Annotated in this window: 53 protein-coding genes and 1 pseudogene (2 of these 54 only partly in view); 26 read left to right on the plus strand and 28 right to left on the minus strand. The window is 62.2% G+C overall.

All coding sequences use genetic code 11. The features are described from left to right. Both VUN82_06220 and VUN82_06225 read right to left on the minus strand, forming a co-directional pair. A protein-coding gene (locus tag VUN82_06220; protein XAS73436.1) for a hypothetical protein crosses the window boundary here: on the minus strand, positions 1–583 show its 5' portion. 1,337 nt of this gene lie to the left of the window's left edge; the window shows 583 of its 1,920 coding nt (coding positions 1–583); it begins with the start codon at positions 581–583; the stop codon falls past the left edge of the window. A 62-nt stretch (positions 584–645) separates the two neighbouring features. Then, positions 646–1,446 (minus strand): hypothetical protein, encoded by an 801-nt coding sequence (locus tag VUN82_06225; GenBank protein XAS73437.1) that lies wholly within the window; start codon positions 1,444–1,446, stop codon positions 646–648. A 516-nt stretch (positions 1,447–1,962) separates the two neighbouring features. Between VUN82_06225 and VUN82_06230 the strand changes: the two are divergent. After that, positions 1,963–2,166, plus strand: a pseudogene (locus tag VUN82_06230) (transposase). A gap of 142 nt (positions 2,167–2,308) precedes the next feature. Here VUN82_06230 and VUN82_06235 read toward each other — a convergent pair. The 3 genes from VUN82_06235 to VUN82_06245 form a co-directional block, all read right to left on the minus strand. After that, complete coding sequence (locus VUN82_06235) at positions 2,309–2,548, minus strand: hypothetical protein (protein ID XAS74625.1); 240 nt, start codon at positions 2,546–2,548, stop codon at positions 2,309–2,311. Next, positions 2,541–4,025, minus strand: coding sequence for an SPFH domain-containing protein (locus VUN82_06240; GenBank protein XAS73438.1), 1,485 nt, complete (start codon positions 4,023–4,025; stop codon positions 2,541–2,543). Before VUN82_06240 ends, VUN82_06235 begins: the two co-directional genes overlap by 8 nt. A 312-nt stretch (positions 4,026–4,337) precedes the next feature. Further along, positions 4,338–4,811, minus strand: a complete 474-nt coding sequence (locus VUN82_06245; GenBank protein ID XAS73439.1) for a DUF4383 domain-containing protein — start codon at positions 4,809–4,811, stop codon at positions 4,338–4,340. A gap of 130 nt (positions 4,812–4,941) precedes the next feature. Here VUN82_06245 and VUN82_06250 point away from each other — a divergent pair, with 130 nt between their 5' ends. Beyond that, a complete protein-coding gene (locus tag VUN82_06250; protein XAS73440.1) occupies positions 4,942–6,273 on the plus strand; it encodes a DUF6350 family protein in 1,332 nt (443 codons plus the stop codon). A 10-nt stretch (positions 6,274–6,283) separates the two neighbouring features. Here the strand turns inward: VUN82_06250 and VUN82_06255 are convergent, their stop codons facing one another. Next, positions 6,284–6,733 (minus strand): hypothetical protein, encoded by a 450-nt coding sequence (locus tag VUN82_06255; protein ID XAS73441.1) that lies wholly within the window; start codon positions 6,731–6,733, stop codon positions 6,284–6,286. Positions 6,734–6,744: 11 nt separating this feature from the next. Here VUN82_06255 and purN point away from each other — a divergent pair, with 11 nt between their 5' ends. Beyond that, positions 6,745–7,329, plus strand: coding sequence for a phosphoribosylglycinamide formyltransferase (gene purN / locus VUN82_06260; GenBank protein XAS73442.1), 585 nt, complete (start codon positions 6,745–6,747; stop codon positions 7,327–7,329). A gap of 70 nt (positions 7,330–7,399) precedes the next feature. On the opposite strand, the gene VUN82_06265 is transcribed toward purN, so the two are convergent. Genes VUN82_06265 through VUN82_06275 form a run of 3 tightly spaced genes read right to left on the minus strand, consistent with a single transcriptional unit; the run spans position 7,400 to position 10,685 of the window. Further along, the gene (locus VUN82_06265; protein XAS73443.1) at positions 7,400–8,752 is read right to left on the minus strand and encodes an MFS transporter; all 1,353 of its coding nucleotides are present in this window, start codon (positions 8,750–8,752) and stop codon (positions 7,400–7,402) included. A 51-nt stretch (positions 8,753–8,803) separates the two neighbouring features. Further along, entirely contained in the window at positions 8,804–9,763 is a 960-nt protein-coding gene (murQ, locus tag VUN82_06270; protein ID XAS73444.1) for an N-acetylmuramic acid 6-phosphate etherase, read from the minus strand. Beyond that, positions 9,738–10,685, minus strand: a complete 948-nt coding sequence (locus VUN82_06275; protein ID XAS73445.1) for a BadF/BadG/BcrA/BcrD ATPase family protein — start codon at positions 10,683–10,685, stop codon at positions 9,738–9,740. Before VUN82_06275 ends, murQ begins: the two co-directional genes overlap by 26 nt. 131 nt (positions 10,686–10,816) lie before the next feature. Between VUN82_06275 and purH the strand changes: the two genes are divergently transcribed. Further along, positions 10,817–12,487: a bifunctional phosphoribosylaminoimidazolecarboxamide formyltransferase/IMP cyclohydrolase gene (gene purH / locus VUN82_06280; protein XAS73446.1), complete on the plus strand. Its 1,671-nt coding sequence runs from the start codon at positions 10,817–10,819 to the stop codon at positions 12,485–12,487. A 160-nt stretch (positions 12,488–12,647) separates the two neighbouring features. Here the strand turns inward: purH and VUN82_06285 are convergent, their stop codons facing one another. The 3 genes from VUN82_06285 to VUN82_06295 form a co-directional block, all read right to left on the minus strand. Next, positions 12,648–13,649 carry a hypothetical protein gene (locus VUN82_06285; GenBank protein XAS73447.1) on the minus strand — a complete coding sequence of 334 codons (1,002 nt, stop codon included), beginning with the start codon at positions 13,647–13,649 and terminating at the stop codon, positions 12,648–12,650. A 237-nt stretch (positions 13,650–13,886) separates the two neighbouring features. Then, positions 13,887–15,071: a hypothetical protein gene (locus tag VUN82_06290; protein XAS73448.1), complete on the minus strand. Its 1,185-nt coding sequence runs from the start codon at positions 15,069–15,071 to the stop codon at positions 13,887–13,889. A gap of 109 nt (positions 15,072–15,180) precedes the next feature. Continuing rightward, positions 15,181–15,771: a cysteine hydrolase family protein gene (locus VUN82_06295; protein XAS73449.1), complete on the minus strand. Its 591-nt coding sequence runs from the start codon at positions 15,769–15,771 to the stop codon at positions 15,181–15,183. A gap of 130 nt (positions 15,772–15,901) precedes the next feature. On the opposite strand from VUN82_06295, the gene VUN82_06300 reads away from it, so the two are divergent. Together VUN82_06300 and VUN82_06305 are read left to right on the plus strand one after the other, a co-directional pair. Beyond that, positions 15,902–16,879, plus strand: a complete 978-nt coding sequence (locus tag VUN82_06300) for a DJ-1/PfpI family protein (GenBank protein ID XAS73450.1) — start codon at positions 15,902–15,904, stop codon at positions 16,877–16,879. Between the two features lie 179 nt (positions 16,880–17,058). Beyond that, a complete protein-coding gene (locus VUN82_06305) occupies positions 17,059–19,278 on the plus strand; it encodes an NADP-dependent isocitrate dehydrogenase (protein ID XAS73451.1) in 2,220 nt (739 codons plus the stop codon). A 70-nt stretch (positions 19,279–19,348) separates the two neighbouring features. On the opposite strand, the gene VUN82_06310 is transcribed toward VUN82_06305, so the two are convergent. Then, the gene (locus tag VUN82_06310) at positions 19,349–20,488 is read right to left on the minus strand and encodes an FAD-dependent oxidoreductase (GenBank protein ID XAS73452.1); all 1,140 of its coding nucleotides are present in this window, start codon (positions 20,486–20,488) and stop codon (positions 19,349–19,351) included. A gap of 54 nt (positions 20,489–20,542) precedes the next feature. Here VUN82_06310 and VUN82_06315 point away from each other — a divergent pair, with 54 nt between their 5' ends. Further along, positions 20,543–20,983 carry a DoxX family protein gene (locus VUN82_06315; protein ID XAS73453.1) on the plus strand — a complete coding sequence of 147 codons (441 nt, stop codon included), beginning with the start codon at positions 20,543–20,545 and terminating at the stop codon, positions 20,981–20,983. A gap of 30 nt (positions 20,984–21,013) precedes the next feature. Here the strand turns inward: VUN82_06315 and VUN82_06320 are convergent, their stop codons facing one another. Together VUN82_06320 and VUN82_06325 are read right to left on the minus strand one after the other, a co-directional pair. Then, the gene (locus VUN82_06320) at positions 21,014–22,084 is read right to left on the minus strand and encodes a Gfo/Idh/MocA family oxidoreductase (GenBank protein ID XAS73454.1); all 1,071 of its coding nucleotides are present in this window, start codon (positions 22,082–22,084) and stop codon (positions 21,014–21,016) included. A 28-nt stretch (positions 22,085–22,112) separates the two neighbouring features. After that, positions 22,113–23,042, minus strand: coding sequence for a hypothetical protein (locus VUN82_06325; GenBank protein XAS73455.1), 930 nt, complete (start codon positions 23,040–23,042; stop codon positions 22,113–22,115). Positions 23,043–23,226: 184 nt separating this feature from the next. Between VUN82_06325 and VUN82_06330 the strand changes: the two genes are divergently transcribed. From VUN82_06330 to VUN82_06340, 3 genes are read left to right on the plus strand one after another with little or no spacing between them, the layout of a single operon-like run. After that, on the plus strand, positions 23,227–24,324 hold the full coding sequence (locus tag VUN82_06330) for an efflux RND transporter periplasmic adaptor subunit (GenBank protein ID XAS73456.1): 1,098 nt from the start codon (positions 23,227–23,229) through the stop codon (positions 24,322–24,324). 5 nt (positions 24,325–24,329) lie between these two features. Then, positions 24,330–25,076, plus strand: a complete 747-nt coding sequence (locus VUN82_06335) for an ABC transporter ATP-binding protein (protein XAS73457.1) — start codon at positions 24,330–24,332, stop codon at positions 25,074–25,076. After that, positions 25,073–26,254 carry an FtsX-like permease family protein gene (locus VUN82_06340; GenBank protein ID XAS73458.1) on the plus strand — a complete coding sequence of 394 codons (1,182 nt, stop codon included), beginning with the start codon at positions 25,073–25,075 and terminating at the stop codon, positions 26,252–26,254. The genes VUN82_06335 and VUN82_06340 overlap by 4 nt, the downstream gene beginning before the upstream one ends. On the opposite strand, the gene VUN82_06345 is transcribed toward VUN82_06340, so the two are convergent. The 7 genes from VUN82_06345 to VUN82_06375 form a co-directional block, all read right to left on the minus strand. Then, the gene (locus tag VUN82_06345; protein ID XAS73459.1) at positions 26,232–26,924 is read right to left on the minus strand and encodes an ABC transporter ATP-binding protein; all 693 of its coding nucleotides are present in this window, start codon (positions 26,922–26,924) and stop codon (positions 26,232–26,234) included. The two genes, VUN82_06340 and VUN82_06345, sit on opposite strands and share 23 nt — an antisense overlap. 2 nt (positions 26,925–26,926) lie before the next feature. Beyond that, on the minus strand, positions 26,927–28,351 hold the full coding sequence (locus VUN82_06350; GenBank protein ID XAS73460.1) for an FtsX-like permease family protein: 1,425 nt from the start codon (positions 28,349–28,351) through the stop codon (positions 26,927–26,929). 200 nt (positions 28,352–28,551) lie between these two features. After that, complete coding sequence (locus VUN82_06355) at positions 28,552–29,961, minus strand: MFS transporter (GenBank protein XAS73461.1); 1,410 nt, start codon at positions 29,959–29,961, stop codon at positions 28,552–28,554. Positions 29,962–30,355: 394 nt separating this feature from the next. Beyond that, entirely contained in the window at positions 30,356–31,453 is a 1,098-nt protein-coding gene (locus VUN82_06360; GenBank protein XAS74626.1) for a sugar-binding protein, read from the minus strand. 52 nt (positions 31,454–31,505) lie between these two features. Beyond that, a complete protein-coding gene (gene mmsB / locus VUN82_06365; protein ID XAS73462.1) occupies positions 31,506–32,774 on the minus strand; it encodes a multiple monosaccharide ABC transporter permease in 1,269 nt (422 codons plus the stop codon). A gap of 45 nt (positions 32,775–32,819) precedes the next feature. Continuing rightward, on the minus strand, positions 32,820–34,379 hold the full coding sequence (mmsA, locus tag VUN82_06370) for a multiple monosaccharide ABC transporter ATP-binding protein (protein ID XAS73463.1): 1,560 nt from the start codon (positions 34,377–34,379) through the stop codon (positions 32,820–32,822). A 129-nt stretch (positions 34,380–34,508) separates the two neighbouring features. Then, on the minus strand, positions 34,509–35,699 hold the full coding sequence (locus tag VUN82_06375) for an ROK family transcriptional regulator (GenBank protein XAS73464.1): 1,191 nt from the start codon (positions 35,697–35,699) through the stop codon (positions 34,509–34,511). Between the two features lie 252 nt (positions 35,700–35,951). Here VUN82_06375 and VUN82_06380 point away from each other — a divergent pair, with 252 nt between their 5' ends. Beyond that, positions 35,952–36,758, plus strand: coding sequence for a carbon-nitrogen hydrolase family protein (locus VUN82_06380; GenBank protein ID XAS73465.1), 807 nt, complete (start codon positions 35,952–35,954; stop codon positions 36,756–36,758). Here the strand turns inward: VUN82_06380 and VUN82_06385 are convergent. Next, positions 36,755–38,374 carry a PucR family transcriptional regulator gene (locus tag VUN82_06385; GenBank protein ID XAS73466.1) on the minus strand — a complete coding sequence of 540 codons (1,620 nt, stop codon included), beginning with the start codon at positions 38,372–38,374 and terminating at the stop codon, positions 36,755–36,757. The genes VUN82_06380 and VUN82_06385 overlap by 4 nt on opposite strands. After that, positions 38,364–39,611, minus strand: coding sequence for an alanine racemase (gene alr / locus VUN82_06390; protein ID XAS73467.1), 1,248 nt, complete (start codon positions 39,609–39,611; stop codon positions 38,364–38,366). Before alr ends, VUN82_06385 begins: the two co-directional genes overlap by 11 nt. A gap of 140 nt (positions 39,612–39,751) precedes the next feature. Here alr and VUN82_06395 point away from each other — a divergent pair, with 140 nt between their 5' ends. Both VUN82_06395 and VUN82_06400 read left to right on the plus strand, forming a co-directional pair. After that, entirely contained in the window at positions 39,752–41,233 is a 1,482-nt protein-coding gene (locus tag VUN82_06395) for an amino acid permease (GenBank protein XAS74627.1), read from the plus strand. Continuing rightward, positions 41,233–42,939, plus strand: coding sequence for an FAD-dependent oxidoreductase (locus tag VUN82_06400; GenBank protein XAS73468.1), 1,707 nt, complete (start codon positions 41,233–41,235; stop codon positions 42,937–42,939). Before VUN82_06395 ends, VUN82_06400 begins: the two co-directional genes overlap by 1 nt. A gap of 136 nt (positions 42,940–43,075) precedes the next feature. Here the strand turns inward: VUN82_06400 and VUN82_06405 are convergent, their stop codons facing one another. From VUN82_06405 to purU, 3 genes are read right to left on the minus strand one after another with little or no spacing between them, the layout of a single operon-like run. Further along, positions 43,076–43,597 carry a gamma carbonic anhydrase family protein gene (locus tag VUN82_06405; protein XAS73469.1) on the minus strand — a complete coding sequence of 174 codons (522 nt, stop codon included), beginning with the start codon at positions 43,595–43,597 and terminating at the stop codon, positions 43,076–43,078. Positions 43,598–43,606: 9 nt separating this feature from the next. After that, positions 43,607–44,272: a class I SAM-dependent methyltransferase gene (locus VUN82_06410; GenBank protein XAS73470.1), complete on the minus strand. Its 666-nt coding sequence runs from the start codon at positions 44,270–44,272 to the stop codon at positions 43,607–43,609. 21 nt (positions 44,273–44,293) lie between these two features. Continuing rightward, entirely contained in the window at positions 44,294–45,145 is an 852-nt protein-coding gene (gene purU, locus VUN82_06415) for a formyltetrahydrofolate deformylase (protein XAS73471.1), read from the minus strand. A 236-nt stretch (positions 45,146–45,381) separates the two neighbouring features. Between purU and glyA the strand changes: the two genes are divergently transcribed. The 13 genes from glyA to VUN82_06480 all read left to right on the plus strand — a co-directional run bounded on the left by glyA (position 45,382) and on the right by VUN82_06480 (position 57,305). Beyond that, a complete protein-coding gene (glyA, locus tag VUN82_06420; protein XAS73472.1) occupies positions 45,382–46,677 on the plus strand; it encodes a serine hydroxymethyltransferase in 1,296 nt (431 codons plus the stop codon). Positions 46,678–46,797: 120 nt separating this feature from the next. Continuing rightward, the gene (locus tag VUN82_06425) at positions 46,798–47,691 is read left to right on the plus strand and encodes a bifunctional methylenetetrahydrofolate dehydrogenase/methenyltetrahydrofolate cyclohydrolase (GenBank protein ID XAS73473.1); all 894 of its coding nucleotides are present in this window, start codon (positions 46,798–46,800) and stop codon (positions 47,689–47,691) included. 326 nt (positions 47,692–48,017) lie between these two features. Next, complete coding sequence (locus VUN82_06430) at positions 48,018–49,094, plus strand: histidine kinase (GenBank protein ID XAS73474.1); 1,077 nt, start codon at positions 48,018–48,020, stop codon at positions 49,092–49,094. Next, entirely contained in the window at positions 49,091–49,756 is a 666-nt protein-coding gene (locus VUN82_06435) for a response regulator transcription factor (protein XAS73475.1), read from the plus strand. The genes VUN82_06430 and VUN82_06435 overlap by 4 nt, the downstream gene beginning before the upstream one ends. Before the next feature lie 150 nt (positions 49,757–49,906). Then, positions 49,907–50,227, plus strand: a complete 321-nt coding sequence (locus VUN82_06440) for an SHOCT domain-containing protein (protein XAS73476.1) — start codon at positions 49,907–49,909, stop codon at positions 50,225–50,227. Positions 50,228–50,376: 149 nt separating this feature from the next. Continuing rightward, positions 50,377–51,306, plus strand: coding sequence for an ABC transporter ATP-binding protein (locus VUN82_06445; protein XAS74628.1), 930 nt, complete (start codon positions 50,377–50,379; stop codon positions 51,304–51,306). A 4-nt stretch (positions 51,307–51,310) separates the two neighbouring features. Next, positions 51,311–52,162 (plus strand): ABC transporter permease, encoded by an 852-nt coding sequence (locus VUN82_06450; GenBank protein XAS73477.1) that lies wholly within the window; start codon positions 51,311–51,313, stop codon positions 52,160–52,162. Further along, complete coding sequence (locus tag VUN82_06455) at positions 52,159–52,992, plus strand: ABC transporter permease (protein XAS73478.1); 834 nt, start codon at positions 52,159–52,161, stop codon at positions 52,990–52,992. The genes VUN82_06450 and VUN82_06455 overlap by 4 nt, the downstream gene beginning before the upstream one ends. Positions 52,993–53,054: 62 nt before the next feature. Continuing rightward, on the plus strand, positions 53,055–53,621 hold the full coding sequence (locus tag VUN82_06460; protein ID XAS73479.1) for a hypothetical protein: 567 nt from the start codon (positions 53,055–53,057) through the stop codon (positions 53,619–53,621). A 10-nt stretch (positions 53,622–53,631) separates the two neighbouring features. Beyond that, a complete protein-coding gene (locus VUN82_06465) occupies positions 53,632–54,465 on the plus strand; it encodes an exodeoxyribonuclease III (GenBank protein ID XAS73480.1) in 834 nt (277 codons plus the stop codon). A gap of 21 nt (positions 54,466–54,486) precedes the next feature. Next, complete coding sequence (gene trpS, locus VUN82_06470; GenBank protein XAS73481.1) at positions 54,487–55,611, plus strand: tryptophan--tRNA ligase; 1,125 nt, start codon at positions 54,487–54,489, stop codon at positions 55,609–55,611. Positions 55,612–55,615: 4 nt separating this feature from the next. Continuing rightward, positions 55,616–56,293 carry a 2'-5' RNA ligase family protein gene (locus tag VUN82_06475; protein XAS73482.1) on the plus strand — a complete coding sequence of 226 codons (678 nt, stop codon included), beginning with the start codon at positions 55,616–55,618 and terminating at the stop codon, positions 56,291–56,293. After that, complete coding sequence (locus tag VUN82_06480; protein XAS73483.1) at positions 56,220–57,305, plus strand: YihY/virulence factor BrkB family protein; 1,086 nt, start codon at positions 56,220–56,222, stop codon at positions 57,303–57,305. The genes VUN82_06475 and VUN82_06480 overlap by 74 nt, the downstream gene beginning before the upstream one ends. A 101-nt stretch (positions 57,306–57,406) precedes the next feature. Here VUN82_06480 and VUN82_06485 read toward each other — a convergent pair whose 3' ends face one another. Continuing rightward, positions 57,407–57,671, minus strand: partial view of a hypothetical protein gene (locus VUN82_06485; protein ID XAS73484.1) — the final stretch only. It continues 1,958 nt past the right edge of the window; only the last 265 of its 2,223 coding nucleotides appear in the window; its start codon lies beyond the right edge, outside the window; the stop codon is at positions 57,407–57,409.

The raw sequence follows: 57,671 nt of genomic DNA on the forward strand, positions 1-57,671 counted from the left end.
TGGCTATTCCCACCTGATCAAATCCGTTGTCGACAACATCTGTTGCGGTGATCGCCTGAGAGGACTTATAGACCTTGCCCTTGTAGTGGACTTCGGACTCGCCGACTTCGAGAACGTTCGTCTTGTTCTCGTTCTTAACTACACCATCGGCCACGAGCCCGTCCGCCATCCAACCAAGCAAATCTACGGAACTGAAGTTCTCTTTGACGTTCAAACCCTGAACAAGACCGGATTCGTTGACGGAAAGGTCGATTTGCGGCTTGATGGTGCTGGCACTTGCTTTGAGCAGTGCCGAGACCTTGCTCGCGTACTCCTCAGCCGAACCAAAGGACAACTGGAACACGAGCTGAACCTTGCCGCCAGTTTCCTTGAGGCCTTGATAACTCAGCGACTCTGGAACGTTTTTCCGGATCGATGCCTCTACAGCGGCTGTTCCGCCGTTTAGATATTTTCCAGAATCCGCAGCGTCGATGGTGGCAGTCATGGTCCTGTTGCCCTTGGGGCCGCCATCCAGCGTGAGCAGAGTCGTGACTTTGGCCCCGCACGAGCTCAACGCCAGGGCAAGGACAACCAGGAAGGCCATGAACATCCCTGCTCGTCGCGCCCTACGGTTCGACCGCGTAACTATCTTCTCTTGCATCGTCGTCATGAGCCCAAAAGGCTCTCGGCAAAAATGGCGAACAAGGTGGCATAGACCACCGCGACCAGGACAAGCCACAGGGCGCTAAACAGAACGTGAGGCACTAGTACCGACTTCTCGAACGTAGTGACACGGTTGACACCAACGTAGATGAGTAATTCCGCGGCGAAATTCAGCAGGGCGAGCAACGCTGCGGCAACTACCGTCACGACAGAGCCGAAGACTGCTCCGGGAACAAACATCAGCACAAAGGCTGCCACGTACACGGCGAGGTGGCCCGAGTAGGCAACAGCAAGTATGTTCGCGCCGACCGAATAAGATTGAGGGCGACGGCGGACAGCGAAGAGCCATTTCAGAGTTGCCGCGCGGAGAATGAAGGCTGCTCCGGCGAAGAGCATTCCGACAAGGACGATTCCTATCCACTGCCCAGGGCTCAACGAAACATACGAAGAACGATGAGCCCCGAATGTGGAGAACAATCCAGCTACTGCGGTGTTCGCAGCTGACACGGTGCGGGTCACGGCAGTTGCCGCTGACAGCCCGAAGACCAACGCTGCCATGAGGAACGATACGAGCCAGAAACGCGGGATCCGTCCCGACAATTGGAATGCCTCCAGCGGATAACCCCGCAATATCATCCTGAATGCGGCCCACTGCCCCAAAATGGCCGTGAGGACTCCATCCTTAGGCGCTCCACTCACTGAGACGTTGACTGCGACGGTTTCATCCGTTCCCTTGGTTGCACCTTCCCCAATCGGATCGTCGGTGTTTGTTGTAGCGGGTTCATCTGCACGAATGTCGTTCATATCTCTCCCCAATGGGTTGTCGTTTTGGCGGCCGCTTCAAGCGCATCACCGCGGTTGGTGGCCTCCGAGGAGGTGCCGGGATGGGAGCAAATGGCAGCGGGGCCCGCAAGAACATCCTCTGACCAGCCGCCAAAGCATGACGACAGCCGCAGGCCCTTCCCCGTAACCGGTGAATAAGAAGCGCGTCGGGCGTTCCTAATCGGCCCGTGAGCGAGTCGGTTAAGTATTCGAAAAAGTGTCGACCACACCCAAGGTGCACCTTAGAAACCGTTAGATTTTCGAGGCAGTGGAAGTCGACGCCTCAATCTACGGGGACTCCGAAGGAAAGGCACTCCACAAGAGCAGTGTCCCGGGAATCGGAATCGTGTTGCGGTTTTCAGAAAATTTCTGCACATCGGATGAGGTGTGGCACCGGCCGGTTTTTGGACAGGTACTTCGCCGACTGGCCTGCCCAAGGCCCGAAAAGTAGGCCCCTCCTGCCGCCTGGGACGTCCATGTCTACGCCCTTTTTGTGACCGGTGCGGGATCGCATGGCGGGATGTGCCGGCCGAGTTTGGTCCGTGGCAGACGATTTGGAAGCGTCACCGCCGCTACAGCGGCGACGGAACGTGGGACAGGATCCTGGCCGGGCTGCTGAAGGTGGCGGATGCCCCCAGTGAAGTGGACTGGTCGATTTCGGTGGACTCAACGGTGAACCGCGCCCACCAGCATGGCACCAATCTTCCCCGCACCACAGGGGGACCCGTCGAATTACATGAATCTGTTTGCTGCGGGCGGGGACGCGCCGATGTTCACCCACCTCCTTCGACAAAGAGGACTACAAAGCTCGGAACGTCGTCGAACGGAACTTCAACGTCCACGGTCAGAATTCCCGCAGCACATCCGGGAGTTCGTCCACGTAGACGGTCTGCGGCGGCTCGAAGTAGATCACCAGCACCTTTTCGCCCACAGGGAAGACACTCGTCTTGTCGAACGGGTAGGCAAAAAACGCGCTGGTACCGCCATGGAAGGGGAGCATGACTTCGCCGATTGTGCCCGGGGCGATGGTCCCGGTCACCCTTCCGATCTTTCCGGTGAGGCTCCGATTGACCTCTCTATGCATCTGACGCCGCATCTGACGCCTTCGCCGGCGGAGACTTCACAGCAGTGGGCCGGGTTGGCTGTGCAGGCGGTCGGCCAGCTCCATTCCCCTTCAATGCGGAAGCCAGGGAGGGCAGAAAGCTGCCAACCTGGGACAGGATCCCACCCACCATGCCGTTCAATCCGTCGCCGCCATTGAGGACTGTCAGCTGGCCGATCCGTGAGAAAGGCTCTGCCGCGGCCGAAACGATGGCGGGCATGTTCTCGGCGATCTGCTGGTTGATGACGGCTTCCTGGTTTGTCTCCAACGCTTCACCACGGGCCTTGATACCTTCGGCCTCAGCCAACGCCTTGGCCTTCACTGCAGATGCTGCCGCATTACCGCGGGCAGTCGTTGCAGCTGCCTCGGCCTCACCTGTCACACGCGTTGCGCCGGCCATTGCCGCCGCAGCTCCCGCATTGGCTTGGGCCTCAAGTTCAACGCGCCGGGCGTTTGCCTGAGCGTCGAGTTCGATCCGCTTCGCGAGGGCCTCGGCGGCACTGATATCAGCAGCCTTCTTCGCTTCGGCTTCGGTCCTCTGGGCATACGCCTTGGCGTCGGCAGGCTTGCGGATGGTGGTCTGAAGTTTTTGCTCTTCGCGGTCGGCCTCGAGCTTGGCTACCTCGGTCTCCTGGACCACCACTTGCTGCCGGGCTGTGGCGTCGGCGAGTGGTCCGGCCTGGGCAGCGTTGGCGCGGGCCTGCTCAGCATTCGCCTGCGCTGCAGATTGTTTGATGGCGGACAGGCTTTGGGCATCAGCAATCAGTGCTGCAGCTTCCGCTTCCTTCTCAGCCGCTTCACGGTTGCGGGTTGCCTCGGCGATGCGGGCCTCCATCTTGACCTGGGCAATGTGCGGTTTGGCGAGGTTCTGGATGTAGCCCGTCGGGTCCTGCAGGTCCTTGATCTGCAGGGAATCCACTACGAGACCAAGCTTCTCCATCTCCACGCCACTCGCACTACGGACGAGTGACGCGAGCTTGTCGCGCTCGCGGATGATCTCTTCAACAGTCATGCTGCCGATGATGGAGCGGAGGTGGCCTTCAAACACGTTGTAGACCTGGCTCTCCATCTTCGGCTGCTGCCCCAGGAACCTCCGGGCAGCGTTCGCGATGAATGGGGGAGCGTCGCCAATCTTGTAGATCACCACGCCGTCCACAATCACCTGGATGCCCTGCGACGTCACACACGAAACCTTGAGTTCTGTTTCATTCAGCGTCAGTGCAAGGGTTCGGACAGTCTGCAGCCCGGGAACTACTAGAGCGCCCTTGCCCGTGACGATCTTGAAATCCATGCCGTCGGTATTCTCGAGCGTGCCGCGGGTCAGCCCCGAGATGATCAGGGCCTCGTTCGGTTCCGCCACTTTCCACATCGCCTTGGTTGCCAACCAAACGAAGCCGATGACAACGATCACGCCAAGAATGCCGGCGATCAAGGGGAAAAATGCCGAGAGGTCGTCCATTGACCTTGTCCCTTCAGACGATGTGAACCGGCTTCATCCGTTGACCCCCATAGGCCATGTGCCTGTTCGTGTACACAGTCTCGTTGGGCCGCAGCAGGTAAGTCCAGCACATTTGTGCGTCATTTGTGCGACGACGCCGAGCCAAGCCGCGGGAGCCGTCCCACCCAACCCAGCGACCCGCCGTCGAGCATTAACAAAAGAAGGCTGGTGCAACCTTTGGAGAGAATCCGTAGGTGGCTGCACCAGCTGCTAGTACGACTTTCTGTTATTAGTTGTGACACCTGTTCATTGGCCGCTCCTAGTTCCCGGCTTCTATTGTTTCCGGGCTTTTTTATCGTCTGTGAAGTACTGGGCGAACATCCAACCGGCGGCGATCATCAGGATGCCCAGCACCATGTGGGACCAGTTGTCCACGGAGTTCAGGGACAGGAAGTTGGCTGCCGAGTCCACGCCGACGCTCAGTCCGTAGATGCTCAGCACGATGTACAGTGCGCCGAAGCCCATCAGATAGTTCCGTGCACCGTGTGCTGTGCGGGACATTGCCCAACCCGTAGCGCCGATGGCCAGTTGCACGAGGTTGAGCAGCATGGATACCTGGAACACGCCAAAGAGCATCGCGTGAGAGTTCGGGCCGAAGAATTGCAGCTCCGAATACTGCATGGTGATGCCCGGAATGAATCCCAGGACGCCGACCAGCGCAAGCACGGCACCCACACCTATGCCAACAACCTGAATGTCTTGCCGTCCGAAGTGGACACCGCGTGCATGTGAAGCAGACGTACTCATGTGCTCCTCCAGTCACCCCTTTGCGAACATCTCCCATTTTACGGCCGGTTCACGCAAAAAGCGCTGGAATTGGCGGTATTACAGGGCGCCTGCCGGGGGAGCGCCGCCTACCGTGGCACGATAGGACACGATGAAACTGCGCGCTGATCAGACCGGAAACCGTGGCCTCCCGATGCCCCTTTGGCTACAGGGTGGTTTGGAAGCAGCGCAGGCAGCCTTCATTTCGGCCATCGTTGTTGTGCTTCCGCTGGTAGGTGTGTGGGCCACTGACGGCTTCCAGAACAGAAACGTGGACTTCCTGGCGCGCCTGGCCGGGCAGGCGTGGCTGCTGATCCACGGTGTTCCGCTGACCTTGGCGCAGGTCAACATAGGCACAGCCGGTCAGCCTGGAACAGGTCTTCTTTCGTTGATTCCCCTGGGCCTTACGCTCATCCCGTTCCTGCTTGCATGGCGAGCGGGGCGACGACTTGCACGCGCTTCCTACACGGACCAGCTGTGGCAGGCATTCATGGGCGCCTGCGTTGTATACGCCGCGTTCGGGACGGCCACAGGATTCGTGTGTCGCACACCCGAAGTGGTCATTAACCTGTGGTTCGCCATGACCATCCCGTTGATCTCGTTCGCGCTCGGCTTGGTGGTCGGCGCCCGACGCGAGGCAGGCTCCTGGAGCAGGCTCATTGGCGTGGACGCCGTCGCCTGGATCGCCAAGACCAGCCAACATTCACGATGGGCGGGCTCCTACGTCGGCTCAGCGCTGAAAGCCGGATTCGTTGCGACCATGGCTGCAGTTTGTCTCGCTGCGGTGCTGTTGGCCGTGGACATTGTGTGGCACTGGACGGACATCATCGCTGTTTACGAAGGTCTCCAGGCTGGCGCTTTAGGCGGGGCCGTCCTCACGATCGCGCAGCTCGGATTCCTTCCCAACCTCGTGGTCTTTGCTTTGGCATGGTCTTCGGGGGCTGGCTTCTCGCTGGGCGTCGGCTCGCACGCAGGGCCGCTGGGCACCGCCGTCGGGCCCCTGCCTGCCGTCCCGATTTTCGGTGGGCTTCCCTCCGGACAACTCGACGCAGGGCCCATGGCTCTCGCCCTCCCCGTGGTTGCGGGGATCATGGCCGGCTGGTGGTTCCTCCGCGAAGGCGAAAACCACTTCGATGAGTGGCTCTCCATCAAAATCAAGGCCCGCTGGTTCACAGCGGCGGCGTCCACGTTGTTCCTGGGCGCGTTCATTGGAGCTGTCGCCGGGGTCTTGAGCGGTGCACTCGCATGGGTCGCCCGAGGTTCAGCCGGTATCGGCCGGCTCACGGAAATCGGACCACACCCGCTGTGGACGGCAGTCTGGTTGGCCGCCGAAGTGGGCATCGGCGTCGTGATCGGTTACGCAGTGGGGCCCTGGCTGGAACGCCGCCAAAAGCTGCGCGAGGCGAACCTTGACGAAGTAGCGTTCGACGACGAACACGCCTGAGCTTGTCCGTTTAGCGGACCGGGCCCGGCATCGAGTCCTCAAGCTGCGTGAGGCACTGCGTTTTGGCCGATTCCGTCAGGGCTGAGCGAGCGCAATCCTGATACGTGGTGACTTGTTTGAAGAAGAGCACAGACGTCAGAATCAGCAGGCACATGACAGCCGAGACCACGAGTCCAGAGATGGTGCCGAGCAACACCAGCCGGGGATGCTTGTACTTCACCGACCGGACCAGGACCACAATCCCCAACACCAAACCTGCAATGGTCAGGATGGCGCTTAACCACACGTAGTTCACGTTCAGGGAGAACACGAAAAACGATCCCAAAGCCGACAAAAGGAAAGCGCGGAACAAGATCTGTGTCACGCCGAACGCGGACTTTTCCGCGGCAGTGCGGGGTTGCTGGCTCGGCCTGGGACGGACGTCGGGATTCATGTTTTCCAGCCTACGCGAGCCGCCCATAAGCTAGTGCAATGCGCATTGTTGTCCTCGTGTCCGGTACTGGTTCCAATCTTCAGGCTGTCATCGACGCCGTGAAGTCGGGTGAACTGGATGTCGAGATCGCCGCTGTGGGTGCGGACCGGCCTGATACTTACGGCGTGGAGCGCTCCGACGAGGCCGGGATTGAGACCTTCGTGGTGAACTTCAACTCCTTTGAAACCCGCGCCGAATGGGACGCTGCCCTGCGCGACAAGGTCCTTTCCTATAACCCGGATGTGGTGGTGTCCTCCGGTTTCATGCGGATCGTGAGCGCCGACTTCATCGACGCCTTCAATGGCAAGTACGTCAACACACACCCGGCGCTGCTGCCATCCTTCCCGGGCGCCCACGGTGTCCGCGACGCCATGGCTTACGGCGTGAAGGTCACGGGCTGCACGGTTCATTGGGCCGACGCCGGCGTGGACACAGGGCCCATCATCGCCCAGGAAGCCGTCTCCGTTCTGCCGGACGACTCCGAGGAAACACTCCACGAGCGCATCAAGGTAGTGGAGCGCCGCCTGCTGGTCCAAACGCTGGCGAACCTCGCCGCTGAGCTCGCCGACAGCCGCAACAAGTAGCTGGCAGTAGTGGTTGTTCCCAGCGCTGAGAACAACCACTACTGCGACTCAGTTGGGCAAGGCGGGCACGCTACTGCAACACGCGCTGCTTCGTTTCAGGAGCGAAGAACGCCATCCACAAAACCGAGAGCAGGACCAGCCCGCCGGCCATCGCGAAGGACTGCGCCAAGCCGAATTCCGGCCAGAAGAACGAGGCGAACACCAAAGGCCCGAAGCCTGCGCCGACCCGGGAGAACGTCGAAGCCCAGCCGAATCCCGAGCCTCTGAGTTCCGTGGGATACAGCTCGGACACGTAGGCGTACAGGACCGGGATTGCCACCTGGACCACGAAGCCGAACACCAGCAGCCAGAACACAGCCGCCGAAGGCACGTCCACCACAAACGCGACGATCACCAGCGTCAGCGCTGAGAGTGGACCGGTGACGGCGAGGATCCACTTACGGCCCACTCGCTCCACCAGCAGCGCGGCAGCTATGACGCCCAAAAGCCCGACGGCGGCCATCCCGGCCGTGGTGACGAAGGCTTTGTACTCCTCGAACCCGGCACCAATAAGGATCCGGGGCATCCACGTGAGAGACACGTAGTAGACCAACAGGATGCTGAAGAACAGCGCCCAGGCGGCAGTAGTGATTTTCCAGTTGAAGGTCCAGATCCTGCGCAGCTGTTCCCAAGCACTGCCGGGGGAGAGCCTGGGAGCGGCTTGGGGTTCGGGCAGGCTATAAGCCCGGGGTGAAGCGCCGGTGGCCTCCACCAAAGAATCAATCACGGCTGCTGCCTCAGTCCGCCGGCCGGCCCGAATCAGGAACAACGGAGACTCGGGAACACTGCGGCGCACCCAGAAAACGAGGAGCGCAGGCAACACCATGATCAGCATGGTGAGCCGCCAGTCGCCGAAGGCAGCAACGAGGCCAGCCGAGATGAAGCCACAAAGCGCCGCACCCACAGGCCACCAGCCATCCATTGCAGTGAGGACTCGGCCCCGCTGCTTGCGCGGCGTGAACTCACCCACCAGAGCGTAGTCCACCGGGATGCAGCCGCCCAGCCCGAACCCGGCCATGAAGCGGAAGATACAGAACCACACGATGTCCGGTGCGAAGGCGCCGAGCACTGTAAAGATGCTGAAGATCAGGAGGGTGGCGGTGAACGCCTTCTTGCGCCCGATGGTGTCGGCGATGGTTCCCCACGCGAACGCGCCGACGGCCATGCCGATCAGGTTGGCGGTGCCGATCCACGCAGCGTCAGCGGGCTGCAGGGACCAATGCTTGGACAGCAGCGGAATGAGGATGCCGTTGAGCGTCACGTCCCATGCATCGAACATGAACCCCAGGCCACCGATCACGAAGATCCTGCCTTGAACCTTCCAGCGCCACGGCAGTTCCTGCACAACTTGCTCGCCGCTGGGCACGGCTGTGTATGTATTCATCTGCCCTCCTGCATGCAACTTTATGCGCTGGGGCCAACACCGCCGTTTGCGTTACTTCTGGTTTTCGATCGCCCTCCGCAGGAAACCGCCCGCTTCCTCCAGAGCACTCTTGGCCTGAGCTGGTTCGATGCCGGTCAGCAGCATCAGGATGGCTGCTTTGACAGAGCCGTTGACCGAATCCAATGCGGCTACGGCTTCATGCGCGTCGACGCCGGTCGCGTGCTGCACTGTCCTTTGGGAGCGTGCCAGGAGTTTCTCGTTGGTCGCACGGAGGTCAACCATCAGGTTCCCGTACGTCTTGCCGAGCTTCACCATTACCAGCGTGCTGATCATGTTCAGGACAAGCTTCTGCGCCGTGCCCGAGTTCAGTCGCGTGGAGCCCGCAATGAACTCCGGCCCCACAACCACCTCAATCGCCACGTCCGCCAGATGGCTGACGGCCGAGCCCTTATTACACGCCAGCGACGCCGTGAACGCCCCCTTCTTCCGGGCCTCTTCCAGCGCGCCGATCACGTAAGGCGTTCGGCCGGACGCAGTAATACCCACGACGGCGTCCGCTTCCGTCACGTTAATATCGTGCAGGTCGCGCGCGCCTGCAGTCGCGTTATCCTCGGCATACTCCACCGGTTTCTGGATCGCTTGGACGCCACCTGCGATAAGTCCGACGACGAGTCCCGGCGGGGTGCCGAACGTCGGCGGGCACTCGCTCGCGTCGAGCACACCCAGTCGCCCGGCCGTTCCAGCACCCACATACAGAAGGCGACCCCCGCGCTGGAGTCGCTCCGCAACGGCGTCGACCGTTTGCACGATCGCGGGGCTCGCCGCCTCAACCGCAGCGTGTACTCCTGCACTGTGGGCAAGCATGGCCGCGACGAGTTCCTCCGTGCCCAGGATGTCCAGCTCGCTCAGGTTCTCGGCCGCGGCTTCCGTCTCCAGCCCTGCGAGTTCAGTGCGCAGGCCCGCAAGCCTGTCCGCGTCAGTGGGGCTAATCGGGCCAGTTTGTTCCGTCACGGTGGATGTACCTTTCCTGGATGAGCCCGCGGCGCGTCGCAGCGAGGGCAGCACCGTCCAAGCCATCGCCGAGCGGGGCCACCACCTCAATCCCAGCCGAAGCAAGGGACTTCCGCAAGAGCTCCGCGAAGAACCCGGAGCTGACCACTCCGCCCAGCAAAGCAACACGTTGTGAGCCGGCCGCATCGTCACCCGCAGCCAGCTGCACCGTCTTGGTCAGGACGCGGCAGGCCTCGTCCACAATGACATTCGCGACGGCGTCACCCGCCTCCGATGCGTGCAGAACCAGCGGCGCGAATCGGGCCATCGCGCGGTAGGGGTTTTCGACGGACGCGAGCCACCCCGGGAGCATTTCCGGGGAGTCGACCAGAGCCCCTGCCGCAGCCGAAAGCGAGGTGGCCGGGCCGCCGTCGTGCGCTTCCAAAACAGCCTGGAGTCCTCGCTGGCCGATCCAACGACCGCTGCCACGATCGCCAAGATAGGGTCCCCAGCCGTCGGCACGATGAAGGACCCCGGCTTCGTCGAAACGGAAGGCAACTGCCCCCGTGCCCACGATCAGGGTTGTGCCCGGTGCCCCCTGGAGGGCTCCGAGTTGGGCTGCGGTGGCGTCCGAAAGCACTGCTGCGGGGACGCCGAAGCGTTGGGACAACATGGTGGCCAGCTCGCGGGACTTCTCCGCGGAAGCTTCGACGCCGGCCACTGCTGCGCCGATCCCGGTCAACGTGCTCACAGGAAGGCCGGGCGGGAGCATCGAGACCGTCTCAAGGAGGAGGTCGAAAGCGATGGTGGGGCCGTTGTCCATGTGTACGCCGGGGAACCCGTGCTGGTCGGCTGCGCCCAGCAACTCCGTGCCCCTGCGCAGCTCCACGCGGCAACGGCTCTTCCCTACATCGGCGGCGATGACGACATCGGTGGCTTCCATGGATCAACCCTATGTTGTTAGGCCTGCTCTGGACTCGAAACGAGCGCGCCAAGGAAACACGATAAACTCTCCGTATCCCACCACCCGCGACACCACCCGCGATATCTACGCGAACTAAGACGGAGACTTTTGTGAGCTTGACGCAGCTTGACCGTGTTCCCATCCGCCGTGCACTGATCTCGGTTTACGACAAGACGGGACTGGAGGAGCTCGCGAAGGGCCTGCACGCAGCCGGCGTCGCTATCGTTTCCACCGGCTCCACCGCCAAGAAGATCGCCGCCGCAGGCATCCCGGTCAAGGAAGTCGAAGAAGTCACCGGCTCCCCGGAAATGCTGGACGGCCGCGTCAAGACCCTGCACCCGCGCGTGCATGGCGGCATCCTGGCCGACCGCCGCGTCCCGGCCCACATGGACACCCTTGCCGGTATGGAGATCGAGACTTTCGACCTCGTGGTGGTGAACCTGTACCCGTTCGTCGAGACCGTGAAGTCCGGCGCAGCACAGGATGACGTCGTGGAGCAGATCGACATCGGAGGCCCCGCCCTGGTGCGGTCGGCTGCGAAGAACCACGCCGCCGTCGCCATTGTTACGGACCCCAACTTCTACGGCGCAGTAGTTGCCGCGGCACAAGAAGGCGGCTTCGACCTTAACACCCGTCGCCGCCTGGCCGCCAAGGCTTTCGCGCACACGGCCAGCTACGACAATGCTGTGGCAACCTGGACTGCCAGCCAGTTCCTGGATGAAGACGGCGACGGCATCATCGACTGGCCTGCCTACGCCGGCCTGTCGCTGGAGCGTTCCGAGGTTCTCCGCTACGGGGAAAACCCGCACCAGCAGGCTGCCCTCTATGTTGACAAGGCTGCTCCGGCCGGCATCGCCCAGGCTGATCAGCTGCACGGCAAGGCCATGAGCTACAACAACTTCGTCGACGCCGATGCCGCCCTCCGCGCCGCGTTCGACTTCGCCGAGCCTGCTGTCGCGATCATCAAGCACGCCAACCCGTGTGGTGTCGCTGTTGGATCCGCCGACTCTGCGGACCCGATCGCTGACGCCCACGCCAAAGCCCATGCTTGCGACCCCGTTTCCGCTTTCGGCGGCGTGATTGCAGCAAACCGCACCGTCACTGCCGGCATGGCCCGCACGGTTGCCGACATTTTCACCGAGGTTGTCATCGCTCCGGACTTCGAGCCGGAAGCCGTTGAGATCCTCTCCAAGAAGAAGAACATCCGCCTGCTCGCGCTCCCGGAAGGCTACGGCCGCTACCCGTCCGAGATGCGTCAGGTCTCCGGCGGCGTCCTGGTCCAGATGAGCGACAAGGTGGACGCCGACGGCGACAACCCCGCCAACTGGACCCTCGCCGCAGGTGAAGCTGCCGACGACAAGACCCTCGCGGACCTCGCCTTCGCTTGGACTGCCTGCCGCGCCGCCAAGTCCAACGCCATCCTGATCGCAGATCACGGCGCCGCAGTGGGCATCGGCATGGGCCAGGTCAACCGCCTTGACTCCTGCCGCCTTGCCGTCGAGCGCGCCAACACGTTGGGCGTGCAGGTGGAGTCCGACGTCGAAGGTGCTGGCGGTGCCTCCAACGCCAGCGGCAGTGATGCACCCGAGCGTGCACGCGGTGCCGTGGCAGCTTCGGACGCGTTCTTCCCGTTCGCTGATGGCCTGCAGATCCTGATCGACGCCGGCGTCCGCGCTGTAGTCCAGCCCGGTGGCTCGGTCCGCGACGAGGAAGTCATTGCCGCAGCCAACGCTGCCGGCATCACGATGTACTTCACGGGCGCACGCCACTTCTTCCACTAGTCCCCACCGCCGCCCTAACCTCGCTGCGCTTCGGCCAGGGAACCCGGGCGGCGTGGGCCCATCCACAGTAGAAACGCAACGGCGGCCGCCCCCGGTAGGGGACGGCCGCCGTCGTCGCTACCACGCACTTAACAGGGACGTGCCAGAAAAATCAGGACCGTTACGAAGCCGCCGCCGTGGTGTAGGTCGACTGGATGACGGAGCCCCAGTACGGGCCATACATGGTGTTGGAGTTGCTGCCGTAGCCGTAGCTGTTGATCGAGTTCTGGTAGCCGGCGGAGCTGTTGCCGATGAACCACGGACCGCCCGAGGATCCACCGGTCATGTTGCAGGGGATGCCCTGGGTGGCGAACTGCGGGTTGTAGGGATCGTTGGTGGCGGTGCCGGAGCAGCTCTTGAGCGATTCGCCGTTGAACGGAGGGGCTGCCGGGTAGCCGAAGGACTTGTAGCTCAGTCCGCGGGCGGCGTTGAACTGGACACCGGAGGAGCCTACGACATCCGCAAGTCGCTGGCCATTGAGGGTGTTCATGACGGCGAAGGCGGTGTCGTACTGCATGTTGCCGTTGGATGCCCACTGGGTGGGGGAGTACAGCGCCCTTGCTGTCCACTTGCCGTAGGGTGCGGACCCGTTGAGGTAGGCGGGTACGAAGACGAAGTTGGTGGCGTAGGCGCCTGGTCCTTCGTTGACGCAGTGGCCTGCGGTGGAGACGGTGCTCTTGTTGGCTGCCGTCACGGAGTTGCCGGAGCAGACGTAGTTTGCGCCGCCCAGGGTGAAGAAGATCTTGCCGATATGCTTGACGGGCGTTTCGCTCTGGTTGACCTTGAGGTTGATGGCCTTGGAGTCGGTGGACGCCTGCTGGCCTTCGACGCTCCTAAGGACGCCCGGGGCTTCGATGACCGGGGCTTTTCCGAGGTTGAGGAGCCGGCCGCGGTCCAGTGCCTTGGTGGCGAGGATGTCGCCGGACTTGGCGTTCTTCATGCGTTCCGGGGTCCAGTAGTCTGCGGCGCCGTTGTCCGACGCTACATGGCTGCTGACCGCAACGCCGCTGGAGTCTGTGGTGTTAACCGGAGCCGCATTGGCGCTGGTGGTTCCAACCAGGGCAAGGATTGCGGCAGCGGACAGACTCAGCAGGCTTGTGGCCAGGGTCTTGGTTTTTGTCACGTTGTTCCAACCTATCGAGGGAGTGGGGCGGCCAGTGATGGCGACCGCCGACTGACGGAATCGAAGCTACCCAACGTGTGACAAGTTTGTAAAGACTTGTTTCACATTTTGTGATATTTTGCTTTCACTTCCTTGTCGAGCGGCAGGGCTCCCTTGGTGACCCAGTAGCTCAGGGGGCCAAGCCTCTTCCGGTGGAAGCGGCCTGGCCCCAGTGAACTAGTCGATCATTCCCGCCGACTACTTCTTGACAGGGCAGACTCCCTTGGTGGTGGTGTTGTAATCCGGGAGGGCAGATCTTACGCGAGTGCCTGTTCCAAGTTGAACGAGGATTTCTTCCGAGAGTAGATCTTGCTTACCTTTAAGAGCGTCAGCAACGTTAGTGTCCTGGGAAAAGATGAGTTCCGCGGCAATGTTGTCTTGAACGATTCGGGCCAGATTATCAAGGGCCACTGCTACCGGATCGGCGGGCATTTCAAGTCCTGGAAGGTCAATGAGATGCGTATCGACCTTGGCTGGATTCATAAGATCCTTGATGATGATCGTGTTCTGATTCAACTCTGCGGTAGTCCATTGCGAAAGAACCACCGTGTATAAATCGGCCCAAGCTGATTCGCCGAGTTTTTTACGCCAGGTCCCCATCAAGGTCTTGACGCCCGCAATTTGAGCCTCTGAGGCGTATTTCATGTTCACTCGAATGTCCGGGTAAACGTTGCCGGCAAATGCCTGGAATGAAGGGACGCCGAATTTCTTGGTCTTTACCGAATCGGAAATGAAGTCGATGCCACCCGTGAGGATGTTGTAGCAGGATTTCTGTAGTTCTGGTACAAGGCCGGCTTCGGGCAGCACTCTCCGGGCAGTCTCGAGCTTGGACCCGAAGTCCTGAAGCGGGAGGATCCAGTCCTTGGAATGTTCGTCGTTGAATGCGACCAACTTGAGGTCGTGGGGGTCGATGCGTCTCTCGTTAGGTACTCCAGGCACACTGTCGGCGAGGTATGAGGCGACAATGGAGTAGCACCCCAGGGGAACGTGAGCGATCGATTTCGCCAATTCGAACGCCTGAGGGACTGGCTCAACCGACTCTCGCGCTCCATTCGTGACGAGTGTGAATTTGCCCCCTGTTGCATTGTTCTGAACAACAATCACCGGCGAAAGATGCTGTACGAGGCCAGCCTTCAAAGCAGCATAATTGGACCTCATCCCGATATTGATGGCCAGAATGGCTTCCTTTGCCTTTGGAGTTGGAACTCCGGCGATTGCAGGAGTCGCCCGGGCTTGGGACAGAGGCATGGCGGAGGTGAGGAGGGCAGTTGCCCCAATGCTGGAAACGCCTCGGATAAATCCTCTGCGTGTGGTCATGTGAATCTTCCTTAGTGCTTCAAAGCACAGGCTGTGCCTTGATGGAGTGTTGGCGCTGGTAAGCACCGGAAGATTGGGGGGACATTCTCCGGAGTTCTCTGGTTGAAATCGGCGGGCAACTGGGGAGTGGCAGGGCGCTTGGGAGGGCGCCCTGACGACCGCCTCGGGTTGGGACTTAGGCGAGTTCCTCCTGAGTGGCGACTACCACGCCATAGAGATCGGCAATGGTGGCCAACGCCGAATAGTGGACCTGGCAGGCGTCCAGTTCGGTGCCGGCAACGGGCAACGAACGGGTTGCGCTTGCGTCAGCAACGACAGTAGGGCGGTTGCCTCGCAGAAATGCACCCTGAGCGGTGTATGCGACGCACATGTGGGTCATAAAGCCGGCAATGATGAGAGTCTCCCGTCCGGCGGCCTCAACATGTTCGGCCAGGTCGGTGTCCAGAAAAGCGTTAGGCGCCGTTTTTACGACGACTGGTTCACCTTCGACCGGAGCGACCTTTGGATGGATTTGACCAATCTCATTTCTAATGTCGTAGGGGGTTCCTTCTCCGCCGTCGTTGATGACGTGAATGATCTTTGTGCCGGAGTTGCGGGCCCGTTGGAGCAACTCGCTGGCTTTTTCCAAGGCATTTTCCCATCCATCCAGTTCCATCACACCGGTGGTGTACGTGTTCTGAAAATCGATCAGAATTAGAGTTGAATCACCAAGTTGCGCTGGCGTTTCATCCAAGCCGTTTAGCTGGCGGAGTGTAGTTCTCGGCATTATTTTCTCCCTAGTGACCAGTTTGCATCCAGAAAATGGACCATTTGATACGCTAACTTCGCATGCGGGATGTCGGCAATGTCGCACAACATGCAAAAACAGACATGGCACTCGAAGTGAAAGAATCTTGATGATCAAAAAGCTCGTAGTTATGGTCCTTTTCGACAACATTGATTTGCTCGACGTCACGGGGCCGCCTGAAGTCTTTGCGCTTGCAAGACGGGAGAATGATGAAGCCGCCAACTATGAAGTAGTGCTTGCCGCTGAAACGTTGGCGCCGGTGACCACGGGAGCCGGTGTAAGAGTGGTCCCCGATGTGACTTTCGAGGACCTCGGCACCAGGCGCATTCACACGCTGATCGTCCCTGGCGCTGTTGAAGTCGACGAGAACCGGCAGATCCGCCCTGTGGTCCACGCGGATGTTGTAGATCGCGTAAAGCAGCTCACCACGAGGTCCGATCGCGTGGCGTCAATTTGTGTTGGCGCGCATATCCTGGCCGCCGCGGGGGTGTTGGATGGCAAACGCGCAACTACGCACTGGTCCACTGCGGAGCAGCTGGCTGCGGACCACCCCTTGGTCACCGTCGATCCAGATCCGATTTTCATCCGCGAAGGCAACGTATGGACCGGTGCAGGCATTAGCGCCTGCTTGGATTTGACGCTCGCACTCGTAGCCGAAGACCTGGGGGAGGATACTGCGTTGAGAGTTGCTCGCCAGCTCGTCATGTATCTGAAACGTCCTAGCGGCCAGAGCCAGTTCAGCGTTCCATTGTCCAGGACCTCCACCAATCGGCGAATCGAAGATCTTCGTCACTACATCCTTCGCAATGTTCACGAGACTCTTACCATCGGGAAACTCGCAGACGAGGCCAATATCAGCGAGAGACAATTGACCCGCATTTTCAAGAGCGAACTCGGTATGACACCGCACAGCTACATAGAGTCCGTCAGGGTGGAAGTGGCACGCAGTCACCTTGAATCTACCGACGCCACGTTGGAGCGCGTCGCTTCAGTCTCCGGGCTCGGTTCGGTCGATACCCTCGTTAGGGCCTTTCGACGACGCCTTGACGCAACACCTACCGAGTACCGGCTCAGATTCCAGATTTAGTCCCAGGAGTCTACGACGCCGGTCGCCGGCTTCGGCGGTAAGGCCTACCGCCGGGCGTGAATCGTTTTCTTGAAGAGGTAACGAACACGTGATCCCGGACACGAAGAGCGGCCAATCCGGCCTGCTCGGGTAAGTTTAGAGATGTTGAAATCTGCAGACTTTCAGGGAGAACCCCGCCAATGGCCAAGATTATCTATACCCACACAGACGAAGCGCCGATGCTGGCTACCTACTCATTCCTGCCGATTGTGGAAGCTTATGCCTCGACCGCAGGTGTGGAGGTCGAGACCCGCGATATTTCGCTGGCAGGCCGCATCATCGCCGTTTTCGGCGATTTCCTCACTGAAGAGCAGCGCACGGGCAACGCCCTGACTGAACTTGGCGAGCTGGCAAAGCAGCCGGAAGCCAACATCATCAAGCTGCCCAACATCAGCGCCTCCGTGCCGCAGCTCAAGGCTGCCATCGCCGAACTCCAGTCCCAGGGCTTCGCCCTCCCGGACTACCCGGACAACCCTTCCTCGGACACCGAGACGGACATCCGCTCGCGCTACGACAAGATCAAGGGTTCCGCTGTGAACCCGGTGCTGCGCGAAGGCAACTCTGACCGCCGCGCACCCCTGTCGGTAAAGAATTACGCCCGTCAGAACCCGCACTCCATGGGTGCCTGGTCTGCCGATTCCAAGACCAACGTTGCCACCATGGGCCAGAACGATTTCCGCTCCAATGAGAAGTCCGTTGTGCTCAAGGGTGACGATTCCCTCACCATCCAGCTGGTCCGCGAAGACGGCACCACCAAGGTCCTCAAGAAGGATTTCCCCGTCCTGGCCGGCGAAGTTGTGGACGCTACCGTCCTCCGCGCAGACGCCCTGGACGAGTTCCTCAAGGCGCAGGTTGCCCGGGCCAAGGAAGAGGGCATCCTCTTCTCCGCACACCTGAAGGCCACCATGATGAAGGTCTCGGACCCCATCATCTTCGGCCACGTGGTCAAGGCTTACTTCTCCGAGCTGTTCGATACTTATGGCAAGCAGCTCGCAGCCGCAGGCATCAGCCCGAACAATGGTCTCGCAGCCATCCTCAGCGGTCTTGAAGACCTGCCGGAAGACGTTCGCGAAGGCGTTAAGGCTGCCATCACCAAGGGCCTCGAAGACGGTCCGGCCCTGGCAATGGTGGACTCGGACAAGGGCATCACCAGCCTGCACGTTCCGTCGGACATCATCGTCGACGCCTCCATGCCGGCCATGATTCGTTCCTCCGGCCACATGTGGGGCCCGGACGGCAAGGAAGCTGACACCCTCGCCGTCATCCCGGACAGCTCCTACGCCGGTGTCTACCAGGTTGTCCTGGACGATTGCCGTGCCAATGGCGCGTTCGATCCCACCACGATGGGCACCGTTCCCAACGTGGGCCTCATGGCACAGGCGGCCGAGGAATACGGCAGCCACGACAAAACCTTCGAAGTCCAGGCAGCCGGCACCATGCAGCTGGTGGACAGCAAGGGCAACGTCCTCACTGAGCACCAGGTTTCCCCGGGTGACATCTGGCGCGCATGCCAGACCAAGGATGTCCCCGTCCGCGACTGGGTCAAGCTTGCCGTCAACCGCGCCCGCGCTTCCCAGACCCCGACCGTTTTCTGGCTGGACAAGGGCCGTGCGCACGACGCCAACCTCATCGCCAAGGTCACCGAGTACCTCAAGGAACACGACACCGAGGGCCTGCAGATCGAGATCATGTCCCCGGAGGAAGCAACAGCCTTCACCCTGGAGCGCATCCGCAAGGGCGAGGACACCATCTCCGTCACCGGTAACGTCCTCCGCGACTACCTCACGGATCTGTTCCCGATCCTTGAGCTCGGCACCAGCGCCAAGATGCTTTCCGTCGTTCCGTTGATCAACGGTGGTGGCCTCTTCGAGACCGGTGCAGGCGGATCCGCTCCCAAGCACGTCCAGCAGCTGATCAAGGAAAACCACCTTCGCTGGGACAGCCTGGGTGAATTCCTCGCCCTGGCTGTCAGCTTCGAGCACCTTGCCACCACCACTGGCAACGCCCGCGCCCAGGTCCTTGCCGATACACTGGACCGCGCCACGGGTACGTTCCTGCTGGAAAACAAGTCCCCTCGCCGCAGCGTTGGCGAGCTGGACAACCGCGGAAGCCACTTCTACCTGGCCATGTACTGGGCACAGGAACTGGCCAAGCAGACCGAGGATGCAGAGCTTGCCAAGGACTTCGCTGCCATCGCTGACGCCCTGACCTCCAACGAGGAAGTCATCGTCGGCGAGCTGAACGCAGTCCAGGGTCCCGGCGTCGATCTGGGCGGCTACTACCGTCCGGATGCTGCCAAGGCCGCTGAAATCATGCGCCCGTCAGCTACGTTCAACAAGGTCGTCGCGACCCTGAGCTAGTTCCCAACTGACTCGCAGTTGTGGTTGTTTTGAGAGCTCATAACAACCACAACTGCGGGTCAGTTGCTGTTTAACGCTCGGCCAGGAACCGCTGAGGCGCCACGCCGCCGTCGACGATGTCTTTCAGCACCCGGCCAATAGCCGGTGTGAACTTGAAACCATGCCCGGAGAACCCGGCGCCCACTACCAGGGGTCCAAAGCGATCCAGCACGAAGTCCTCCGTGGGCGTGGTGGTGTAGGTGCAGCTGATGGGAACCGCGGTTGAAGGGTCGACGCCGGGAAGCCACTCTTGGGCGTATCGCACCAAGGCATCGAGCTGCTCGGGTATGGGCTGGAACGTGCGCTCGTCCGGGTCCATGACAGGTCCGACACCATGCCAACCAGCTTTGACGCCTTCGCCTGGTGTGAGCATCCCGTAAACGGGGCTGTACCAGTATTCGTAGGCAGGATCATCCACGTCCGGGCTGTGGTTGAAGCTTGGCCACACCAGCGTATTGTCCAAGGGCGTGAAGTGGGCGGGCTGCTCCTGCGTAACCACCAACGGCGGTAGCTTCGCTTGCTCGCCGATGACCTTGTTCGTCCACGCACCGGCGGTGACTACCACGTTGTTTGCTGTGTACTCGGTCTCGTCCGTCACCACGACCACGCTTTCGGCACCGTCGATGCGGATGTCGTGGACCGGCGTCGAGTATTTGAAGATGGCGCCGCGGGACTCCCCAGCCTTTCGAAGTGCCACCAGCGCATTGGCCGATCGGATGCGTCCGGAGCCCGGAACGAAGAGGACGTCCGTGGCGAAGTTCATGCCTTGCCACCGGTCCATCGCCTCGTCCGCTGAGATGAAGTAGCTCTCGATGCCGCGTTCCTGGTGGGCTGCGCGAATGGTCCGGAGTCGCTCGACGTTGCCGTGGTTCGCCAGCCCCACGAGGTCCAGCAGCGGCGCCCCGGTTTCCGCAGCGAGCTCATCCCAGAGGGTCTTGGCTTCGGCGAGAAGGTCCAGGTAGTCGGCCTCGGCGTAGGCGGTGTTGAAGTTGCGGGTGGCGCCGTGGGAAGCCCCGATGTGGTGACCGGCCTCGAACTGCTCCAACAGGACCACGGACTTACCGCTCCGGGCCAACTGCCAAGCGGCGGCCGACCCCATTGCTCCTCCGCCAACAACTACGACGTCCACCATGCCTGCTCCATCCACCGTTGGCCCACTATCAGGTTCCATTCTGCCCCCTGGTTGGGTTGGCACTTGGTGGGAAGGCATGGAAGATTGGGACGGGTGAAATTCCTTCACCCGTCTCCCAAGTCCTCTGCCCGCGGCGTCACGATCCTGCGCGTGGTGTTTGGCGCACTGATCATGGTGCACGGCATCCAAAAGTTCATGGCCGGGCACGCCGCCTTCGCTGCCTCGGTTGCTGCCATGGGCGTGCAGAAGCCCGAGATCGTCGCCTGGCTGGTTATCGCAGGCGAAATCGGATTGGGACTGCTCCTGGTCCTCGGCGCTTTGACCAGGGTGGCCGGCTTCCTTGCGGCAATCATGTTCGCCGGAATCTGGTTCGTGACGGAAGCAGGCAAACCGCTGCTCACAGACAAGTCAGGAGTCACGGCGGAGCTTCTGATCGTCTACGTTGCCATTTCCGTGGCGTTTGTGTTCCTGGGTCCTGGCGCGTGGTCCCTGGACCGGAAGCTGGCCAGGCAGCCGATGGGACAGAGGCGTTAACACGGTCGGGTTAACTCCCGACGGCGGCACTCACCGCGCGTCGTTCGGGTACCGGATGCCCAACTGTGACCGCACGCCGTCGAACAAGCGCATGACGTTGATGGAGTCCTCCAACGGCATCACGGGACTCTCCGTCAGGCCTTGTTGGATGCACCGGGTCACTTCGCGGAGTTCGTAGGTGTAGCCCACGCCCACCACATCGAACCGTTCATGCCGCGGCTCGTCCCAACCAACACGGATCAGCAGTTCCCGCGGATTGTTCACGGAACCAACGGTCTGCAGATACCCGAGCCCGCCGGCCACTGTTGCAGTCCTGGGTCCATGGGCGGTCAGGGACGACGTCAGCTGCGCCTGGGCGCCGCTGGCGTAACCGAGTGTCAGCGCATTCTGGGTGTCAACGCCGTCCTCGTTCAGGGTGCCGATCGCGGTAACAGACTGTGGGAAGCCCAATGTTCCCAAAGCCCAGAGCAGTGGGTAGACGGTGATGTCCAGTAGCGCACCGCCACCATCATTGAGTGCCCAGATCCGGGCCGAGGGGTCGTAAGGGGCAGGGAATCCGAGGTCCGCGCTGACCCACTGGGTGTGCCCGATTTCCCCTGATGCTGCGATGGAAAAGGCGCGCTGCATGCTGGGCAGGAACCGGCTCCAGACGGCCTCCATGAAGAAGACCTTGTGCTCGCGGGCCAACTTCACCAGCTCGGTGGCTTCGCGGGCGTTGATGGTGAGGGCCTTCTCGCACAGGACGTGCTTGCCGGCCCGCAATGCCGCTGCCGCAATCTGGAAGTGCTGGGCGTGGGGTGTTGCCACGTAGACCACGTCCACGGCCGGATCGTCGAACAACCGCTGGTAGCCGGGGACACCGGCGTCGTTCCCGTAGGCCTTGGCGAAACCAAGTGTGTGCGCAAAAGCGTCCGCGGCTGCCTGGGTCCTGGAGCTCACCGCGTAGAGTTCTGCATCCTCCAGCAGGGAAAGGTCCTGGGAAACGCTGTTGGCGATGTTGCCCGTGGACACCACTCCCCAGCGCAAGCGGCGGCCGGTGGCAGCCCGGGGATCCTGGTTGGTCTGGCTGGACAGCCACGGTTTGGCGATAGGAAGCGTCATGACTGCCATCCTCTCATTCGCGGTCCAGCTAACTGGGGAGTTGCAGCTGCTCCAAATCTGCGATGGTTCCGTTGGATTCGAAGGTGAGCTTCACGTTGACCACATAGGCGCCGGCTTTCTTGAGGTCGGGCACCCAGATTTCTGCAACCCCGGCGTCATGCTCTGTTGTCGCCTGGATTCTGTAGGCGAGGTTATCCGCCTTCCAACTATCGGAGACGTCAACGCCGTCCAAGGACCACGTCAGCAGCATGGGGACGCGGGCCAGCCCCACCAAGTCAACCCTGACGGCTATCGTCCAACCACGGGGATCCTTACCCTGGGTGCTGTCGATAATGATTACTTCCTCCATTGCCTTCACGAGTTCCGCTGCCGCTTGGTCGGCTGGAAGCAGTTCGCCATTCTGGTTGACAGTCACTGGGGGAAGGAGGGCCGGGAGGATGATCAGGGCATCGGGGACATAGCCCTCGAGTACTTTTTGTTCCTTCACAGCGGTGCGATACGCCTGCGACGGAGGGCGGGGGATATCCTTGTTCGCCACGGTGGCGGAACCGGTAGAGGTGGCGGTGGTCGTGGCGGGCGTGGTGGAAGTAGTCGGGGTAACCGTCGGGGTTGTGGGCGGACTGGTGGTTGGATGGGCTGTGGTCGGAGTGGGCTTTGTAGTTCCCGAAGAGCCAGCCAAATTCGCGCTGTAGTCGGGTAGGTTCAGACCAACCGCGGCCGCAGGACTCAGGTTGAGGTCCTTGCCGAGGTCCGCCGGGGCAAAGGCAGCCAAAGACGTCTGCTTGACGATGGTGACGGACTCGATGTTTGCCACGTCTTCGATGTTGGGCGGGAACAGCCGGTCCCACAGGGCGAAGATACTGATGAGGGCCGCCGCCAAGGCTCCCGCCGTAATGACGAGTGCCTTGCCGCTTCGGTACCAGGGAGTGACTCTGCCTGGTTCACGGTGTTGGGGCACGCACACCACCTCCTACGCCTGCTCACAGAATGCTCCGCGTCCAGAAGCGCGTCAACCCGCACTCGCACTCAGTTCCCGAACGTGTCAAGTCATACGAATGGCAGGCGCACCAAAGATCCTCGCCTAGGCTGAGGTGATCATCCCTCGCAGAGGTTCTGTGGGGAGTTACCGAAATGGAGCAGGGATGGGTATTTTTCGGCGCGTCATTTTGCCGGTTGCCTGGCTAGTGGTTTTCGCAATAATTGCGGTGGCTTTGGTCAAGATCGCTTTCGTAGATGGCCTCAAGCCCTCTGATTCCGGGCCGGCGCCCTTGGCGCAAGTGGACATTCCGGTGGTCCCGGCCACGCGAGCTACGGTCACCAATACTGTGGAAATCAAGGGCACCGTCCAGAGCGATGCAGCCGATCCGGTCCGGAGCACGTCCGCGGGCAAGGTCATCAAGGTTTTCGTCGAACAAGGCGCCACAGTGGCCAAGGGCGATGCCCTGTTCCAGGTCAAGGCCGAGCGCGCAGTGACATTCACGCAGCCGTCCAAGGATGGAATGTCCTCGGCACCGAAGCCCGTCTATGACTACTTCGACATCCTTGCCCCCAGCGGCGGTACGCTGCAGTCCCTGACCACGCTGATCGACCAACAAGTGAGCGTCGGGGAAAGCGTTGGGAAGATCGACCCCGGCACCTACACCGTGGCCGGCTCAGTAACCGCCGCCCAGCAGTACCGTCTGCTCGGCAAGCCGGGCCCGGCGGAGATCGCTTTGGTGGGTGGACCGGCGCCGTTCCAGTGCACCGAAGTGACACTGAAGAACAACGCTTCCGACGACGGCGGAGGCGGCTCGGGTGGTTTGTCGTCCACAGGCGGAGGTGCTGGGATGGGCGTCGGCGGGGCAGTGGCAATCCCGGGTGGAGGCGGTGGCCAGTCGCAGGAAGGTGGCACGCCCACGGGAACGCTTAGTTGCGCAATCCCTGCTGGGCATGAGGTCTTCGCAGGCCTTGGAGCGACCATGACCGTCAGCGCTGGAGTCGCCGCTGATGTGGTGACGGTTCCTTTGACCTCGGTGAAGGGCAGCGTGAAGGACGGTATCGTCTGGATAGCGGGCGCAGCCGGGAGCGGCGCAGCGCCCGAGCAGCGCACGGTCCAGCTGGGCCTGAATGATGGTGCGTTGGTTGAAGTGGTTTCAGGGCTGGCCGAGGGCGAGCAAGTGCTTGAGTTCGTGCCCGGGGCTCCAGCTGTCCCAGGTCCCATGATGGGGCCGGGACAAGCCGTCTACGGACCGGCAGGCTGAAGCGCATGACGGGAACAGCAGAGGCAGTAGAAAGCAACAAGGAAACCCTTGTCAGTCTCCGGTCAGTCACCCGTTCCGTGACGCTGCCGGATGAGCAGCAACTGCACATTCTCCGCGGCATCGATCTTGAGGTCCAGAGCGGTGATCACACGGCCATTGTTGGCCGTTCAGGATGCGGAAAATCGACGCTGCTCAACCTCTTGGGCCTCCTGGATGTCCCCACCTCCGGTGAGCTGGAATTCCTCGGCAACCCTGCCGAGCGGCTGAGCAGCAACGCCCGTGCCCGCCTGCGTGGATCAACCGTGGGTTTCGTGTTCCAGCAATTCAACCTGTTGCCGGGCCGCAATGCCCTGGACAACGTCATCACGCCGCTCTTTTACGCCAAAGGCCGCGAGTTCTGGCGCCGGCGTGAACTGGCCATGGACATGCTGGACCGCGTGGGCCTGGCAGCGCGGGCCAACACCATGCCGAACATGCTTTCCGGTGGGGAGCAGCAGCGTGTGGCGATCGCCCGGGCGTTGGTCCGCAGGCCACGGCTAATTCTGGCGGATGAACCAACAGGCGCCTTGGACGTGGAAACCGGACAGGCTGTCATGGCATTGTTGGACACCGTGGCCACGGAAACCGCGGCCGCACTGGTGACCATCACGCACGATACCAATGTGGCCGCCCTGGCACGCGCCTGCTATCGATTGGACGCCGGAGTGCTCACGCCGCTGACAGTTGCCGAAACAGCAGGAGTCAGCGCATGACCGGCTTCATGTCCACGATGGTGGAAGCATGGCAGGAACTCCGGATCAATAAAGTGCGCATCCTCTTGGCCCTCCTCGGCGTGGCCCTTTCCGTGGCAGCGTTGACCTCGGTGGCAGGAATCGGCAGCCTGGTCCGTGAAGGGATCAAGGTGCAGTCCGAACGCAACGGTGGCCGCGTAGCCACCCTGGCATTGAGCGTGAACGGCCCATCTTCGCCTGACGCTGCGAAGCTGGAGAAGGTCTACGAAGGCATTCAACAGCGCTTCGGCATCACCACGTCCACCCATGTGGGCAGGACCCAGGCGGGCTTCCAGTTTCCGCGTGGCGTGACCAACGTTGACGTGACCATCGTGGACATTGGATACGGCATCATCCACCGCGTTCCGCTAACTCAGGGAACCTGGTTCGCCGCCGACGACAACCAACGGCTCGCACCCGCCGTCGTCGTCTCCGAAGCTTTCTACAACCAGGCGGGAATGCCCAACCTGACCACCAGCCCAACGGTGACCATCCCGGGGGATCACCCTGCCACTGCGGTGATTATCGGCGTCGTGCCTGATGCCTATCCGCAGCAACCTCCGGCCGCTTTCATCCTCACCGCCGGTGCCGCAATGACCGGAATGGAATCCCAAATGTCCGAGTTCAAGATGTGGGTGGGCGAGGACCAGGCCGATTCCCTGGCCGCTGCTATTTCCGCGGATCTCCAAGGTCAATTTCCCGGGTATTACGCCCAAGCCAGCCGAATGGACTTCGCCGCCTACGGTGACCCGCTCGGACCGGCCCAGTGGATCGTGGGCGGCGTAGCCGGATTGGTGCTCCTGCTCGGGGCAGTGGGAATGCTCAACATCTCCATGGTCACCGTGCGCTACAGGGTAAGGGAAATCGGCATCCGGCGAAGCTTCGGCGCAACCTCCGGCCGCATCTTCTTCGGCGTCATGATGGAATCCGTCGTAGCCACCGCGGTCGCCGGCCTGGTGGGCGTCATGCTGGCGGTAGCAGTGGTGAAGAATCCCTGGATCGAATCAAAGGTAGCGCCGGGATTGACCGAATACCCGTCCTTCCCCGTCGATGCCGCGCTCCTGGGCTTTGGCGCGGCTGTCCTTGTGGGCGCACTCGCCGGAGCCATTCCTGCGCTCGTGGCGGTGCGCGTCAAGGTCATCGATGCGATCCGCTTTTGACCTCCTCGGTGAGCCGGCCCTGCTGAAGACGGAAGCAGCGGTCCGCTTTCTGCGCCAGGCTGCGGTCGTGGGTGACTACCAGGATGGTGGTGTTGTGGTCGCGGCTCAGTGAGCTCAGCAGTTCGATGATGTGCTCGCCGGTCTGCTCATCCAGGTTTCCCGTGGGCTCATCGGCCAGGATCAGCTTGGGCTCGTTGGCCAGCGCCCTCGCGATCGCGACGCGCTGCTGCTCGCCACCGGACAGGCGATTGATCCGGCGGGACTGCTTTTCCGGATCCAACTGCACCTGCTCCAGCAGTTCCTTGGCCCGCTTCAGCCGTGCAGCCTTGCGGACACCGGCGAACTCCATAGGCAGCATGACGTTGTCCACGGCGCTGAGGTTCGGGATCAGGTTGAACTGTTGGAACACGAAGCCGATATCGCGGCGGCGGTACTCGGTCAGCTTGCTCTCCGGCAGCCCCGCCAAGCTCACGCCATCCACGACGACGTCGCCACTGGTTGGTTTGTCCAGTGCACCCAGGAGGGACAACAGCGTGCTTTTGCCGCTTCCGCTCTTGCCCACGATCGACGCCAGAGATCCCTTCTCCAGCTGGAAACTCACACCATTGACAGGCTTGATGGTCCTGTCACCGGACTTGAACTGACGGACCAGGTCCTTAACTTCAATCACGGCTATTCTCCTCGGAGTACTTCGATGGGACGGATGCGCGCGGTCAGCAAGGCCGGGACCAATGCGCCGATGATGGCCACTGCGAAGACCGCGGCGATGCCTGCAGCGATGACGCCGGGGGAGGCGCTCGCCGTGACGGACGTGAGCAGTTGGGAGGCACCGCCAAATGGACCGCCCTGCCCTCCGGCGAAGCCGCCGCCGGCAAAGCCACCCCCGCCAAAGCCGGCTCCGCGCTGGGTGGTCGGGGCCGCCGTCGTGGTGGTGTTTGAACTGATCAGCGCTGACGCGATACCGCCGCTGGCGAGCGACGCAATAGCCGCACCCACCACGCTGCCCAAGGCCACGAGGACCAGCGATTCAAGGACAAACTGCAGGCCGATAGTGCGGTTCCGGGCACCGATGGCCTTCAACACGCCAATTTCGCGGCGGCGCTCGCGGACCAGCATCACCATGATCAGGAGGATGATCAGTCCGGCTGTAGCCAGTGCTGCAATGAACGCGACCAGGGAGATGTTCTTGACGCTGTCCAAGGAGCTGACCGCGGTTTCGAGGTTGCGCTGGCCTTGGGTGACGTCGGCCTTCCCGGTTCCCAAGGCGGACTGGACTGCCGTCTTGGTGCTGTCGACGTTCTCCATGCTGTTGACCGTGACGATCATCGTGGAGAGTTCGTCGGGAGTTCCCGCCAGGGTTTGGGCTTCCGGAAGGGTGACGTAGACGGCGTTGTTTCCGAAGGCGGTTCCGGCGTCGAAGATGCCTGCAACGGTGAACGTCTTGTCCTGGATGGTGAAGGTGGAACCGGCGGTGAGGTTGTTCTTTTGCGCCAGCGTCGTTCCCACCAGAGCCTTTGCCGCCGCCGAGGTGTAGTCGCCCAGGCCGGTGCCGCTGGTGATGTCCAGGGCCTTGCCAGCGCTGTCAACCTCGGCGCCGATACCCGTGGCCGTAATGGGAAGGGTGCGAACTCGTTGGGCGGTGCCTGTGCCCCCAGTGTTACCCGTGGAGCCGTTGCGGTTGCCGAGGGTGCCGGCATCGATGGCTGCCGTGAGGTTGGTGGTGACCGAAGGTTGCTGCCCACCGGGACCGAAACCACCTTGAGCGGCCTGGGTGGTGCTTGTTTCTGCGGTCGCTGTCTGCAACCGCAGAGCCTTAGTGCCGACCACGGACGTTACGTTACTGACGGCGGCGGCCGTCTGAGCTTGAGCAGCGGTGAGCGGTTCGCCACCACCTTCGAAGCCCTGCCCGCCAGCCGGATTCACCGTCAGGGTGGTGCCCACGGAAGCGTTCAGCTCCTGGACCTTGGCACCCACGGCCTGGTTGGCCACAAGCATGGCCAATGCCAGGCCGATCGCTACGGCAAGCACGGCGACTACCGCGGCCGTTCTGATTTTGTTGCGGAAGGCATTGCCTACGCTTCGGGCAAGGACGCTCACGTTTCTCCTTTGGACCTGCTGAGTTCCGCAGACCGCTGGCGCGCGGGCTGCAGGTCCAACACTGCTGAGCGCTGCTGTGCGGAAAGCCTGCCGAAGCTATGCGTGGGCTGTGAAAAGTGGCGGGCTCATCAAGGAGCCAAAAAACCCGTGCCGGGCTCAGAATCCTGAGCCCGGCACGGGTTCACCGTGCAGTCCCGGTGTCAGTGGGAGAAGTTTGCTGAGATTTCGGCGAGGGTGCGCCCCTTGGTCTCAGGCGCGAGCCATTGCGAGAGGACTGCGCCAAGCAATGCGACGGCGGCGGCTACGACCATGCTTGGGCCCAGGCCGATGTTGCTGATCGCCCATGGCAGGGCGAAGGTGCCCAGTGCGGCTCCGATGCGGCTGAAGGCCGCGGCAAAGCCCATGCCGATACCGCGCAGGTCGCCGGGGAATACCTCGGCCGGATAGACCTGGGTCATCGTGGTGTAGCCGGCATTGAAGAAGGAGAAGGCGAGAAACAGTACGAGCACGATGATCGCTGGTGCGTCCGCCCAGACTCCGATGATCAGCAGGATGCCTGCGCAGAGCCACTGCCCGGGCACAGTGAGGATTCGGCGGCCGAGCTTGTCAATCAGAAGTACGGTGATGACAACACCTGCGGCCGCAAGTGCGGACAGGCCGACTCCACCGGTCCAGCCGCCGAAGCCGAATTGGTCGAGCACGTCGTCGGCGAAGGTCGCGATCGCGAAGTACGGAGTGACCGCGCAGAACCAAAACCCTGAGGTGAAGAGGGTGGCGCGCCAGTTCTGCTTCGAGAACAGCATTCCGAAGGAGGCGCCCTTGATTTTGGTCCTGCTCTTCGCGGCTTGGGCCTCCTGGATCATCCTCAGATCGATCTCACCGGTGATGCTGTCGTGCATTTGGGGCGATTCGACATATCTGTGTGCGATCGCGAGTGCTTCCTTGTGCCGTCCCTTCGTAATGAGCCAGCTCGGCGATTCAGGGAGGCCCATGCGGGCGAGGAACAGCACCAATGCGAGTATCGTGCTGGTGCCAATGACCAGGCGCCAGGGGGTGCCGGCGTCGTGCAGGAGCGTGCCGATGATGAATGCCATCATGAAACCGACGTACCAGGCGATCAGAGTCAGCCCCAGCAATCGCCCGCGCAGCTTCGGAGGGGAGAACTCTGAGAGCAATGGCCCACCGATTGAGTACTCGCCGCCGATCGCGACGCCCATGAGGAACCGGATGACGGCCAGCTGGATCACGGCCCCGTCTCCGGAGGTTACGAAGAACTGGGCCGCTGAAGCGACCAGGAACAGTCCCATGTCCACGAGGAACATGGGCTTGCGTCCGAACTTGTCAGTAGCCCAACCGGCCAGCGGGGAGCCGACGAAGATACCGACCAGCGGGCCCGCGGCGATCATGCCCAGAGATAGTGCGTCGAGCTGGAGCTCTGACCGCATGAGTCCGGTGACGGGGCCGATAATTCCGAGGATGTAACCGTCGAGGAACATCCCACCGATGAAGACAGCGACGAGCCGCACCATAAAGCGGCGTTTGAACTTGGAGCTGGTCTCTTTTGATGTGGAGGTGTCGACGGAGTCCGTCGTCCTGGTCGGATGGATCATTGAGATTTGTTCCCTTCTGGCTTCAGCGCGAACCGTTGACGGCACCAGAGCGCCGTTTCATGGATGCACGGACAGCCGAAGCCCTTAGCGACCGGTGGACGATGCCGACTGACTTGATGCCAGCCGATATGGCCGCGCAGGACTTGCGAGATGATTTCGGGGTCGGCCACATGTGACATATGACTCATATATCAGAACTCTAAGGGTGCGATCCGCCCCGGTCAAGAGCTTGACAAGTTAATTGGTTGTATGTTGCCGCGCCGCAAACTTCGGGATTGACGGACACGGAAGCATCGCGGAAAACGGTTCGGGCAAGCGAAAGCCCCGGCCCGCCGGCTGAATGCTGGCGGACCGGGGCTTGCTGTTGCTTGCTACTGCTTGGTGCTAAGCGGTGTTACTTGGTGATCGGCCCGAGTACCGGATCGTCCACGTAAGCCGTCTTGACGTTGGCTGCCGTCACGATCTGCGGCGGGAGCAGGTAAGCCGGAACAGTCTTGACACCGTTCTTGTAGGAATCCTTGTCGTTGATTTCCAGCTGCTTGCCGGCCTGCAGGTCCTTCACCATGGTGATGGCGTGCTCAACCAGCTTGCGGGTGTCCTTGTTGATGGTGGAGTACTGCTCGCCAGCCATGATCGACTTGACGGACTCAACCTCGGAGTCCTGGCCTGTTACCACGGGGAGCGGCTTGCCGGCGGCCTTGACGGACGTCAGCACTGCACGGGCCAGGGTGTCGTTCGGGGAGAGAACGCCATCCAGGGATGCGGTTCCGTAGCTGCCGGTGAGCAGGGTGTCAGCACGACGCTGGGCGTTTTCAGCCTTCCAGCCCTGGGTAACAGCCTGCTCGAAAGCAGTCTGGCCGGAGAGGACCTTGAGCGTTCCGTCGTCGATCTTCGGCTTCAGCACGCTCATGGCACCGTCGAAGAACACCTTGGCGTTGGCATCATCCGGTGAACCGGCGAAGAGCTCGATGTTGTACGGGCCGGAGGGCTTTTTGGCCTTCAATCCGTCCAGCAGGGCCTGGCCCTGCAGCACGCCGACCTTGAAGTTGTCGTACGCCACGTAGTAGTCCACGTTCTCCGTGTTCAGGAGCAGACGGTCGTAAGCAATGACCGTCGCGCCGGAGTCCTTGGCCTGCTTGAGCTGCGTACCCAGCTGCGCGCCGTCGATTGCGCCAACGATGATGACCTTGGCACCCTTGGTGACCATGGCGCTGATCTGGTTCTGCTGCTCGGACACGCCGCCGTTGGCGAACTGGACGTCGGCCTTGAAGCCGGCACCCTTGAGGCCATCGTTGAACAGCTTCTCCGCGAGGACCCAGTTCTCACTGGTCTTCTGCGGAAGGGCGACGCCGATCAGCGAGTCCTTGGGGAACGCTTCCCCGCCAGCAGTGCTGCTGCTTGAGCCGCTGTCAGAGCGGCCGCAGGCTGTCAGCGCCAGTGCCGCGATGGCAGCTACTGCTGCTGCCTTTCCTGCTTTACCAAACATTCGCATATCTTGGTTCACTTTCTGTGTGGTGGGGTGGAGCGAGTCAGGCGGAAACCGGTCAGGCTTCCTTGGAGATGACCTCTTTGGTGGACGTGGTTTCGTCCGGCTTGAGTTCGTTGTTGCGCTGGAAATTCTTCAGCAGCAGGCCAGTGATGGAGCGCTTGCCCTGGGTCTTGTTGTAGACGTCGAAGGCAACAGCGATCAGCAGTACCAGGCCCTTGATGATCTGCGTGAGGTCGGCGCCTACGCCCAGGAGTTGGAGGCCGTTGTTCAGCACAGCCATCACCAGGCCACCGACGATAGAGCCGATCACGGTACCAACGCCGCCGGTAACAGCGGCGCCACCGATGAACACGGCTGCGATTGCGTCCAGTTCCCAACCGACACCGTCAAAGGGACCGGATGCGGTGGAGCGGCCAACGAAGATCATGCCGGCGAGGCCTGCAAGGACGGACATGTTGAGCATGACCATGAAGTTGACCTTCTTGGACTGAACGCCGGACAGTTCTGCTGCGTGCCGGTTACCACCCACGGCGTAGACGTGGCGGCCCAGGACGGTCTTGTCAGCGATGAAACCGTAGATCAGGACCAGCACGGCCAGGATCAAACCGGGGATGGGGAAGGACGTTCCGGGGCGGCCGGTAGCGAACAGGTACGTGGCGTAGAGGATGGCACCGCAGATCAGGACCAGCTTGGTGACCTCAACCCAGAGCTCGGGGACATCTGCGCCCAGGGCCTTGTTGGTGGCGCGAGCCCGCAGGGACATGAGGACAACGAATGCCGCAGCCAGGATGCCCAGCAACAAGGTGAGATTGTTGAAGCCCGTGGTCGGGCCAATTTCAGGCAGGTAGCCCGAACCCAGGTACTGGAAGTCGCTGGGGACGGGGATGGTGTTGGATTTGCCCACGAACTGGTTGAAACCGCGGAACAGGAGCATGCCTGCCAGCGTCACGATGAAGGCAGGGATGCCCACATACGCTGTCCAGAATCCTTGCCAAGCCCCGATGATCGCACCGAGTACAAGCCCGAAGAGCACGCCCATGTACCAGGGAATACCCCAGTCGCGGATTGCGAGGGCCACGGAGACACCCACAAATGCGGCTACCGAGCCCACAGAGAGGTCGATGTGGCCGGCAATGATGACCAGGACCATGCCGATGGCCAGGATCAGGATGTAGGAGTTGCCGTTGAACAGGTTGATCACGTTGCCCGGGGTCAGCGTCCGGCCCTCGGTGAAGATCTGGAAGAAGACGATAAGTGCCACCAGGGCGAAGATCATGCCGAACTGGCGGGTATTGCCACCAAATAGCTTCTTGAGCGCGTTCATTGTTTTGGTCCTTGTGTCAGGAAGGGGTGAGTCTGGGCCAACAGGTCAGGCGGCCTTGCGGGAGGACGTCATGAGTTTCATGAGGCTTTCCTGGCTTGCTTCGTTTTTGTCCAGGACACCTGTGATGGCGCCCTCGAAGATGGTGTAGATGCGGTCGGACAGGCCCAGGAGTTCGGGGAGCTCCGAGGAAATGACAATCACTCCCTTGCCCTGGTTCGCCAGCCTCTGGATGATGCCGTAGATCTCGTACTTGGCGCCCACGTCGATCCCTCGGGTGGGTTCATCCAAAATCAGGAGATCCGGATCGGTGAACATCCATTTGGCCAGCACGACTTTCTGCTGGTTTCCGCCGGAGAGTTTGGCCACGCCTTCCTCCACCGACGGGGTCTTGGTCCGCAGGGATTTTCGGTACTCCTCGGCAACCGAGAACTCCTTGCGCTCGTCCACCACCGTGTACTTGCTGATCGCGCGGAGGTTTGCCGCAACCGTGGTGGCCTTGATGTCGTCCAGCAGGTTCAGGCCGAGGGATTTCCGGTCTTCAGTGACGTAGCCCAGTCCGGCGTCGATGGCCGCACGGACGCTGCGAAGGTTGACAGGCTTGCCGTCCTTGTAAACCTGTCCCTTGATGTAGCGGCCATAGGAGTGACCGAAGAGCGAGCGGGCAAGTTCCGTGCGGCCGGCTCCCATCAGTCCCGCGAAGCCCACGATTTCACCGCGTCGTACGTAGAAGTTGGAGCCCTTGCAGATCAGGCGATCCTGGATCTGCGGGTGAGCCACGGTCCAGTCCTTGACTTCGAAGAAGACGTCACCGATTTTCGGTTCATGGTCCGGGAAACGGGACTCGAGCGTCCGGCCCACCATGCCTTTGATAATCCGGTCCTCATCGACGCCGTCCCGCTTGACGTTCAACGTTTCGATCGACTTGCCATCGCGAATGATGGTGATCTCGTCGGCAATCTGTTCGATCTCGTTGAGCTTGTGGGAAATGATGATCGAGGTGATGCCCTTGCCCTTCAGCCCCAGGATCAGGTCCAGCAGGTGCTGGGAGTCGGATTCGTTCAGGGCAGCCGTGGGCTCGTCCAGGATCAGCAGGCGGACGGATTTGTTCAGTGCCTTGGCGATTTCCACCAACTGCTGCTTGCCGACGCCAATTTCTTTGATGGGGGTGTCCGGGTCTTCACGGAGTCCAACCCTGGCCAGCAGTTCAATGGAACGCTTCCGGGCCTCTGCCCAGTCGATGACACCCCATTTGGTTGGCTCGTTGCCCAGGAAGATGTTTTCCATGATGGACAGTTCCGGGATCAACGCCAGCTCCTGGTGGATGATGACGATGCCCGCGGCTTCGCTTGCGCGGATGTCCTTGAATTGCTGCGTCTCGGCCATGTACACGATGTCGCCGGTGTAGCTGCCGTGCGGGTACACGCCGGAAAGGACCTTCATCAGGGTGGATTTTCCAGCACCGTTTTCGCCGCAGATTGCGTGGATCTCGCCGGCCTTTACGCGCAGGCTCACATTCGACAAGGCCTTCACGCCGGGGAATTCCTTCGTGATCGAGCGCATCTCCAAGAGGATGGGTTCGTCTTGCGTGTCAGGGGTTGTTGTCATTAGCCCTTACGCCTCCAATGCATGACTTCGTTGTCGCTCCCCAAACGGCGGAGCTGTCTGATGAAAAAGTAAACTGGATCACCTATCTTGTCGTCAAGACTTGAACACAAGATCCAGCTAACGATTTCGTTACCTACCAGTAATTCCAGCGTGTTGGAACACTAAAGCAGCTGCTCCAAGTGCTTCCGCACGCGCTCCCAAGGACGACATTGCGAGGTGTGTTGTTTCGCCTACAACGGGCACAGCGTGACGAACGAGCCCCCTTCGAATGGGGTCCAGGAGGAGGCTGCCGAGGCCCGCCAATGGTCCACCCACGACGATCACTTCAGGGTTGATCAAGTTGGCGACGTTGCCCAGTGCGCGCCCCACGGCAAGGCCTGCGTCATCCACGACGCGCTGGGTTGCGGAGTCACCTGCGAGGCAATTCCGGACGATGTCCTGGGGCGTTAGTGATGTCTCCTTGCCGCGGCCCAGCAACTCAATCATGGTGGTGGTGGAGGCGATGGTTTCGAGGCAGCCGCGGTTCCCACATCGGCACACCAGCCCGTGCTCATGGATGGTCGCGTGGCCGATTTCGCCCGTGATACCCACATTCCCGTAGTAGGGCACGCCGTTGAGAATCAGGCCGGAACCGATACCGGATCCGATCTTCAGGAACATCAGGTTGGATACGCCGCTGTGGGGTCCCCACGTCACCTCTGACAAGGCTCCGAGATTGGCGTCGTTGTCAACAAATACGGGGCAATTCAGGGCTTCTTCGAGCCTGTGGAGGATGTCGATTCCCACCCATTCGGGCAGGATGGCGCCTTGGGCAACAGTCCCTGTTCGGCGGTCAATCGGGCCGGGGATGCCCGCCCCTGCGCCCACCACCGCGCTCGGATCGATGCCATTTTCCGCCAGCAACCGCCCCAGCAAACGGACTGCAGCCGCAATGCCTTCCTCCGCATGGTGGCCCAAGGGAAGTTCAATGAAATCCTCGGCGATGACGTGATAGCCGAGCGATGCCAGGACCACCCTGAGGTGGCGTCGGCCGAAATCAATCCCGACGGCGACCGCACCGTTGCTGTTCAACCTTACGTTGGTTGCCCGGCGGCCGGAGCTGGTGGTTGGCTCGGTGGAAACGAGGCCTGCGTCCTGCATGATTTTCACGATGTTGGACACCGTGGCGGTGGAGAGTCCGGTCTGCCTGGAAAGCTCGGCTTGCGTTGACGGCCCGCTCAGCAAGCACTCGATAATTCGTTGCTGGTTCAGGTGCCGGAGCGCGGATTGCGAGCCGGGTTTTCGTGGTTGGCTCTTCGTTGAGCGCTGCATAGCGGACATGACAAGAAGATTGCCCCAAAAGCAACCTTGTAGTCAAGAAGTGAACACAACGCAACAAGCTTTCCCGACATACTCCAACGCAAGATGTCCTCAGTCCTCCGGTTATGGGGCCTGTTTTGCGTGCAATGCGTCCCGGTTCGCACGCCTCCGGGTCCAAATGCCCCGGTCCACTTGTCAGACCACGGGCCTACTCTGGAAATAAGAAGACTTCCGGCCCTCTGCGGTCCGGTACCCGGTGCAACCAAGGTGGTAATGATGCTGCTATCCGTCCTGCAGGCCAACGCTTCCGTCCTGGACGTTGAGGCGAACCTGCGCACAATCGACGACGCCGCCCGGCGCGCCACCCAGGCAGGGGCCGGCTTACTCCTCACCCCGGAGCTCTTTCCGGTGGGCTACGCACCGCTGCGGCTTCACGCCGAATTCGATCCGGCAACGCTTCCGGGCATCCGCGAACGCCTTTCCGGCATCGCCCGCCAGCACAACATCGGACTCGTTTACAGCCTCCCCGCGCCGGCTCCCGAGGACAACGGATGGCACATCACCGCCACACTCGTGGACGCCAACGGCACGGAACTCCTCAACTATGCCAAGGTCCACCTCTTCGGTGCGGAGGAGCGCAAAGCGTTCGTGGGCGCCCAAGAACCTCCCGCCGTCGTGGATTTCAACGGGATCCGCACGTCGATGCTGATTTGCTATGACGTTGAGTTCCCGGAGGCAGTCCGGGCGGCGGCGACCCGCGGGGCCGAACTCCTGCTGGTCCCAACGGCGTTGTCAGTGGGGTTCGACAACGTGCCGCAGGTGCTCATCCGTGCCCGCGCGGTGGAGAGCCAGCTCAACGTTGCGTACGCCAACCACAGTGGACACGAGGACATGTACAACTTCCTCGGCGGCAGCGTTGTTGCCGGCCCCGATGGCTCGCTGCTCGCTGCGGCGGGGGAGTCGGCGTCGCTGCTGTTCGCGGAAGTGGGCACGGAGACGGTGAAAGCCGCGCGCGATGAAGTCCCGTACCTGCGCGAACGACGCCCTGAGCTCTACCGAAAATGGGAAGAGAGCGTTTAGACCCCCTCGGACCCGGACAACCCGGCAACAAGCTCGTCCGCATACTGCAGGGCGATCCACAGTTCGGCCCGGACCTGCGCCTGGTTCAGGTCCATGTCGAGCAGCTCGCCGAGGACGCCGATTTGCCGACGGACGCTGTTGCGGTGGAGGCCCAGCACCTTGGCGGAACCGTCCCAGCTGCCGTTTTCGCTGAGCCAGCCGCGCAGTACTGACAACAGCGGGTCGCGGCGATCAGGTTCCAAGGACAACACTGGGGCCAGGAGTCGCTCGGCCAGCATGGTCCCTGCCTCACGTCCCAGAAGACCAGTCACCGACCACTGCACTTCCTCCACTCGTACACTCTTTCCGCTGGACAACACCCGGCTCCGCAGCGAACCCACCCGCTGATAGGCCGCGGCTAGCCCGGTGAGTTCGGTCGGCTCGCCGATCGCCAGCCTCCACCCAAGCTTCTCGACGTCGGCAAGCAACGCATCATCCACCTTCAAACGGGTGATGGCAGCGAAACCGTAGTCGGTAATTTCCACGAGCTTCGTATCGAACAGCCTCCGCCACTGCAACAGCTCACGGACAGGTCCGTCACCGGCAGGCCAGTCAGGCGAGTCCGCCTTGATGCCCTGCACCACGCGCATTTGGCCCGAGCGGGTGGAGGAGAGGCTTTGCGCCAGCAGGTCCTTGAGACCATTGACGTGTTTGGTGCCGCCCGTGGCTAAGGTGTCCGGATGCAGGAGCAGGGCGGTGGCAAGCTGGCTCGGAGCAAGTGACCCGCTTGTTCGTTGCCGGACCAGCAACTCCAGCAAACCCACCGCCGACTGCACCACATTGTTCTGCGCGGGCGTCAGCGGAGAGTCCGAGCCAAGAATCAGCGCCCCGAGGTTCGCGTCCTTGGTACTGCGCAGAGGATGACCAAACACCAAGGAAGACCCGGGCTGCTCGAAACCGTCCATCTCCACGCGCGGTCCGCTGCCGGTCAGCAACCGTTCCAGCAGCGGCGCCAACAAGGAATGCTCGACGCCGGTGCTGCCGCCGGCATTGTGCCCGCGCGCCCGGACCCGTCCGTCTGCCCCGACCAGCAGCGCCCACACGGGCACACGCTGGACGAGGGCTGCCAGTAATTCGTGCTCCGGCCTGGGGGAGAGGACTGCCCGCATGAGTTGGCGGTTGGTTTCGGCCAGCTGCCGGAATACGCGGGCATTGTCCGATTCCAGGAGCTGGGAGAACTCCAAACCGATCGCGGCGAACGGCACGGACTCCGGGACCTCAAGCAGGGTGAGGTTGTGCGTGCGGCAGGCGTCGAGGAGGACGTCGGGGACGGCGTCGAAATATGGCCTGATGCCGAATCCGAGCGCCGCCACCTTCGCACCCACCAGCCGCCGCACATAGGCGTCCACGCTGGCCGCCGAGCCGCCCTTCCCAAGGAAAGGCAGCCCGGCGGTCAGCAGGAACTCGCCCTCCGGAAGATATGGGGTCGGGTCCTCCAGCTCACTGGGTTCCACCCAGCGCAGCAGCGAGGCGCCGCTGCCGCCGTCGTGAAGCATTTTCAACTCGGGCGGCAGCTGCTCCAGGAACTGCTCAAGCGTGACGAAGCTGAGGCGGGCGGTGGCGGTCTCAGGCAACATTGTCCTGCCCGGCGGTTGCCGGCTCCTGGTAGTCGGGGCACTCGTAGGCGGCGTCTTCTTGCGACGGGCCGGCGTAGACGCGCGGCAATCGCGGGGCAATCCTGTTGATGATTTCATCCCCGTGGCTGCCGATCGCAGCACCCCAATCGTCGGCGCTAGCCGCACCGGTGGCCGGGTTGCCGAACAACACCGCAGTGTCGCCGACGTCGATCCCGGTCGCGTCAGGCCCGAGGTCCACCATGAATTGGTCCATGCAGACCTTGCCGATAACCGGGACGCTGCGGCCTCCGATATTCACCACCGAGCGGCCGCTGATGCCTTTCGGAATGCCGTCCGCATAGCCGAGGGGAATGAGCCCCAGGTAGCGGGGTTCGTAGGTGATGGCCTGATGCTCGTAGCTGACGCCCGTACCGGCGGGGACCTTCTTGACCATCACCAAGGGGGCCGTGACGCTGAGGGCCGGCCGCAATCCGAAGTCGGTCGGGTTGAGATGGTCTGCGGGAGCGAGGCCGTAGATTGCGAGGCCAGCCCGGACCATGTCGAAGTGGAATTCCGGGCGGTCCAGGATGTTTGCTGAGCTGGAAACGTGCCTCAGTTCGGGTTTGAGTCCGACTTCACGCGCCTCACGGACGGCGTCCTCGAACTCCGCAACAGCGCTGGCGTTCCCAGGATGCGCGGGCACATCGGCCCACGCCAAGTGGGTCCAGATGCCGCGGACCAGCACGGTGCCGTCCACTTCCGCCTTCCGGGCATGCGCCACGAGTTCGGCCCAATCCTCCTTGCGTGCCCCGCCCCGGCTCAGCCCGCTGTCCAGTTCAAGATGTACGACGGCGGGACGGCTAAGGCGTTCGGCGATGCCTGCCAGCACCTGGAGTTGGTGGACGCTTCCGAGGGACACATCGATGTCGTTTTCCAATGCTTCCAGGATGGTGTCGCTGGTCTGGGATGCCAGATAGAGCCACGAAAGGATCGGTGCCGTGATGCCGGCTTTGCGCAGGGCGATGGCCTCGGTGAGCTGTGCAGTTCCGAGCCAGTCGGCGCCGGAAGCAACGGCCGTGCGGGCTACTTCCACGAGCCCGTGACCATAGGCGTTGCCCTTGACCACGGCCATGAAGAGCGGTGCGTCGGTGCGGTTCTTCAGGGCCTTGATGTTGTCTGAAATAGCGGACAGGTCCACTCTGACCTGACCGGAGAGGGCCAGTGAGCCGCCCTCTTGGTACTGTGCAATACGTCTCATGGTTGAACACTATAGGTCATTTTGCACCGTGGTGAGAGGTGGCTCACATGCCAGTCTTGTGGAGGGGAAATCGAAACTACTTTGAAGGGACGTCAAGGGTGACTGTGCCTGTGAACACTCAAACATCAACGGCAGCGAGCATGGCCAGGCCAAGCCTCGGTGCCCAACTCCTGCGCCGCAAGCCGATCGGGCAGATGGCTGACGCGGCCGGAACCGGCGAAAGCGGCACCCCGCTGGTGCGCAGCTTCGGGGTACTCCAGCTGACCATGATCAGCGTCGGTGCAACGCTGGGCACTGGCATCCTGGTGATCCTTGGCGAGTCCGTGCCGCTGGCCGGGCCGGCGATCTGGATCTCCTTCGTGATCGCTGGTTTGGCTGCTCTCTTCTCGGCAGTGTCCTACGCAGAGATGGCCGGGCTCGTCCCGGTGGCAGGTTCCAGCTACTCATACTCCTACGCGACCATGGGCGAGGGCATGGCCTGGATCTGCGGATGGTGCCTGGTACTGGAATATGCGGTGTCCGTGGCGGCAGTTGCTGTGGGCGCGGGCCAGTACGTCAACGAGACCCTGGCCGCGTTTGGACAGGTCCTGCCCGATGCCATGAGCCAGCCCCCGGGCGATGGCGGGGTGGTAAATTTTCCGGCCATGGTGATCGTGGTCCTTGCCATGATCCTGCTGGTTCGGGGTGCCCGTGAAAGTGCATGGATCAACACCGCGATCGTCATCATCAAAGTCGCGATCCTGATCTTCTTCTGCGCGGTAGCTTTCACCGCTTTCAACGCCGGCAACTTCGAGCCCCTCATGCCGATGGGTGCAGCCGGTGTCTCCGCCGCGGCGTCAAGCGTCTTCTTCTCCTACATCGGATTCGATGCCGCCTCCACGGCCGGCGAGGAAGCGAGGAACCCCAAGCGGGACCTGCCACGCGCAATCCTGCTCTCCATGGTGATTGTCACGAGCATCTACGTCCTGGTGTCCGTCGCCGCGATCGGTGCCCGTCCGTGGGGCTGGTTCGACGGCACCGAAGCTGCCCTGGTCCAGATCCTGCACGAGATCACCGGTCAGCCGTGGATCGCCCTGGTCTTCTCCGTCGGCGCAGTGCTTGCTATTGCCAGCATCGTGTTGACTGTCCTTTACGGCCAGACCCGCATTTTGCTCTCGATGTCCCGCGATGGCATGGTGCCCAAAGTCTTCGGCCGCGTTTCCCCCCGCACCGGCACGCCAGTCGCCGGAACCCTGATAGTAGGAACCGCCGTCGCCCTCACCGCGGGCTTGGTCCCGCTGGGTGCCTTGGCTGACGCAACGAGCATCGGGACGCTCTTCGCCTTCGCACTGGTAAACGTCGCCGTGATCTATCTCCGGCGCAACCGCCCGGATCTGGACCGCAGTTTCCGCGTTCCGCTGTACCCGATCACCCCAATCCTGGGCACGCTGATGTGTGCCTTCCTGATGCTCAACCTCGGCGCCGATACCTGGATCACGTTCGGTGTTTGGATGCTGGTGGGCATCGCCATCTACTTCGGCTATGGACGCCGGAACTCCAAGGTAGCCGCGCTCAGCGATCAGGACTACCGTGAACTGACCACCAGGGCCGTGAGCCCGGAACCTGTGAAAGCCGCAAACTGATGACCATCGCTACCGAACTTCCCACAGCCGACGTCGCCGCTCCCGCGGCGGAGGCAGGCGAAGCACCCATCACCATGCTGAACCCGGACTTCCCGTTCAGCTATGACCATTACCTGGCACATCCGGACGGACTCGGCAGCATTCCGGAAGAGCGCTACGGCACGGAAGTGGCCGTCATCGGCGCAGGGCTGTCAGGGCTGGTCACCGCCTATGAGCTCATGAAGCTCGGCCTCAAGCCCGTGATGTACGAGGCCGACCAGATCGGCGGCCGTCTTCGCACGGCGAGCTTCCCCTCGGCGCCGGGCGTCGTAGCGGATCTTGGTGGCATGCGCTTCCCGGTTTCCGGCAAGGCCTTCTACCACTACGTGGACCTTCTTGGCTTGGAAACGCAGGCCTTCCCCAACCCGATGGCCCCCGCGACGTCCAGCACCGTGATCGAACTTGCGGGTAAGAAGCACTACGCCACCACAGCAGATGAGCTGCCGGAATTCTTCCGTGAAGTCGCCGATGCGTGGAAGGCTGCCGTCAACGATGGTGCTGCGTTCGCCGAAATGCAGGAAGCGATCAAGGCCCGCGATACCAAGCGGATCAAGGAACTCTGGAACGCGCTCCTGCCCGAAATGGACGAGCAAACGTTCTACGGATTCATCGCAGCCAGCAAGTCCTTCAAGGAAGCCGGCTTCGCGCACCGCGAAGCTTTCGGCCAGGTGGGCTTCGGCACGGGCGGCTGGGACACCGATTTCCCCAACTCCATCCTGGAGATCCTCCGGGTTGTCTACACCGACGCAGACGACCAGCACCGGCTCATTGCGGGAGGAGCGCAAAGGCTCCCCGAGGCGCTCTGGAACCACGCGCCGTCGGACCTTAAATACTGGCCCCAAGGCACGTCACTGTCGTCGCTGCATTCTGGCTCGCCGCGCGGAGCCGTGGACAACATCCGCCGCGCGGACAACGGGGACCTGGTAGTCCGCGAAAACTGGGGACGCGAAGCCACGTACCAGGCGGTGGTGACCACGTGCCAGTCGTGGTTGCTGTCCACGCGCATCCACACCGAAGAGGCATTGTTCCCGGCCGAGCTGTGGACGGCGATCGAGCGCTCCCACTACATGCAGTCGTCCAAGACATTCGTGATGGTGGACCGGCCCTTCTGGAAGGACATCGATCCGGAAACCGGACGCGAAGTCTTGTCCATGACGCTCACCGACCGCCTCAACCGGGCCACATACTTGCTCGACGACGGCCCTGACAAGCCCGCTGTCATCCTCTTGTCCTACACATGGAACGATGACGCCCTGAAGTGGCTTGCCCTCACTGCCGAAGAACGCGTCAAGCTGATGTTGCACTCGCTGGAGCAGATCTACCCGGGCGTGGACATCGCCAGCCACATCGTGGGGCAGCCGATCACGGTGTCCTGGGAAGCGGACCCCAACTTCATGGGTGCCTTCAAAGCCAACCTGCCGGGCCATTACCGGTACCAGCAGCGGCTCTTCACCCACTTCAAGCAGGATCAGCTGCCGGAAAGCCAGCGCGGCATCTTCCTCGCCGGCGACGACGTGTCCTTCACCGCAGGTTGGGCTGAAGGCGCCGTGACCACAGGCCTCAACGCGGTGTGGGGCGTGGTGAACCACTTGGGCGGATCGTCCGTCGCAGGGAACCCCGGTCCGGGCGATCTGCTGGACGAGTTCGGGCCAATATCCCTGGACTAGATTTCCGTGGACTAACTGCTGTTGCGGGGCCTGCTCTGCGTCCTAAACCAATCGCAGGGCCCACACCGCCCGGGTTCCCTGGCTGAGCTTGCGAAGTCAGGGAGGCGGTGGGGATGCAGAGCAGGCCTCGCATTGCTTAAGACGCGTGCATTTCCCTGTGTGCCGCGGCGAGTTCCTTGTAGTGGGCGGCGTTGTGTTTGACGCCGTCGAACTCCTCGTCGGTCAATTCGCGGCGCACCTTTGCGGGGACGCCCGCTACGAGTGAGCGCGGCGGAATGACTGTGCCTTCAAGGACCACGGCGCCAGCTGCAATGAGCGAGCCCGTGCCAATCACTGCGCCGTTTAGGATGGTGGCGCTCATACCGATGAGGCAGTCGTCCTCCACAGTGCAGCCGTGGACCACTGCGCTGTGCCCAACGGAGACGCGCTCGCCGACGGTGCAGGGGAATCCGGGGTCGGCGTGGAGGACGACGTTGTCCTGGAGGTTGGAGCCTGCACCGACGCTGATGGCAGCCGTATCGGCACGGACCGAAACCCCGTAAAAGGCGCTGGAGTCCTCGGCCAAAGTCGCTTTGCCGATGATGGAAGCGGTGGGCGCGACGAACGCAGATTCATGGATGGCCGGGGTGTCCCCGGCGAAAGTGTAAGAGGGAGCCATGAGCCCAGCCTAGTTGGGTGCGGGGGTGCGGAGGACCAGGAACTGGTAGTGCTGCGTCCAGTTGCCCGCTCCCGGCCCGGACTCGACACCGATACCCTCTGGCCAGGTCCGGAAATGCTCAATCGAGCCGTGCTCGCCGAAGATCCGCCGAAGGGTGTCGTCGCTGCGGCGACTGAAGAAACGTCGGGGTTCTTCCCCGTCCTCCGGGTTGAGGACCTCTTCATCCTCACCTGACCAAAGCCCGACGGCGATTGGCGCACCAGCCGCGCTGACCCGCACAAGTTCGCTGACGACGTCGTGAATCCTGTTGTTGGGGACGTGCAGGAGCGTGCTCATGGTCCACACGGCGGAGAAGACTGAATCGGGAAACGGTAGCTCACGACCACTCGCAACCGAGCAGTCCAACCCGGCCGAGCGCGCCACGTGAACGCTCTCCGAGGACAGGTCCACGCCGGTGTAATGCAGCCCTGCACGGACAAACTCCAAGCCTTCCACCCCGGTCCCGCTGCCCAGCTCGAACACGGAATGCCGGTGCTCATCCTTCAGGAGGCGGATGAACCAATCCCGGCACTCGACCCGGTGCGGGGTGAGGGCCCGCGTGTTCCGGACGGGTGCTTGGCGGTCGTAGAAAACTGCGAGGTCGGCTTCGTGGTCAGCTTCGGGGATGCCCTGCATACCCCCAGCTTAGGAGTGGCGCTAGTTGAATACCACGGTGCGGGTGCCATCCAAAAGCACGCGGTGTTCAGCGTGCCACTGGACTGCCTGGGCCAGGGTGCGCCCCTCCACGTCGCGGCCCATCTGGACAAACTGGGCGGCCGTGCGTGCGTGGTCAACACGGATGACTTCCTGCTCGATGATCGGGCCTTCATCGAGGTCGGCGGTCACGTAGTGGGCTGTGGCACCGATGATCTTCACACCGCGGGCGTGGGCCTGGTGGTATGGCTTGGCGCCCTTGAAGGAGGGGAGGAATGAGTGGTGGATGTTGATTGCCTTGCCGTTCAACTCCGTGCAGAGCTCGTTGGACAGGACTTGCATGTAACGCGCCAGGACCGTGAGCTCGACGTCGTGCTCGGCAATGAGTTTCAGCAGCTGCGCCTCGGCCTGGGGCTTGGTCTCCGGCGTCACGGGGATGTGGTGGAACGGGATGCCGTAGAACTCCGCCAGCGACTCGAGGTCTCGGTGGTTCGAAACAATCGCCGGAACCTCGATGGGCAACGTGCCGGTCCGCTGCTGGAACAGGAGGTCGTTGAGGCAGTGCGCGTCCTTGGAGCACAGGATGATGGTGCGGACCTTTTCGCCGACAGGGTTGATCTGCCAGGTCATGCCGAAGGATTCGGCTACGGGTCGCAGGGCAGTGGCCAGTTCCTCTTGGGAGGACGCTGTGGTTGCCTCCACGCGCATGAAAAAGTTGCCGGTGCTGGGGCTTCCGTACTGCTGGGAGTCGGCGATATTGCAGCCGGCCTCAAGGAGGGCGCCGGCTACCGCATGGACGATGCCGGGGCGGTCCGGGCAGGAGAGTGTTACAACGAAAGCGGTGGAGTCAGTCACACGATCAAGCCTACCTGTGCTGCCTTGTTGTACTGTTAACGGGCCGCAACTGGCGTTGGGTGGACTACCACCAGGGAGCGGCAATCACGAAGACCACGGATCGTACGCCTGGGCCGAGGGTCATGTCTTACCGCTGCACGCACGTGACCGATCCCTCCGTAATCAAGGGGACGCGGGAATGCTGCTGCCGGTAGCCTGACCTGTAGCACCACCCGTTGCCTAGCCAGGAGATCTCCGTGCCTACCACCACCACTTCCGCGTCTGTCAGCAACCAGTCGCTCGCTGAGCTCGATCCCGAGATCGCAGCAGTCCTCGACCAGGAACTCGGCCGCCAGCGCGGCACCCTGGAAATGATCGCCTCCGAAAACTTCGCCCCGCGCGCTGTCATGGAAGCACAGGGCTCCGTCCTGACCAACAAGTACGCCGAGGGTTACCCGGGCCGCCGCTACTACGGCGGCTGTGAATACGTCGACGTCGCGGAGCAGCTTGCGATCGACCGCGTCAAGGAACTCTTCGGTGCCGAGTACGCCAACGTCCAGCCGCACTCCGGTGCCCAGGCAAACGCTGCAGCACTGTCCGCCATGATCACCCCGGGCGACAAGATCCTCGGCCTCTCCCTGGCACACGGTGGCCACCTGACCCACGGCATGAAGCTGAACTTCTCCGGCAAGCTCTACAACGTAGCTGCTTACCAGGTTGAAGAAGACACCTTCCGCGTGGACATGGACAAGCTTCGCGAGCAGGCCATCGCCGAGAAGCCGCAGGTCATCATCGCCGGCTGGTCCGCTTACCCGCGCCACCTCGACTTCGCTGCCTTCCGCTCCATCGCTGACGAAGTTGGCGCACTCCTGTGGACGGACATGGCACACTTCGCCGGACTGGTTGCAGCAGGCCTGCACCCGAGCCCGGTCCCGTACTCCGACGTCGTCACCTCCACCGTGCACAAGACCCTCGCAGGTCCGCGTTCCGGTGTCATTCTGGCCAAGCAGGAGTGGGCCAAGAAGCTGAACTCCAACGTCTTCCCGGGCCAGCAGGGCGGCCCGCTCATGCACGTCATCGCCGCCAAGGCTGTTGCCTTCAAGATCGCCGGCAGCGAAGAATTCAAGGAGCGCCAAGAGCGCGTGCTCGAGGGTGCCAAGATCATCGCTGACCGCCTGAACCAGTCCGACGTCGCCGAAGCCGGCGTCTCGGTCCTCACCGGCGGCACCGACGTCCACCTGGTCCTGGTTGACCTGCGTAACTCGCAGCTGGACGGCCAGCAGGCTGAAGATCTCCTGCACTCGGTGGGCATCACCGTGAACCGCAACGCCGTTCCGTTCGACCCCCGCCCGCCGATGGTCACCTCCGGCCTCCGCATCGGTACGCCTGCCCTGGCTACCCGCGGATTCGGTGCCACCGAGTTCACCGAGGTTGCCGAGATCATCGCCACTGCCCTGAAGGCTGGCTCCACTACAGACGTTGAGGCCCTTCAGGCCCGCGTGGACAAGCTCGCCGCCGACTTCCCGCTGTACCCGCAGCACGAGCAGTGGTAACCAACGCATAAAGCATCACCCGGGCACTGGCCCGGAGCTAACGGGATCCGCCGCCACACCTTCGGCGGCGGGTCCCGTTGGCATGAGCCAACAGGTCACCCACCAGAAAGAGCAGATGGAATGACACAGTCCACCGCACAGATCCTTGACGGCAAGGCCACCGCCGCAGCCATCAAGGCAGAACTGACCGAACGCGTTTCCGTCCTCGCAGCAAAGGGAATCGTCCCCGGCCTGGGCACCATCCTGGTGGGTTCGGACCCCGGCAGCACCTGGTACGTCGGCGGCAAGCACAAGGACTGCGCCGAGGTGGGCATCCAGTCCATCCGCCGGGACCTGCCCGAGGACATCACCCAGGAAGACCTCCTGAAGGTTGTCCGGGAGCTCAACGAGAACCCGGAATGCACGGGCTACATCGTTCAGTTGCCGCTGCCCAAACACATTGACCAGGACGTCATCCTCGAAGCAATGGATCCGAACAAGGACGCCGATGGCCTGCACCCCATGAACCTCGGCCGCCTTGTGGCCAACGTCAGTGGCGAAATGAAGTCCCCGCTTCCCTGCACGCCCAAGGGCTGTGTGGAATTGATGCGCCGCCACGGCATCCAGCTCAACGGCAAGCGCGTCCTCGTAGTAGGCCGCGGCGTCACCATCGGCCGCCCCATCGGCCTCCTTCTCACCCGCAGGGAAGTCAACGCCACGGTCATCCTGGCCCACACGGGAACCGTTGACCTGCCCGCGGAACTCAAGCAGGCCGACGTCGTGATTGCCGCTGCAGGCGTGCCGCACATGATCAAGGCTGAAGACCTCAAGCCGGGCGCAATAGTGCTCGACGTCGGTGTCAGCCGCGTGGAGGACGCTAACGGCAAGGCTGTGGTCACCGGAGACGTGGACCCGGCAGCTGCCGACGTCGCCGCCTGGCTGTCCCCGAACCCGGGCGGCGTGGGTCCGATGACCCGCGCCATGCTGCTCGCCAACGTCGTGGAGAGCGCCGAGCGCGCAGCTGGCATCGCCTAGGTTCCTGCGACCACAGCAAGGCCCATTACGGGGCTAAGCTGCCGAAGATGCCGTGCGCACGGCATCTTCGGCAGGGAACCCTCGAAATGGCCTCGCCTACTCCTCCGGGAGTAGGCACCCTGCTCCGTTAATCCGACGACGTACACCCGGAGCAAAGCTAGGCTCGGTGTATGCAGCCCCGCTTCCCTGGACCCGAGAGCTCTCCTGGACCCCGGGGACTTCCAAGTCCAGGCCGTTTCGCAGGCCAAGGCCATTTCGCTGGACCTCAGAGATACGCAGGTCCGCGCCGTTTCGCGGGCCCACCCACCAGCTTCATCGTTATCACGGTGGCCCTCATCCAGGTGGCTGGGACGCTTTTTTCTGCGGGCCATCAGGACGCTTCACGGCCCTTGGATGCGCTTGCGATCCTGTTGCTGCTGGCCGGGCCTGCAGGACTGGCGTTCCGGCGGCGGGCGCCTGCAGTCATGCTTCCCGTCGCCCTCGTGGCAACGGGCGCCTATGTTGGCCTTGGGTATGCCTGGGGTCCCATTGCACTTTCACTGGCGTTGGCGATTGTGCTGACTTCGTCCGCGGGTTTGCGTTGGCAGGCGTGGCTGGGGGCCGGAATCGCCGCTGCTGCAGTAGTGTTCGCGGCCGCATTCAGCGGCGATCCCAACTGGCCGCTTCGCGCTTCCGCAGGGGTGGGATGGGCAGCCATTTTGGTGCTGATCGGACAGGGATTTCGACGCCGAAGCGAGCGGTTCGCGGAATACCGGCGTCGCCGTGAGGCCGCCCAGAAGGCAGAACGCGATGAGTACCGCCTCATGCTGGCCCGCGACATCCACGATGTCGTGGCTCACTCCTTGTCCATGATCAATGTGCAGGCATCCGTGGCGTTGCACGTGGGCTCGGATGATCCCCAGAAGCTCAGGCCTGCACTGGAAGCCATCAAGGCGGCCAGCAAGGAATCCCTCACGGAAGTCCGGCAACTCCTGGGCGTGTTGCGGGAGGACGTCCCGCTCGCCCCGGCGGCCCGGCCTACGCTGGCCAGGATTCCCGAACTTGTGAAGAACGCGGAGCTGGGCGGCTTGCAGGTGCGCTTCGAGGACCACTCGAACCATGAACTCGTCGGCCCCGCACAGCAGGAAGCGGCGTACCGGATCATCCAGGAAGCGTTGACCAACGTCGGCAGGCACTCAGGTGCCGGATCCGCCGTCGTGCATCTTGCCCAGACTCAAGACGCGCTAACCGTACGGATAGACGACGACGGCGCAGGCATGGGCGACGCGCTCCCGGGCAACGGCCTCACGGGGATGCGCGAGAGGGCGGTCGCTTTGCGCGGGACGCTCACGTTGCACGAACTCCAGCCGGGGCTCCGGGTCGAAGCAACTTTGCCTGCAGAACAAGAAGGAAACCTCCCATGATCCGCATCCTCCTCGCCGATGACCAGACCCTCATCCGGGCAGGGTTCCGCGCGCTCCTGGATGCTGAACCGGACATGGAAGTAGTGGCCGAGGCCGGCACTGGCAGGGACGCGGTGAGGCTGGCGGCGCGGGACAAGCCGGACGTCATCCTCATGGACATCCGGATGCCGGACGACGACGGCCTCACCGCCACCCGCAGGATTCTTGCGGACCCATCCCTGTCCAGCACGCGCATCATCATTCTGACTACCTTCGAGCTCGACGAGTACATTGCCGAGGCCGTCCGTGCGGGCGCAGCTGGTTTCCTGGTCAAGGACACCGAACCTGCAGAGCTCATCCGCGCCGTCCGGGTAGTCCACGACGGCGACGCGCTGCTCTCGCCCTCAGTCACTCGGCGCATCATGGCACAGCTGGCGTCCCAAAGCCGGGCGGCAGGAAAAGTGATTCCCCTGGAGCAGGTGACGGAACGCGAACGCGAGGTCCTGGCCTTGGTGGGGGAGGGACTGAACAATGCCGAGATCGCCGAACGCCTGTTCATCACCCCGCTGACCGCGAAGACCCACGTATCGCGCATCATGACCAAGCTGATGGTCCGCGACCGCTCCCAACTGGTGGTGCTCGCGTACGAATCAGGGCTGGTGAGGCCGGGCTGGAGCAGTTGACGGACTGCCGCCGACTCCCAAGGGAGTATGGCGGCACCTGCAGGTGACTCCCGACGGCGGACGTCCCGCCAGCCGTCCGCGGGCAGACTCAAACCAGAGCCGAAAGACGGTTCGCGCCGGGAATCGGCGGAGAGAGTTTGGATCACTGACATGTTCACCGCATTGACTTCAATCGTCGGGGAGACCACCACGCTCGGGGGAGCGCTGGCACAACTGCCGGCCACCGTCGTCGCGCACGGTCCCTGGGGTGACGGCACGTTCTGGCCGTTCTTCCTCCTGTTCCCGCTGTTCTGGATCCTCGTGATCTTCCTGTTCATTTTCGTGGGCCGGCGGGCGTGGCGCCGCAACCATCACTGGGCGGCAACCCAGGGCGCTGAGGGCGTGCTGCGCGAACGCTATGCCCGGGGCGAGATTGATGAGACCGAGTTCCGGCAGCGGCTGGAGGTACTGCGCTCGCAGCCGCCGTCCTGACCGGGACGAGGGAAAAACCGAGAGGGCTCTTGCAAAAATATCTGCAAGAGCCCTTTCACATATTCGTTGGCGCTACTAGTCTGCTGAGGGTGCACAATGAAGCAACCGGCTCTGCAACACACTCCGAATCGTGGCAAACCAGCTTCGACATGAACCCACCCACCGTCATCAGCGCGCGGAACCTCACCAAGACCTATGGCGAGCTCACAGCCGTGGACAACATCTCCTTCGATGTTCCGGCGGGGGAGTCCTTTGGGCTGCTCGGCCCCAACGGCGCGGGCAAATCCACCACCATGAAAATGATCGGCGGCGTCTCGCAGCGCACCTCAGGAACGCTGAACATTATGGGCCTGGATCCGGAATCCCATGGGCCCGAGGTCAGGGCTCATCTGGGGGTTGTTCCGCAGCAGGACAACCTCGACGAAGAACTGAAGGTCCGCGAGAACCTGATCGTCTACGGCCGCTACTTCGGCCTGCCGCTGAGCTACCTGCGACCCAAAGCGGACGAGCTCCTGGAATTCGCGCAGCTCACGGACAAGGCCAATTCCAAGGTGGATGCGCTTTCCGGGGGAATGAAGCGGCGGCTCACCATCGCCCGGTCGCTCATCAACGAACCCCGCATCCTCCTGCTCGATGAGCCCACCACCGGCCTTGACCCGCAAGCCCGGCACATCCTCTGGGACCGCCTGTTCCGGCTCAAGGAAAACGGCGTCACACTGATCCTGACCACCCACTATATGGACGAGGCTGAGCAGCTTTGCGACCGTCTGATCGTGGTAGACAAGGGCAAGATCATGGCCGAGGGATCCCCGGCCAGCTTGATCCGCGAGCACTCCTCCCGCGAAGTACTTGAGCTCAGGTTCGGGTCCGAGCGGAACTCTAGTATCGGCGTCGAACTTCAGGGCATTGGCGAGCGGCTTGAGACACTGCCTGACCGCGTGCTCATCTACGCGCACGACGGCGAGGCCGCCCTGGAGCAGGTTTCCGCGCGCGGCCTGCGCCCTATGACGTCACTGGTGCGCCGTTCCTCACTGGAGGACGTGTTCCTGCGGCTTACGGGCAGGAGCCTCGTTGACTGAGTCGGTGAACAAACCAATCACGACGGCGGAGCAACCGGCGCGGGCACACCCGCCTGCCGTTTCGGCGGCCAGGGCGCGGCGCTGGGGTTCCTTTTTCTATGCGGAACAAGTGCTACGCGTCATGCGAAATTACGGCTGGTCCGTGGTTCTCTACAGCGTGGGGCAACCCGTGGCCTACTTGTTCGCCATGGGAGTTGGGCTGGCAAGCCTTGTTGATGCGAATAGCGAATCCATATTCGGCGGCGTCAGCTACTTGGAATTTGTTGCACCTGCGCTGCTGGTGTCGGCGGCGGTCATGACTGCTTCCGGAGAATTTTCCTACCCCATCATGGATGGCTTCAAATGGCGGCGGGTGTTCTACGGGCCGCATGCTTCGCCCCTGGTACCGCAGCAAATAGCGAGCGGCCACATCATGGCAAGCACGCTCAGGTTCCTGCTGCAGTCGGTGGTCTACTTTGCGGTGGTGGCCATGTTCGGGGCTTCGCCGAGTCCGTGGGGATGGGTGTCCGCATTGGTTGCCACGGTCGCGGCGCTGTCCTTCGGCCTGCCACTCATGGCCTATGCCGCCAGCATTACCCAGGACAAGGGACAGTTCGCTTTGGTGCAGCGGTTCATTGTCATGCCACTGTTTCTGTTCTCCGGGACGTTCTTTCCCCTGGACACGTTGCCGTGGGCTGTCCGCTGGATCGGCTGGATATCGCCTGTTTGGCACGGAACGGAGCTGGGGCGGGTCTTCACTTATGGCATGGACGAGAACCCTGTCTTGACCATTACGCATGTGGTGTTCCTCCTGGGAACGGCCACGGCCGGCTGGCTGTTGGTCCGGCGCCAGTTCGTGAAGAGGATGGGCTCATGAGTATCCTGACCGGCGGCCACAGCGCCACGGATATCGCCCGGGAACGGAAGTTCGGCCCCCTCTACTCACGAAATGCCAAGTCCGTGGTTGCCCGTGGCCTCATGGCGGCCAAGTCCAGTACCTGGCTGGTGTTGTTGTCCGGGTTCTTCGAGCCGGTTCTCTTCCTGTTGGCCATGGGCGTTGGGATGGGCTCGATCGTGGGGACAGTCCAGGGGCCTGGCGGCGAGGACATCAGCTACGCGGCCTATATAGCGCCAGCACTCCTGGCGGTCTCAGCCATGAATGGCGCCATCTACGATTCCACCTGGAACGTCTTCTTCAAGATGAACTTCGCCAAGCTGTACCAAGGGATGCTCTACACATCCCTCGGGCCGCTGGACGTTGCCATGGGCGAGATCTTCCTGGCACTGTTGCGGGGTCTTCTCTATGCCACCGGGTTCACCGCGGTGATGGGCGTCATGGGCTTGCTGACGACCTGGTGGGCCATCCTGGTCATCCCTGCGTCGGTGCTGATTGCCTTTGGCTTCGCGAGCTTCGGCATGGGCATCACCAGCTTCATGAAGACGTTCCAGCAGATGGACTGGATTAACTTCTTCCTGTTGCCGATGTTCCTGTTCAGCGCCACGTTCTATCCGCTCAGCGTCTACCCGCAGGTCATCCAGTGGTTCATCCAAGCCATGCCCCTTTGGCACGGGGTTGAACTGCTGCGGCAGATCAGCGTGGGCTCGTTCAGTCCTGCGACAGCCATCCACGTTGCTTACTACCTGGTGATGATCGCGCTCGGGATCATGCTCACCACCGGACGGCTGCGCCAGTTGTTCCTGAAGTGACTCCATGTTCGCCGTCCGTGGAAGCGGCGCAGGCACCTTCGGGGGTTTGCGACAATTGACTCATGCAATCTCTCGGCGACCCGCACCCGTCCACGTCCTCGTCCGGTAGAGGCCTTTTCAAGGGCTTCCGCATCGGCGGCCTGGGGATGACCGTAGTCATCATCGCTTTCGTGGTGGCCGTCATTTTCGCGGCCAACCAGAACGATTTTGTGGGTTGGGTAGTTGCGGTGGTCGCCTTCGGCTGGCTCGCGCTCGCCACCTTCGTGGTATTCAGCATTCGAAGGGCCGCGCGGCGCGCCGGAGCAAAGTTCAGCGAAGCGCAGGCCGCTTTCAACTCGGCAACCGGCCGCGCGCCGTCGTCGTCCTCGGCTGACAGCGGCGGCACCCGCGTGGTCGCCGAACGCAGCCAGGCCGATGAGGTCCGAGACCTCAAGCTGGACCATTCCTTCAAGATTGTCCAGGTGCAGGTCCGCGTCGTGGACGAAGAACGTGCCAAAGGCGCAGCAGCAAACCAGGACACCATCAACCGCGCGTTGGAAACCATCGCGATCACGGCCACCAATGCCCGGGACATGATCAAGTCCTCAGGTGGCTCGGACGAGCCCGTGGCCGGCACCATCATCGACTAGAGTAGACCGGGTGAGTACGGCATTGAAGAAGGACTTCCTTCGCATCGCATCGGTCAACGTCAATGGCCTTCGGGCTGCCTACAAGAACGGTATGGCGGAATGGCTGGAGCCACGCGAGGTAGACATCCTCTGCCTGCAGGAAGTCCGTGCTCCTGATGCCATCGTCAACACGCTGATCGGCGAAGGCTGGTACATCCTCCACGCTGAGGCTGAGGCAAAGGGCCGCGCAGGAGTTGCCATTGCATCACGCGAGGAACCCACCGGAACCAGGATCGGGATCGGCGATGACTACTTCGCCACCGCGGGCCGCTGGGTTGAAGCGGATTTCACCGTCAGGAACACAGCCGGTGAATCCTCCACGTTGTCCGTGGTCAGCGCCTACGTTCACTCCGGTGAGGCAGGCACGCCCAAGCAGGAGGACAAGTACCGCTTCCTGGACGCCATGACCACGCGCCTCCCCGAACTCGCCAAGCACAGCGATCACGCGCTGGTAGTTGGCGACCTCAACGTCGGACACACCGAACTGGACATCAAGAACTGGAAGGGCAACGTTAAGCGTGCCGGTTTCCTGCCAGAGGAGCGCGCGTATTTTGACCGCTTCCTGGGTGAAGAAATCGGATGGAGGGATGTCCACAGGGGCCTGGCAGGAAATGTCGCCGGCCCCTACACCTGGTGGTCCCAGCGCGGAAAGGCCTTTGACACTGACACAGGCTGGCGCATCGACTACCACCTGGCGACTCCCGGACTTGCAGCGGCCGCGTTCTCGGCTGTCGTGGATCGGGCGCCTTCGTGGGACACCCGCTTCTCTGACCACGCACCGCTGGTAGTGGACTACCGGCTCTAAGCTTCACGAAAGTATTGCTCAATGACTAGCTCCATCACGACTGAAACCGGCACCCCAGCCGCCACACTGCCCAGCGGGAGTACCGTGACCTCCACCAAGCTTGCCGTTGGCGCCAAGCAGCGCGTCCTTTCAGGCATGCAGCCCTCCGCTGACTCCCTGCATCTTGGCAACTACCTTGGCGCTTTGGTCAACTGGGTTCGCATGCAGGACGAGTACGACGCCGTCTTCTTCATTCCGGATCTGCACGCCATCACCGTTCCGCAGGATCCCGCCGAGCTCGCCCGCCGCACCAGGGTCACGGCGGCCCAGTACATCGCTGGCGGAGTAGACGTGGAGAAGTGCACACTGTTCGTGCAATCGCAGGTCCCCGAGCACGCCCAGCTTGCGTGGGTACTGAACTGCATCACGGGCATGGGTGAAGCCGGCCGCATGACCCAGTTCAAGGACAAGGCACAAAAGCAGGGCTCGGACCACGCCAGCGTCGGCCTGTTCACCTACCCCATCCTGCAGGCAGCAGACATCCTCCTCTATCAGCCGCACGGAGTGCCCGTCGGCGAAGACCAGCGCCAGCACGTGGAGCTCAGCCGGGACCTCGCCAACCGTTTCAACAGCCGTTTCGGCGAGACGTTCCAGGTGCCCGAGCCCTTCATCCAGAAGGAATCGGCAAAGATTTACGATCTCCAGAACCCTACGGCCAAGATGTCCAAGTCTGCCGAATCACCCGCGGGCCTCATCAACCTGTTGGATGACCCCAAGACCGTGGCCAAGCGCATCAAATCCGCTGTCACTGACACTGAGACAGAGATCCGCTACGACCGCGAAAACAAGCCGGGCGTCTCCAACCTGCTCACCATCTACTCGGCTATCAGCGGCACCCCGGTAGAGAAGATCGTGGCTGATTACCAGGGCAAGATGTACGGCCACCTCAAGGTAGACCTCGCCGAACTCGTTTCCGGACGCCTCGCCCCCATCCGTGAGCGTGCCAACGAACTTCTCGCGGACCCGGCCGAACTGGACCGGCTCCTGGCTCACGGTGCGGACAAAGCCCGCGAGATCGCCTCGGCGACGCTCGCCGACGTCTACTCCAAGGTGGGCTTCCTGCCTTACCGCGGGGATGCCTACCGCACCGAGCAAGGAGTCCGCTAAGTTCATGTGCGCAGCTGGCCAGCTCAACGTTAAGACCGATACCCCTCAAGGCGTCGGTCCGGACGAATCGCGCCAGCCCGCTGTCACCGGCACCGATTGCGGTGCCGGTGACACCATGTGCGTTGGGGTGATTCTTGGCTTCCCGCCGGAGATCGCCCGGGAACTGCAAGCATGGCGGGCATCCTTTGGGGATCCCATGGCCGAAGTCATCCCCGCCCACATCACACTCATCACCACGACGCCCACACAGGACTGGGCAGCCACCCGGGACCACGTGCGCGATATCGCCCGCTCACAGGAACCGTTCACCATCACCATTTCCGGCACTGGTTCCTTCCGGCCCGTTTCGCCCGTGGTTTTCGTCAACGTCGAAGAGGGCTTCGAAGAGTGCGTGCAGCTGCACGAAAAGCTCCAGACGGGTCCGCTTGAGCGTTTGCTTCCCTTCCCATACCACCCGCATGTCACCGTGGCCCATGATGTCGCCGAGGAAAATCTGGACGAGGCCGAAACGGTTCTGAGAGATTACCGGGCAACCTTCCCAGTGGTTAGCATGGGACTTTACGAGCACGACACCAATGGAATTTGGCAGCTACGGGAAGAGCTCGACTTTGGCGGCGACACTGACGAAACGCAGCAGGCGGAATCAACATCCACCGGCGGGAAGTCCTCCGCTGCCAACTGAGCTGGCAAAGCTAAAACTTCAACTTCTTCACAAGCGGCAGGACTGGGGCCACGCCAAGCGTGCCGGAGAAGGCCTGCCCAAGAGGGCCAGCGCCCTTCTCGCGCTCCTGCTCGCAAGGCTGAACACCAACCGGGCCATGCGGTCCTTCCAGAACTACACCCGGCAGCATGGGCCGCTTCTGAGTGCCGGCATCGGCTTCAACATGTTCTTCTCCGTCACGGGCCTCCTCACTACGGGTTTCGCCATCGCGGGAATCGTCCTGGGCGGCAACCCGGTTCTCGAAAACGCCGTGATTCGCAGCGTGGCCTCTGCAGCTCCCGGACTCCTCCAGGTCAATGGCGGTGAGGGACTGGTTGATCCGCAAACGCTGCTCAATCCTTCAGGTCTTGGATGGACCGCCGTCATCGCAGCAGCGGTAACGATCTTCACTTCCCTTGGTTGGATTGCCAGCGTCAGGGAAGGTCTGCGGGGTGTGACGGCTGCTGATCCTCTCCAGCGCAGCCCCATCCTGCAGAAACTGGTGGACGCCGGTACCCTACTGCTCCTTGGCGTGATCCTCGTGGTCAGTGCCGGTGCATCCCTCATCTTTGGCACGGCTGCCGCCTGGATCTTCGACCTCCTCCGTTTGGACGAAGCAGTCGCGGCGCCCGTGGCCGCCGTCGTCAAGGTCGTCGTCCCCCTCCTGCTGAACTGCGCGACGGCGGCCGTGTTGTTCCGCATTGCAGGTGGCCTCAAGCTGGGGCGTCGGGCATTCATCGAAGGCGTCGCGCTGGCTGGCATTGGCACCACGGTTCTTCAACTCTTCAGCACCGAACTTCTCGCCCGGGCAGGACAGAACCCTGTCCTCGCCTCGTTTGCCATCATCATCGGCCTTCTGATCTGGTTCAACCTCGTGAGCCAGGTGTACCTCGTGTCCGCTTCGTGGGCGGCTATCCGCGAGGCTGACCTGCAGGCGGGGGAGACCCCGCGCAAGAAGGTCCTCGGTTCACGCCGCACAACGCCCCAGACGTAACCATTCCGTTCTTATAGTGCAACGCGGGGTCACTTATGGCCCATTCCGGATGGAAACATGGGCCATAACTGACTGTGAGGATTGTGGTGGGTCCAGCCCGGCTACGGCGACCGGACCAGCCCCTCCCACGTAACGGTCCAGTCAGCCGGGAAACCTGGTGCGTGTCGATCCGGTCCGTTGTCCCAGCCCGCTGCCATGAGCGCGACGGCGGCGAGGAGCCCACCGTTCCCGGGCAAATAGAGCGGCAGGGAATCGGTTTGGCGGTTGTGCCCATTGGGAAGGAACGTGTTCTTGCCCGCACTTTGCAGTAAGGCGTCAACGGCGGCCTCAGGATCCTCGAGCCGGGCAGCGGTCATTGCCATTACT

Source organism: Micrococcaceae bacterium Sec5.1, assembly GCA_039636795.1.
Taxonomy (GTDB): domain Bacteria; phylum Actinomycetota; class Actinomycetes; order Actinomycetales; family Micrococcaceae; genus Arthrobacter.

What these genes read in the sequence shown, in the direction of transcription:
- VUN82_06460 (XAS73479.1), top strand. Translation starts at nt 53,055, where the DNA reads ATGCAATCTCTCGGCGACCCGCACCCGTCCACGTCCTCGTCCGGTAGA.
- mmsA (XAS73463.1), bottom strand. Translation starts at nt 34,379, where the DNA reads ATGACAACAACCCCTGACACGCAAGACGAACCCATCCTCTTGGAGATG.
- VUN82_06245 (XAS73439.1), bottom strand. Translation starts at nt 4,811, where the DNA reads ATGAGTACGTCTGCTTCACATGCACGCGGTGTCCACTTCGGACGGCAA.
- VUN82_06425 (XAS73473.1), top strand. Translation starts at nt 46,798, where the DNA reads ATGACACAGTCCACCGCACAGATCCTTGACGGCAAGGCCACCGCCGCA.
- VUN82_06360 (XAS74626.1), bottom strand. Translation starts at nt 31,453, where the DNA reads ATGCGAATGTTTGGTAAAGCAGGAAAGGCAGCAGCAGTAGCTGCCATC.
- mmsB (XAS73462.1), bottom strand. Translation starts at nt 32,774, where the DNA reads ATGAACGCGCTCAAGAAGCTATTTGGTGGCAATACCCGCCAGTTCGGC.
- VUN82_06435 (XAS73475.1), top strand. Translation starts at nt 49,091, where the DNA reads ATGATCCGCATCCTCCTCGCCGATGACCAGACCCTCATCCGGGCAGGG.
- VUN82_06395 (XAS74627.1), top strand. Translation starts at nt 39,752, where the DNA reads ATGGCCAGGCCAAGCCTCGGTGCCCAACTCCTGCGCCGCAAGCCGATC.
- VUN82_06440 (XAS73476.1), top strand. Translation starts at nt 49,907, where the DNA reads ATGTTCACCGCATTGACTTCAATCGTCGGGGAGACCACCACGCTCGGG.
- VUN82_06310 (XAS73452.1), bottom strand. Translation starts at nt 20,488, where the DNA reads ATGGAACCTGATAGTGGGCCAACGGTGGATGGAGCAGGCATGGTGGAC.
- VUN82_06330 (XAS73456.1), top strand. Translation starts at nt 23,227, where the DNA reads ATGGGTATTTTTCGGCGCGTCATTTTGCCGGTTGCCTGGCTAGTGGTT.
- VUN82_06455 (XAS73478.1), top strand. Translation starts at nt 52,159, where the DNA reads ATGAGTATCCTGACCGGCGGCCACAGCGCCACGGATATCGCCCGGGAA.
- VUN82_06405 (XAS73469.1), bottom strand. Translation starts at nt 43,597, where the DNA reads ATGGCTCCCTCTTACACTTTCGCCGGGGACACCCCGGCCATCCATGAA.
- VUN82_06300 (XAS73450.1), top strand. Translation starts at nt 15,902, where the DNA reads ATGATCAAAAAGCTCGTAGTTATGGTCCTTTTCGACAACATTGATTTG.
- VUN82_06240 (XAS73438.1), bottom strand. Translation starts at nt 4,025, where the DNA reads ATGGACGACCTCTCGGCATTTTTCCCCTTGATCGCCGGCATTCTTGGC.
- VUN82_06355 (XAS73461.1), bottom strand. Translation starts at nt 29,961, where the DNA reads ATGATCCATCCGACCAGGACGACGGACTCCGTCGACACCTCCACATCA.
- alr (XAS73467.1), bottom strand. Translation starts at nt 39,611, where the DNA reads ATGAGACGTATTGCACAGTACCAAGAGGGCGGCTCACTGGCCCTCTCC.
- VUN82_06375 (XAS73464.1), bottom strand. Translation starts at nt 35,699, where the DNA reads ATGTCCGCTATGCAGCGCTCAACGAAGAGCCAACCACGAAAACCCGGC.
- VUN82_06225 (XAS73437.1), bottom strand. Translation starts at nt 1,446, where the DNA reads ATGAACGACATTCGTGCAGATGAACCCGCTACAACAAACACCGACGAT.
- VUN82_06410 (XAS73470.1), bottom strand. Translation starts at nt 44,272, where the DNA reads ATGCAGGGCATCCCCGAAGCTGACCACGAAGCCGACCTCGCAGTTTTC.
- VUN82_06255 (XAS73441.1), bottom strand. Translation starts at nt 6,733, where the DNA reads ATGGGCGGCTCGCGTAGGCTGGAAAACATGAATCCCGACGTCCGTCCC.
- VUN82_06335 (XAS73457.1), top strand. Translation starts at nt 24,330, where the DNA reads ATGACGGGAACAGCAGAGGCAGTAGAAAGCAACAAGGAAACCCTTGTC.
- VUN82_06340 (XAS73458.1), top strand. Translation starts at nt 25,073, where the DNA reads ATGACCGGCTTCATGTCCACGATGGTGGAAGCATGGCAGGAACTCCGG.
- VUN82_06265 (XAS73443.1), bottom strand. Translation starts at nt 8,752, where the DNA reads ATGAATACATACACAGCCGTGCCCAGCGGCGAGCAAGTTGTGCAGGAA.
- VUN82_06380 (XAS73465.1), top strand. Translation starts at nt 35,952, where the DNA reads ATGATGCTGCTATCCGTCCTGCAGGCCAACGCTTCCGTCCTGGACGTT.
- VUN82_06305 (XAS73451.1), top strand. Translation starts at nt 17,059, where the DNA reads ATGGCCAAGATTATCTATACCCACACAGACGAAGCGCCGATGCTGGCT.
- VUN82_06275 (XAS73445.1), bottom strand. Translation starts at nt 10,685, where the DNA reads ATGGAAGCCACCGATGTCGTCATCGCCGCCGATGTAGGGAAGAGCCGT.
- VUN82_06445 (XAS74628.1), top strand. Translation starts at nt 50,377, where the DNA reads ATGAACCCACCCACCGTCATCAGCGCGCGGAACCTCACCAAGACCTAT.
- VUN82_06235 (XAS74625.1), bottom strand. Translation starts at nt 2,548, where the DNA reads ATGCATAGAGAGGTCAATCGGAGCCTCACCGGAAAGATCGGAAGGGTG.
- purN (XAS73442.1), top strand. Translation starts at nt 6,745, where the DNA reads ATGCGCATTGTTGTCCTCGTGTCCGGTACTGGTTCCAATCTTCAGGCT.
- VUN82_06475 (XAS73482.1), top strand. Translation starts at nt 55,616, where the DNA reads ATGTGCGCAGCTGGCCAGCTCAACGTTAAGACCGATACCCCTCAAGGC.
- VUN82_06320 (XAS73454.1), bottom strand. Translation starts at nt 22,084, where the DNA reads ATGACGCTTCCTATCGCCAAACCGTGGCTGTCCAGCCAGACCAACCAG.
- VUN82_06250 (XAS73440.1), top strand. Translation starts at nt 4,942, where the DNA reads ATGAAACTGCGCGCTGATCAGACCGGAAACCGTGGCCTCCCGATGCCC.
- VUN82_06385 (XAS73466.1), bottom strand. Translation starts at nt 38,374, where the DNA reads ATGTTGCCTGAGACCGCCACCGCCCGCCTCAGCTTCGTCACGCTTGAG.
- VUN82_06295 (XAS73449.1), bottom strand. Translation starts at nt 15,771, where the DNA reads ATGCCGAGAACTACACTCCGCCAGCTAAACGGCTTGGATGAAACGCCA.
- VUN82_06400 (XAS73468.1), top strand. Translation starts at nt 41,233, where the DNA reads ATGACCATCGCTACCGAACTTCCCACAGCCGACGTCGCCGCTCCCGCG.
- trpS (XAS73481.1), top strand. Translation starts at nt 54,487, where the DNA reads ATGACTAGCTCCATCACGACTGAAACCGGCACCCCAGCCGCCACACTG.